Origin of the sequence: Pseudomonas sp. SJZ077 (assembly GCF_007993905.1) — a bacterium.
In the GTDB taxonomy this organism is placed as follows: Bacteria; Pseudomonadota; Gammaproteobacteria; order Pseudomonadales; family Pseudomonadaceae; genus Aquipseudomonas; species Aquipseudomonas mandelii.
Window position 1 is genome coordinate 57672 of the sequence record NZ_VIUJ01000005.1, and the last position, 54368, is coordinate 112039.

General features: G+C 59.6%; 55 protein-coding genes, 2 tRNA genes and 1 pseudogene (2 of these 58 cut by a window edge). 29 read left to right on the forward strand and 29 right to left on the reverse strand.

Features of this window, described 5'->3' with window-relative positions; translation table 11 throughout:
* The 16 genes from FBY01_RS10105 to recX form a co-directional block, all read left to right on the forward strand.
* Window positions 1-927, forward strand: the 3' portion of a protein-coding gene (locus tag FBY01_RS10105) for a phage baseplate assembly protein (RefSeq protein ID WP_010462746.1). Its footprint begins 117 nt before the window's first position; the window shows 927 of its 1044 coding nt (coding positions 118-1044); its start codon lies off the left edge, out of view; it ends in the stop codon at window positions 925-927.
* Window positions 928-1001: 74 nt separating this feature from the next.
* Window positions 1002-1511, forward strand: coding sequence for a phage baseplate assembly protein V (locus FBY01_RS10110; protein ID WP_010462745.1), 510 nt, complete (start codon window positions 1002-1004; stop codon window positions 1509-1511).
* Window positions 1511-1909 (forward strand): phage GP46 family protein, encoded by a 399-nt coding sequence (locus FBY01_RS10115; RefSeq protein ID WP_010462743.1) that lies wholly within the window; start codon window positions 1511-1513, stop codon window positions 1907-1909. Before FBY01_RS10110 ends, FBY01_RS10115 begins: the two co-directional genes overlap by 1 nt.
* Entirely contained in the window at window positions 1899-2939 is a 1041-nt protein-coding gene (locus FBY01_RS10120; RefSeq protein WP_077748343.1) for a baseplate J/gp47 family protein, read from the forward strand. Before FBY01_RS10115 ends, FBY01_RS10120 begins: the two co-directional genes overlap by 11 nt.
* The gene (locus FBY01_RS10125; RefSeq protein ID WP_010462739.1) at window positions 2930-3529 is read left to right on the forward strand and encodes a YmfQ family protein; all 600 of its coding nucleotides are present in this window, start codon (window positions 2930-2932) and stop codon (window positions 3527-3529) included. Before FBY01_RS10120 ends, FBY01_RS10125 begins: the two co-directional genes overlap by 10 nt.
* Before the next feature lie 11 nt (window positions 3530-3540).
* On the forward strand, window positions 3541-4692 hold the full coding sequence (locus tag FBY01_RS10130; RefSeq protein ID WP_010462737.1) for a hypothetical protein: 1152 nt from the start codon (window positions 3541-3543) through the stop codon (window positions 4690-4692).
* Window positions 4689-5204 carry a phage tail protein gene (locus FBY01_RS10135; protein WP_145307551.1) on the forward strand — a complete coding sequence of 172 codons (516 nt, stop codon included), beginning with the start codon at window positions 4689-4691 and terminating at the stop codon, window positions 5202-5204. Before FBY01_RS10130 ends, FBY01_RS10135 begins: the two co-directional genes overlap by 4 nt.
* 125 nt (window positions 5205-5329) lie before the next feature.
* A complete protein-coding gene (locus tag FBY01_RS10140; protein WP_145307549.1) occupies window positions 5330-6424 on the forward strand; it encodes a phage tail protein in 1095 nt (364 codons plus the stop codon).
* A 7-nt stretch (window positions 6425-6431) separates the two neighbouring features.
* Window positions 6432-6992 carry a tail fiber assembly protein gene (locus FBY01_RS10145; RefSeq protein ID WP_145307547.1) on the forward strand — a complete coding sequence of 187 codons (561 nt, stop codon included), beginning with the start codon at window positions 6432-6434 and terminating at the stop codon, window positions 6990-6992.
* Window positions 6993-7031: 39 nt separating this feature from the next.
* Window positions 7032-8243, forward strand: coding sequence for a carbohydrate-binding protein CenC (locus FBY01_RS10150; protein WP_145307545.1), 1212 nt, complete (start codon window positions 7032-7034; stop codon window positions 8241-8243).
* Between the two features lie 11 nt (window positions 8244-8254).
* Window positions 8255-8659, forward strand: coding sequence for a phage tail assembly chaperone (locus FBY01_RS10155; protein WP_010462727.1), 405 nt, complete (start codon window positions 8255-8257; stop codon window positions 8657-8659).
* Between the two features lie 3 nt (window positions 8660-8662).
* Window positions 8663-9226: a glycoside hydrolase family 19 protein gene (locus FBY01_RS10160; protein WP_145307543.1), complete on the forward strand. Its 564-nt coding sequence runs from the start codon at window positions 8663-8665 to the stop codon at window positions 9224-9226.
* Complete coding sequence (locus FBY01_RS10165; protein WP_145307541.1) at window positions 9208-9744, forward strand: lysis system i-spanin subunit Rz; 537 nt, start codon at window positions 9208-9210, stop codon at window positions 9742-9744. The genes FBY01_RS10160 and FBY01_RS10165 overlap by 19 nt, the downstream gene beginning before the upstream one ends.
* Window positions 9745-9824: 80 nt before the next feature.
* Entirely contained in the window at window positions 9825-10325 is a 501-nt protein-coding gene (locus FBY01_RS10170; protein ID WP_010462721.1) for a CinA family protein, read from the forward strand.
* A gap of 83 nt (window positions 10326-10408) precedes the next feature.
* Window positions 10409-11461, forward strand: coding sequence for a recombinase RecA (gene recA, locus FBY01_RS10175; RefSeq protein WP_007907270.1), 1053 nt, complete (start codon window positions 10409-10411; stop codon window positions 11459-11461).
* 8 nt (window positions 11462-11469) lie between these two features.
* Window positions 11470-11937, forward strand: a complete 468-nt coding sequence (gene recX, locus FBY01_RS10180; protein WP_010462714.1) for a recombination regulator RecX — start codon at window positions 11470-11472, stop codon at window positions 11935-11937.
* Between the two features lie 56 nt (window positions 11938-11993).
* Here recX and FBY01_RS10185 read toward each other — a convergent pair whose 3' ends face one another.
* Window positions 11994-13112, reverse strand: coding sequence for a TIGR00730 family Rossman fold protein (locus tag FBY01_RS10185; protein WP_083374902.1), 1119 nt, complete (start codon window positions 13110-13112; stop codon window positions 11994-11996).
* 478 nt (window positions 13113-13590) lie between these two features.
* Between FBY01_RS10185 and FBY01_RS10190 the strand changes: the two genes are divergently transcribed.
* Window positions 13591-13785 (forward strand): hypothetical protein, encoded by a 195-nt coding sequence (locus FBY01_RS10190; protein WP_010462709.1) that lies wholly within the window; start codon window positions 13591-13593, stop codon window positions 13783-13785.
* Here FBY01_RS10190 and FBY01_RS10195 read toward each other — a convergent pair whose 3' ends face one another.
* Window positions 13786-14211, reverse strand: a complete 426-nt coding sequence (locus FBY01_RS10195; protein ID WP_008153984.1) for a PA3611 family quorum-sensing-regulated virulence factor — start codon at window positions 14209-14211, stop codon at window positions 13786-13788.
* A gap of 184 nt (window positions 14212-14395) precedes the next feature.
* On the opposite strand from FBY01_RS10195, the gene FBY01_RS10200 reads away from it, so the two are divergent.
* From FBY01_RS10200 to FBY01_RS10210, 3 genes are all read left to right on the forward strand, one after another.
* Complete coding sequence (locus FBY01_RS10200; RefSeq protein ID WP_145307539.1) at window positions 14396-15154, forward strand: tRNA-uridine aminocarboxypropyltransferase; 759 nt, start codon at window positions 14396-14398, stop codon at window positions 15152-15154.
* A 208-nt stretch (window positions 15155-15362) separates the two neighbouring features.
* Window positions 15363-16013 carry a response regulator transcription factor ErdR gene (erdR, locus tag FBY01_RS10205; protein WP_010462704.1) on the forward strand — a complete coding sequence of 217 codons (651 nt, stop codon included), beginning with the start codon at window positions 15363-15365 and terminating at the stop codon, window positions 16011-16013.
* Between the two features lie 75 nt (window positions 16014-16088).
* Window positions 16089-16451 (forward strand): diacylglycerol kinase, encoded by a 363-nt coding sequence (locus FBY01_RS10210; RefSeq protein WP_010462702.1) that lies wholly within the window; start codon window positions 16089-16091, stop codon window positions 16449-16451.
* On the opposite strand, the gene FBY01_RS10215 is transcribed toward FBY01_RS10210, so the two are convergent.
* Window positions 16448-17374 (reverse strand): LysR family transcriptional regulator, encoded by a 927-nt coding sequence (locus FBY01_RS10215; RefSeq protein WP_010462700.1) that lies wholly within the window; start codon window positions 17372-17374, stop codon window positions 16448-16450. The genes FBY01_RS10210 and FBY01_RS10215 overlap by 4 nt on opposite strands.
* Before the next feature lie 122 nt (window positions 17375-17496).
* On the opposite strand from FBY01_RS10215, the gene fpr reads away from it, so the two are divergent.
* On the forward strand, window positions 17497-18276 hold the full coding sequence (fpr, locus tag FBY01_RS10220; RefSeq protein WP_003443014.1) for a ferredoxin-NADP reductase: 780 nt from the start codon (window positions 17497-17499) through the stop codon (window positions 18274-18276).
* Window positions 18277-18408: 132 nt separating this feature from the next.
* On the opposite strand, the gene tsaA is transcribed toward fpr, so the two are convergent.
* The 6 genes from tsaA to rimO form a co-directional block, all read right to left on the reverse strand.
* Window positions 18409-19107 (reverse strand): tRNA (N6-threonylcarbamoyladenosine(37)-N6)-methyltransferase TrmO, encoded by a 699-nt coding sequence (gene tsaA / locus FBY01_RS10225; protein WP_010462693.1) that lies wholly within the window; start codon window positions 19105-19107, stop codon window positions 18409-18411.
* 184 nt (window positions 19108-19291) lie between these two features.
* Window positions 19292-20062 carry an SDR family oxidoreductase gene (locus FBY01_RS10230; protein WP_077748351.1) on the reverse strand — a complete coding sequence of 257 codons (771 nt, stop codon included), beginning with the start codon at window positions 20060-20062 and terminating at the stop codon, window positions 19292-19294.
* A gap of 172 nt (window positions 20063-20234) precedes the next feature.
* On the reverse strand, window positions 20235-20702 hold the full coding sequence (locus FBY01_RS10235; RefSeq protein WP_010462689.1) for a DUF1456 family protein: 468 nt from the start codon (window positions 20700-20702) through the stop codon (window positions 20235-20237).
* A gap of 75 nt (window positions 20703-20777) precedes the next feature.
* Window positions 20778-21488 carry an rRNA pseudouridine synthase gene (locus FBY01_RS10240; protein ID WP_010462687.1) on the reverse strand — a complete coding sequence of 237 codons (711 nt, stop codon included), beginning with the start codon at window positions 21486-21488 and terminating at the stop codon, window positions 20778-20780.
* 191 nt (window positions 21489-21679) lie between these two features.
* A complete protein-coding gene (locus tag FBY01_RS10250; protein WP_010462685.1) occupies window positions 21680-22153 on the reverse strand; it encodes an acetyltransferase in 474 nt (157 codons plus the stop codon).
* 113 nt (window positions 22154-22266) lie between these two features.
* The gene (rimO, locus tag FBY01_RS10255; protein WP_010462684.1) at window positions 22267-23604 is read right to left on the reverse strand and encodes a 30S ribosomal protein S12 methylthiotransferase RimO; all 1338 of its coding nucleotides are present in this window, start codon (window positions 23602-23604) and stop codon (window positions 22267-22269) included.
* Window positions 23605-23894: 290 nt separating this feature from the next.
* Here rimO and FBY01_RS10265 point away from each other — a divergent pair, with 290 nt between their 5' ends.
* On the forward strand, window positions 23895-25796 hold the full coding sequence (locus FBY01_RS10265; protein WP_145307535.1) for a potassium transporter Kup: 1902 nt from the start codon (window positions 23895-23897) through the stop codon (window positions 25794-25796).
* A gap of 207 nt (window positions 25797-26003) precedes the next feature.
* On the opposite strand, the gene FBY01_RS10270 is transcribed toward FBY01_RS10265, so the two are convergent.
* Window positions 26004-26330, reverse strand: coding sequence for a DUF3077 domain-containing protein (locus FBY01_RS10270; protein WP_145307533.1), 327 nt, complete (start codon window positions 26328-26330; stop codon window positions 26004-26006).
* A 522-nt stretch (window positions 26331-26852) separates the two neighbouring features.
* Here FBY01_RS10270 and FBY01_RS10275 point away from each other — a divergent pair.
* The 3 genes and pseudogenes from FBY01_RS10275 to FBY01_RS32210 form a co-directional block, all read left to right on the forward strand.
* Complete coding sequence (locus FBY01_RS10275) at window positions 26853-27143, forward strand: type II toxin-antitoxin system Phd/YefM family antitoxin (RefSeq protein ID WP_145307532.1); 291 nt, start codon at window positions 26853-26855, stop codon at window positions 27141-27143.
* Between the two features lie 11 nt (window positions 27144-27154).
* Window positions 27155-27442 (forward strand): type II toxin-antitoxin system RelE/ParE family toxin, encoded by a 288-nt coding sequence (locus tag FBY01_RS10280; RefSeq protein ID WP_038979200.1) that lies wholly within the window; start codon window positions 27155-27157, stop codon window positions 27440-27442.
* Between the two features lie 159 nt (window positions 27443-27601).
* A pseudogene (locus tag FBY01_RS32210) lies at window positions 27602-27723 on the forward strand (MarR family transcriptional regulator); the annotation flags it as partial.
* Between the two features lie 97 nt (window positions 27724-27820).
* On the opposite strand, the gene FBY01_RS10290 reads toward FBY01_RS32210, so the two are convergent.
* From FBY01_RS10290 to FBY01_RS10305, 4 genes are all read right to left on the reverse strand, one after another.
* A complete protein-coding gene (locus FBY01_RS10290) occupies window positions 27821-29116 on the reverse strand; it encodes a virulence factor family protein (protein ID WP_010462677.1) in 1296 nt (431 codons plus the stop codon).
* Window positions 29116-31758: a bifunctional lysylphosphatidylglycerol flippase/synthetase MprF gene (gene mprF / locus FBY01_RS10295; protein ID WP_083374899.1), complete on the reverse strand. Its 2643-nt coding sequence runs from the start codon at window positions 31756-31758 to the stop codon at window positions 29116-29118. The genes FBY01_RS10290 and mprF overlap by 1 nt, the downstream gene beginning before the upstream one ends.
* A gap of 280 nt (window positions 31759-32038) precedes the next feature.
* Window positions 32039-32115, reverse strand: a tRNA-Met gene (locus tag FBY01_RS10300).
* 206 nt (window positions 32116-32321) lie between these two features.
* Window positions 32322-32398: transfer RNA gene (locus FBY01_RS10305), tRNA-Met, on the reverse strand.
* A 301-nt stretch (window positions 32399-32699) separates the two neighbouring features.
* On the opposite strand from FBY01_RS10305, the gene dinB reads away from it, so the two are divergent.
* Window positions 32700-33761, forward strand: coding sequence for a DNA polymerase IV (gene dinB / locus FBY01_RS10310; RefSeq protein ID WP_010462672.1), 1062 nt, complete (start codon window positions 32700-32702; stop codon window positions 33759-33761).
* 83 nt (window positions 33762-33844) lie between these two features.
* Here dinB and FBY01_RS10315 read toward each other — a convergent pair whose 3' ends face one another.
* The 4 genes from FBY01_RS10315 to FBY01_RS10330 all read right to left on the reverse strand — a co-directional run bounded on the left by FBY01_RS10315 (window position 33845) and on the right by FBY01_RS10330 (window position 38619).
* The gene (locus FBY01_RS10315; protein ID WP_010462671.1) at window positions 33845-34798 is read right to left on the reverse strand and encodes a hypothetical protein; all 954 of its coding nucleotides are present in this window, start codon (window positions 34796-34798) and stop codon (window positions 33845-33847) included.
* 17 nt (window positions 34799-34815) lie between these two features.
* Window positions 34816-36531 carry a proline--tRNA ligase gene (locus tag FBY01_RS10320; RefSeq protein WP_145307530.1) on the reverse strand — a complete coding sequence of 572 codons (1716 nt, stop codon included), beginning with the start codon at window positions 36529-36531 and terminating at the stop codon, window positions 34816-34818.
* Window positions 36532-36661: 130 nt separating this feature from the next.
* Window positions 36662-38221, reverse strand: coding sequence for an AmpG family muropeptide MFS transporter (locus FBY01_RS10325; RefSeq protein ID WP_010462667.1), 1560 nt, complete (start codon window positions 38219-38221; stop codon window positions 36662-36664).
* A gap of 44 nt (window positions 38222-38265) precedes the next feature.
* Window positions 38266-38619, reverse strand: coding sequence for an MGMT family protein (locus FBY01_RS10330; RefSeq protein ID WP_077750279.1), 354 nt, complete (start codon window positions 38617-38619; stop codon window positions 38266-38268).
* A gap of 163 nt (window positions 38620-38782) precedes the next feature.
* Between FBY01_RS10330 and FBY01_RS10335 the strand changes: the two genes are divergently transcribed.
* Window positions 38783-39790, forward strand: a complete 1008-nt coding sequence (locus tag FBY01_RS10335) for a DUF481 domain-containing protein (RefSeq protein WP_042932327.1) — start codon at window positions 38783-38785, stop codon at window positions 39788-39790.
* A gap of 109 nt (window positions 39791-39899) precedes the next feature.
* Here the strand turns inward: FBY01_RS10335 and FBY01_RS10340 are convergent, their stop codons facing one another.
* The gene (locus FBY01_RS10340; protein ID WP_002554837.1) at window positions 39900-40109 is read right to left on the reverse strand and encodes a cold-shock protein; all 210 of its coding nucleotides are present in this window, start codon (window positions 40107-40109) and stop codon (window positions 39900-39902) included.
* 354 nt (window positions 40110-40463) lie between these two features.
* Here FBY01_RS10340 and dcd point away from each other — a divergent pair, with 354 nt between their 5' ends.
* Together dcd and FBY01_RS10350 are read left to right on the forward strand one after the other, a co-directional pair.
* On the forward strand, window positions 40464-41030 hold the full coding sequence (gene dcd / locus FBY01_RS10345; RefSeq protein WP_010462661.1) for a dCTP deaminase: 567 nt from the start codon (window positions 40464-40466) through the stop codon (window positions 41028-41030).
* A gap of 106 nt (window positions 41031-41136) precedes the next feature.
* A complete protein-coding gene (locus FBY01_RS10350; protein WP_010462659.1) occupies window positions 41137-41346 on the forward strand; it encodes a hypothetical protein in 210 nt (69 codons plus the stop codon).
* 112 nt (window positions 41347-41458) lie between these two features.
* Here the strand turns inward: FBY01_RS10350 and pdeM are convergent, their stop codons facing one another.
* The 10 genes from pdeM to FBY01_RS10400 all read right to left on the reverse strand — a co-directional run.
* Window positions 41459-42118, reverse strand: coding sequence for a ligase-associated DNA damage response endonuclease PdeM (pdeM, locus tag FBY01_RS10355; protein ID WP_145307528.1), 660 nt, complete (start codon window positions 42116-42118; stop codon window positions 41459-41461).
* Window positions 42118-44604 carry a ligase-associated DNA damage response DEXH box helicase gene (locus FBY01_RS10360; RefSeq protein ID WP_145307526.1) on the reverse strand — a complete coding sequence of 829 codons (2487 nt, stop codon included), beginning with the start codon at window positions 44602-44604 and terminating at the stop codon, window positions 42118-42120. Before FBY01_RS10360 ends, pdeM begins: the two co-directional genes overlap by 1 nt.
* A 196-nt stretch (window positions 44605-44800) precedes the next feature.
* Window positions 44801-45565: an ABC transporter ATP-binding protein gene (locus tag FBY01_RS10365; RefSeq protein ID WP_010462652.1), complete on the reverse strand. Its 765-nt coding sequence runs from the start codon at window positions 45563-45565 to the stop codon at window positions 44801-44803.
* A gap of 13 nt (window positions 45566-45578) precedes the next feature.
* Window positions 45579-46697 (reverse strand): succinylglutamate desuccinylase/aspartoacylase family protein, encoded by a 1119-nt coding sequence (locus FBY01_RS10370; RefSeq protein ID WP_145307524.1) that lies wholly within the window; start codon window positions 46695-46697, stop codon window positions 45579-45581.
* Window positions 46698-46726: 29 nt separating this feature from the next.
* On the reverse strand, window positions 46727-47437 hold the full coding sequence (locus tag FBY01_RS10375) for an ABC transporter permease (protein ID WP_077750283.1): 711 nt from the start codon (window positions 47435-47437) through the stop codon (window positions 46727-46729).
* Window positions 47434-48162, reverse strand: a complete 729-nt coding sequence (locus FBY01_RS10380; RefSeq protein WP_145307522.1) for an ABC transporter permease — start codon at window positions 48160-48162, stop codon at window positions 47434-47436. Before FBY01_RS10380 ends, FBY01_RS10375 begins: the two co-directional genes overlap by 4 nt.
* A 56-nt stretch (window positions 48163-48218) precedes the next feature.
* On the reverse strand, window positions 48219-49001 hold the full coding sequence (locus FBY01_RS10385; RefSeq protein WP_010462646.1) for a transporter substrate-binding domain-containing protein: 783 nt from the start codon (window positions 48999-49001) through the stop codon (window positions 48219-48221).
* 318 nt (window positions 49002-49319) lie between these two features.
* The gene (locus FBY01_RS10390; protein ID WP_145307520.1) at window positions 49320-51008 is read right to left on the reverse strand and encodes an ATP-dependent DNA ligase; all 1689 of its coding nucleotides are present in this window, start codon (window positions 51006-51008) and stop codon (window positions 49320-49322) included.
* Window positions 51005-52039 (reverse strand): ligase-associated DNA damage response exonuclease, encoded by a 1035-nt coding sequence (locus tag FBY01_RS10395; RefSeq protein ID WP_145307518.1) that lies wholly within the window; start codon window positions 52037-52039, stop codon window positions 51005-51007. The genes FBY01_RS10390 and FBY01_RS10395 overlap by 4 nt, the downstream gene beginning before the upstream one ends.
* Window positions 52040-52231: 192 nt before the next feature.
* Window positions 52232-54368, reverse strand: partial view of a penicillin acylase family protein gene (locus FBY01_RS10400; RefSeq protein WP_145307516.1) — the 3' portion only. The gene runs 314 nt beyond the window's last position; the window shows 2137 of its 2451 coding nt (coding positions 315-2451); the start codon falls outside the window, past its right edge — the gene reads right to left on this strand; the stop codon is at window positions 52232-52234.

Consider the following 54368-nt stretch of genomic DNA (forward strand, 5'->3'; position numbering starts at 1 on the left):
ATCACCTGGCAATGGCCGGGGCAGACCGAGGTGCGCCGGATTCAACCCGGCGCACCCTGCGAAGTGCGCATCGGCAGTGATCTGGTGCTGACTGGTTATGTGTTCAAGGCCCCCATCAGCTATGACGGGCAACGCATCAGCCTGAGCATTGAAGGCAGCTCAAAGACCCAGGACCTGGTGGATTGTGCCGCGACCAATAAACCCAACCAGTGGCACCAGCAATCGCTGCTGCGAATCGTGCAAGACCTGGTCTCGACCTACGGCGGTTATGTCGTCAGTGAAATCCCGGAAACGGCTCGGCGAGACAGTCACACCATTGTGCCCGGCGAGACGGTTTTCCAGTCCATCGACCGATTGCTGTCGTTGTTCCGAGTGTTTTCCACCGATGATGCGCAAGGCCGGGTCGTGCTCGCACGGCCGGGCAGCGGTGGGCGTGCCAGTGAAGCGCTGGAGTTGGGCAAGAACATTCTCTCGGCCAACGCGCCGACGGACTACAGCCAGGTGTTTTCCGAATACCGGGTGATTGGCCAGCAGAAGGGTGACGACAAGAAAAGCGGGGCGGCGGTCAGCGAGGTCGAGGCGGTTTCCACGGACCTTGGCTTCAAGCGACGGCGAACCACGGTGATCAATGAAGGCATGCAGATCACCCCAGAACTGGCCCTGCAAAGGGCCAACTGGGAAAGCGCCACCCGTATGGGCAAGGCCCTGACCACGACCTATCAAGTGCAAGGCTGGCGGCAAGCGAACGGCGATTTGTGGCGACATAACACACTGGTGCGGGTCAAGGATCCGGTGCTGGAAGTGGATGGCGACATGCTGATTTCCAAGGTCACTTACTCGCTTTCGCAGCAGGGCTCAATCACAACCCTGCAAGTCGCGCCACCTCACACGTTCGACGCCAACCCCGCGCCGCCCAAGAAAGCCTGAACTTGGCGCCGGATCTTCCGTGCGTCCCATTCTGTGAATGATCGCGTTCGGGTCGATTATCCGAAGGAAACCCAATGAGCCTACTGACACGCCTCCTGGCGCGCGGCACCGTCGTGCTCGCCAACTCGGCCACCAAGCTTCAATCGCTGCAAATGCGCCTCACCGCCGGCGAAGTGAACGACGACATGGAGCACTTTGAACCCTACGGTTTCACCAGCAACCCGCTGGCCGGCGCCGAAGGTATCGCCACGTTTCTGGGCGGTGACCGTTCCCACGCCATCGTGTTGGTGGTCGCCGACCGTCGCTATCGCCTCAAGGCCCTGGCCCAGGGCGAAGTGGCGATCTACACCGACGAGGGCGACAAGATCCACTTCAAGCGCGGGCGGGTCATCGACATCGAAACCGCGACCCTGAATATCCGCGCCAGTACCGCCGTAAACATCGACACGCCGGTGATCAATCAGACGGGCAAGGTCGTCTCCACTGGCGATCAGATTGCCGGCGGCATCAGCCAGATCAAGCACGTGCACGTCGGCGTGCAGGCGGGCAATGGCCAGACCGGTGTACCGGCAGGAGGGCAGTGATGTTCATCAGTCAGAACCTCCACGCCGCGCTGACCCGTTCAGTGCTGATCAGCCTGTTCACCTGGCGCCGCGCCGCCGATGACGATGCCCTCGATGACGAAGAACGTTTCGGCTGGTGGGGCGACACCTTTCCCACAGTGGCGGACGACCGGATCGGCTCGCGGCTGTGGCTGCTGCGCCGGGTCAAGTTGACCCGCCAGACCCAGATGGACGCCGAGTTCTATGCCCGTGAAGCCTTGCAATGGCTGCTCGATGACGGCCATTGCAGCGCCATCGACATCATCAGCGAACGCCTCGACGCCCAGCGCCTTAACCTGCGCACGGTCCTGACCCTGGCCGACGGCGAGCGCCTGGACATCAATCCTGATAACAGTTGGCAGGTGATTTATGCCGTTTGAAACTCCTTCGCTGCCGGTGCTGATCAAACGCGCCCAAAGCGACCTGGCCAGCGATTCGCTGCGCCAGTCCGATGCGCAAGTGCTGGCCCGAACCCTCGGCGGCGCGGCTTATGGTCTGTATGGCTACCTTGACTGGATTGCCGAGCAGATTCTGCCAGACAAAGCCGATGAGTCGACGCTGGAACGGATCGCCGCATTGCGCCTGAACCAGCCACGTAAAGCGGCGCAAGCGGCGACGGGCAGTGTCAGTTTTACCGCCAGCGCCGGTGCTGTGCTGGACGTCGACACGTTGCTGCAATCGAGCGACGGTCGCACGTATAAAGTCACCGCTTCACGCACCACCAGCAATGGCCTCAACAGCACGACCATCGCAGCGCTCGACGCTGGCAGCCTGGGCAATGCCGACGCCGGCCTGACGCTGATTCCGGTGCAGCCGATTCTGGGCATTGTCGGCAGCAGCTTCACTGTTGAGGCTCCGGGATTGATCGGTGGTGTCGCGCAGGAAAGTCTGGAGTCCCTGCGGTCCAGGGTGATCAGTTCCTATCGCATCATCCCCCATGGTGGTTCGGCGCAAGATTACGAAACCTGGGCGCTGGAATTTCCCGGGGTCACCCGTGCCTGGTGCCGCGGCAGTTACCTGGGCCCAGGCACCGTTGGCTTGTTCATCATGCGCGATGACGATCCACAACCGTTGCCCAACCCCGTGCAACTGGCTGAAGTCCAGGCCTACATCGAACCGCTGCGCCCGGTTACCGCCGAGTTGCACGTGTTGCCACCGGTACAAAAGCCAGTCACCTATCAACTGAGTCTGACGCCCGATACCAGCGCTGTCCGCGCCGCTGTCGAGGCGCAACTGCGCGATCTGCACAACCGCGAAGCCGGCCTGGGTGACACCTTGCTGATCAGCCACATCCGTGAAGCGATCAGCAGCGCCACGGGTGAAAGCGATCATGTACTGGCCAGTCCGTCAGCCAATGTGCAAGCCGCCGTCAACCAGTTGCTGACCTTCGGGGGGTGCGTATGGCAGTGATCAGAACCGCCGCGCAGTACCAGGCGCAACTGCGCAGTTTGCTGCCCAGCGGCCCGGCCTGGGATCCCGAACGAGTGCCGGAACTCGAGGAGGTCCTCGAAGGCGTGTCTCAGGAACTGGCTCGCCTCGACGCTCGCGCCGCCGACCTGCTCAACGAGATGGACCCGGCAGGCGTCAGCGAACTGGTGCCGGACTGGGAGCGAGTGATGAACCTGCCCGACCCGTGTCTTGGCGCCACGCCGCTGTTCGACGACCGACGACTTGCCGTGCGCCGCCGACTGCTCGCGGTCGGCAGTCAGGCCGTCAGCTACTACATCGAGATCGCCCGCACTCAAGGCTACCCGAACGCGACCATCACCGAACACGAAGCCCCGCGGATGGGGCGCGCACGATTCGGTGCGGCGCATTTTGGCACATGGCAGGTGCAGTTCATGTGGACGCTCAACACTGGCGGGCGTTTGTTGCTCGGTCGACGTTTCGGTGCCAGTTACTGGGGCGAACGCTTCGGCATGAACCCGGGCTCTGCCCTGGAATGTCTGATCCACCGCAGTGCCCCGGCGCATACCAAGGTGCACATCAATTATGACTAGGAAGTAGAGAGATGGATTTTCCAACGAAAGTGCCCAGCGCCGGGTTGGTGGACGGCAAGTTTATCGATGAGAACCCGATGACCGGGACGCCGGGGTCACTGATTCCGGCAAGCTGGGGCAATGGGGTGACGCAGGAAATTGTGAACGTGATTAAGGCCGGAGATTTGACACCGGACGAGACGAAGTATGACCAATTGCTGCAAGCCATTCAGAGCGTTTCGGCCAAGGGCTGGAATCTCGATTCAGCGTTGCCGATTGGCTCGCTGCCGACACCCACTGTGGCTACAGCTGACGGGCGTCTGTCGGTGACTCCGATGGCGGTGTCTACCAGCGGCGGGAAAGTGTCAATTCCGGCCGGGGTGTTGGTCAGCCTGGGCCAGGAAGTGGTGGCGGGGCAGTTGGGACGGTTACGCACGTTTACCACCCAGGCCTGGAGCAGTGCGGAGATGTTGCCGAATGCCTGGTATTTCTTGAGGGCTCAGGTGGTGGGGGGTGTGCTCAAGTTCTATACCCAGCGCGGCAGTCTGTATGACCTTGCCCCCGCTTCCTTGAAAGGCACGCCAGATGGGGCGGGGGGAGGCGGTTTTCAATCGACTCCGCTGGACATGTGTCTCGCCTGGATCATTAGCAGCACACCTGGATCGGTGCCGTCAGTGTTCCCTATTTACAACCGTTCGCGACTCACTTGGACACAAACCGTAAATGGCACAGGCGCCATTTATCTACCTCTCGATCCCCATGCGCGTTCGGCACGCCTGATCGTCGGTAACCCGACGCCCTCGTCGACGGATATCTCCGGTGTAGCTTTTGCGCTGTCGGGTTGGGTGGGTGGCAACTACTGCTTTCTCTCACCGGCGCTGACGACCAGCTCCAACCATGACGGCGGTTGGACAACACCGCTGCCGTGTACGATTTTCACCAATAACTTTGTCAACGATGTAACGGTTACCACCCTGACCGCCAGTTTTGACCATTCGCAATTACGCTCGTTGTGGCAGTCCTACCAGGCGGAACACACATTGGGTTCGACCAGTGCCGTCAGCGATGAACTGTTGTTCAGCATGGGCATCAAGAACCATCCCGTGACTGACTATGTTTCGGGTATCGCGGTCAATTTCAGTGCCGCTGTCAATATCAGTTTTTCCTGGGAGCTGATTCGATGAACGTTATTCAAGAGCTTCATCAATTCGAGGACGGACTTCGTCCCCCACAACCTTCTGTTGCGCACGCATGGGATGGAGAAAAGTGGGTGCCGGATGCTTCGAAAGTCGCGCTAATGGAACAGCTGAACATCGAACGCCTGTGCGCCGGAGTTGATGCGGCGGCGGACTATGCGCGCAATGCTCTGGCCGGTGATCCGCTCAAGGCCATGGAATACGCACAAGCCGCTGCCGAGGCTCAGGCTTACATAGACGAAGGCTATCCGAAAAAAGCGGTGCCCCTCTCGGTGTCTGCCTGGGTCGTCAAAGGACGTACCGCCAGGCAGGCGGTAGATCAGATCATTGCCAAGGCAGCTCGATTCAAGGAGGGGCTGCTGACACTTCGAACCCTTCGTTTGAAAGCGAAAGAACAAATCAAAGTTCATATCGCCAAGGGTAAAACCGATCTCGCCAATCAAGTCAGTGAAGACGCGATTGCCGCAATACGTGCTGTGGCGAACGACCTCGCTGGCTAATCCATTCGAAATATCCGCTGTACCCAACGCCCACCCTTCCGTGGGTGTTTTTGTTTTTTTTCAAACATGACCTGCATTGCCGTTGTGCCATGGCCATGCAGGACTTTATTACAGGGAGCAGAACGATGGATTATCCAAAAAGCATCCCCAGTGTCGGATTGGTGGCCGGCCGGTTTGTCGATGAAAACCCGGTGGCCGGTACGCCGGGATCTTTGATTCCGGCGGTGTGGGGCAACGCAGTTACGCAAGAGATTCTGGGTGTTGTGGCCGGGGCCGGAATGGCCGCGTCGGAAGCGGACAACGGTCAGTTGCTCAAGGCGATCCAGGCGATTATCGGCGTGACCAGTCCGATGCGCTCGGTGGTCACCCGACTGGCTGCATCGAAAATGCTGGTGCCAGAAGAACTTGGTCTGGTGTTGATTGACGCCAGCTCCGGAGCCGCCACTATCACGCTTGCGCCGGCCAACGTTGCCATGGGCGTTCGCGACGTCATTGTGCGACGCGTGGACAACAGCGGCAACCGACTGGTTATCCAGGCTGCCGGCACTGATCGCATCAGATTTCACACCCATTTATCTGCGACCGGTTACACGTTCCTGGTGTTGATGGGCGGCGGCGACTGGTGGCATTTGCGCAGCGATGGCGCCGGTAGTTGGTGGCCTGTGGGGCGGTTTGACAATACCCCTTTGGGTCGACCGTTTTTCGAAACCACCACGTTGCTCAGCCCCGGTGGCTATGGGGCGCTCAACGGTACGGTCATGAACCGTGCGCAATGGCCTTGGTTGTGGGATCACGCCCAACAATCGGGAATGCTTGGCTCCGAGGCTGCGCGAGTGGGCAACGAAGGCAAGTGGACCAGTGGTGATGGTGCGTTGACGTTTCGTGGTCCTGAAAACCGCGGGGAGTTCTTGAGGGTTCTGGACGAAGGACGTGGCGTTGATACGGATCGGGCCATGGGCGCCTTCCAGCGCGGCTCGATCCATTCCTATGCACAAGGGGCTAACGGTGGCGGTGCGGTGGGTTCGCGATGGTCCGATAGCCTAGCCGCATTTGGCGCAGATACCCGTGAGGAAATTCAGTATGTATCGGGGTTAAGCAACGGTGGTCCTATCTACCCTGCGGGCACCTCTTACCAAATGGATGCTGCCAATACCTTGCTTTTCGCCTTCAAATCCCGCCCTCGCAACATCGCCTATCCCGGCCGCATCAAACTTATCTGAGGTGTCCATGTTTAATTATCTGATTGATAACTCGGGGGCCTTGTCCGGGCCTGTCGAGTTTTTTGTGACGCCGGGTATCGGCATTCAACTTCCTGGTAATGCCGTGGAGCTTTCATTTGAATTACCTCCGGCGGAACAAGGCCGTAGCTGGGCGCTGGTCAATGATGTTCCGCGCGAAGTGATTGACCGGCGTGGCGTGGTTTATTGCAAAGAAGGTGGAGCCCGGCAGGTCTGGAATGAACTCGGGGAGTTGCCCGACACCTTTACTACTGCTCCGTGGCCGGGAGAGTTTTATATCTGGCGCGATAACACCTGGGAGTTGGACGAACAGGCGCGGTTGGCAGATTTGAGGAATCAGTTGCTGGCCAAGCGCGACGCACTGCTTGGTGACGCGGTCTTGCGCATAGCCCCTCTTCAATATGCCGAAGATATGGGTGACGCCACTCATGATGAGCAACTGGCATTGATGGAGTGGAAGCTCTACAGCGTTGAGTTGAATCGTCTTGAACGGCAAGCAACCTTTCCAGCTGAGATTGACTGGCCGCAACTTCCAGGTTCGACCGAGTGACCCCAACAGCCTCTATGCCCTACAACCAGAGTAGATAAGATGGACTATCCAAAAAGCGTAACCAGCGCGGGGCTGGTCAACGGCCAATTTGTCGATGAAAACCCGGTCGCCGGAACCCCCGGTTCCCTGATTCCTGCCACTTGGGGCAATGCCGTCACCCAGGAAATCGTCAACACCATCACAGCTGCCGGACTGATGCCTTCCGAAAATCAAACGGATCAGTTGAGCCTGGCCATTAAGGAGTTGGCGAAACTCGACCCGCAACAGAATTTTCCTGTACAGGTTTATCGCAAAAACCTGCTGATTAATGGCAACTTCGATATCTGGCAGCGCGGGACAGCCAACTTGGGACCTTACACCGGGGCCTATATTGCTGACCGTTTTCGTTGCGACTGGAACGGGAGCGCCGGGGTGAATATTTCCAGGCAGAATTTTGCACTGGGTCAGACCGAGGTCCCCAATGAACCCCGTTACTTTATGCGTTGGCAGCAAATCACCGCGGGAGTTGGCGCCAGCGTACATAAGATCTCCCAGGCTATCGAATCGGTCAGGACCTTGGCGGGAAGAGCCGCGACGTTGACGTTCTGGGCCAAGGCCGACACGGCGCGTCAAATCAATGTGACGATCGCACAGTATTTCGGTGCGGGCGGTAGCGTGGATACGGTGACGCCGGTGGGCAGCTTTCAACTCAAGACTTCGTGGTCCCGATACAGTGCAACGATTCAAGTTCCGTCCTTGGCGGGTAAGTCATTAGGAAGTAGTGGTAATGACTTTCTGCGGCTGTCCTTCGACCTGCCTATGAATGTTTTGCAAGTCATTGACCTGGCGCAGGTTCAGTTGGAAGAGGGGCGAGTGTCAACGCCGTTCGAGCTCCGTAGCCCGGGCGATGAGTTGATGATGTGCCAGCGTTATTACGAAAAAACCTACAGTCAGGATGTGCCGCCGGGCACCGTGACAGGTCCCTACGGTGCACTGATATCCACAGTGAAACAGGGGCAAACAGGGTTCGCCTCACAGCCCTTGGCTCAGTGGACTTTCAAGGTTGAAAAGAGAGGTACTCCGAGTCTCAGTTTGTATACCACCACGTCAAAGGGAGTTGCTGGGCAATGGCGTTCGGGAAGTGACGATATGTCATCGGCTAATGCGCGGGCGCTTGGGGTTTCGACTCGCGGCGTCTGGGTGGATAACTCCGATATCGGGTTGATCGCTCAGTCGTACTACATCCACGTCACCGCCGACGCCGAACTTTAAGGAGGTTTCATATGAGCTATCAACTTACTCAAGATCCGGACACTGTCATCCGTCTGCCTGACGGGGCAACCGTTCCCCTTCATCACCGTTTCTGGGATGAATATCAGCAATGGTTGGCGAGCGGTGGTGTGCCGTTGCCTGTGATTCTGGACGGTGCTTCAGAAGCGAAACCCGAACCAGAGACTGTTGCTCGAGCCTGGCGGGATCAAGCGTTGGCCGCCAGCCAATGGCTGGTCGACCGTGATCGCGATCAGCAAGCGGCGGGCACTCCGATGACCTTGAACAGCGATCAATATCATGAACTGCTGGATTACCGGCAGGATCTGCGTGACTGGCCCTCAACGGCCAACTTTCCAAAAGACTTCAGCAAACCCCTGGCGCCTGTCTGGTTAAAAACAACGGCCAATGGAACATGACCCATGTCTCTCACTTCAGCTCAGTTACAACAAATATTTCCTAACGCCCGCTCCCAAGCGGGCGTTTTCATTTCTGCCCTTAACAGCGCCATGATCCATCGAAGTATCAATACGGCGAAACGCATCGCTGCGTTCCTCGCACAAGTCGGCCATGAATCCGGGCAGTTGCAGTACGTGCGTGAATTGGGCAACAGCCAATACTTGAGCCAATACGACACCGGCACTTTGGCCTTGCGTTTGGGCAACACGCTGGAAGCCGACGGTGACGGGCAGAAATACCGCGGTCGAGGCCTGATCCAGATCACCGGTCGTGACAACTACCTCCAATGCAGCCTCGGACTGTTCGGCGATGATCGCTTGGTGTTTGTTCCGCAGCTATTGGAACAACCCCAATGGGCCGCCGAATCAGCCGCGTGGTTCTGGGAGCAAAACGGCCTCAATGAACTGGCCGACCGCGATCAGTTCAACAGCATCACCCGGCGCATAAACGGTGGGCTTAACGGTCTGCAAGATCGTCTGCAGCTGTGGGCGCGGGCGAGGGCGGTGCTATGTCAGCCTTCGGTCTGATGCCGATTTCTTACCGGGTGATCGGCCTTGTTGTGTTACTGGCAGTGCTGGCCGGCGGATCGGCGGCGCTGGCCTGGCACTTTCAGGATTGGCGCTATGGCCGGCAACTCGCGGAGCTGGCCAGGCTGCATGCCGAGGCACTGAATCAGCTGACGCTGGCCGCCGCCACGCAGCAACAGGCCGAGCAGGACAAGCGTCTGGCGCTGGAGCAGCGTCTGTCGGCCAGCGAACAAACCCATTACCGAGCGCTTAGCGATGCCCAACGTGATCAAGGTCGCCTGCGCGATCGTCTTGCCACTGCTGATGTGCGCTTGTCAGTCCTCCTCGATGCCGGCGACGTTGCCTCAGGCAATTCAGTGCCAGCCTCCGCCAGCACCCGCAGCCTGGATAATGGCGCCCCGCGAGCCCGACTTGACCCGGCGCATGCTCAACGAATTATCGCCATCACCGATGCCGGCGACAACGGACTGATTGCCTTGCAGGCTTGCCAGGCCTATGTCAGAGCCATCGCTCGATAACATTTTGACCGATCCTGTGCCTTGCAAGCGCAATCCGCTCGTGTACGGTAGTGCTCATTCCGCTCGCTCAGGAGATGACCGTGAAAGAAATCACTCAACTGGCCGCTGAACTTGGCAGGCGCTTGCAGGTTCTGAATGCCCACGTCGCCGCAGCCGAGTCGTGTACCGGCGGCGGCATCTCAGAGGCGATCACTCGCATTCCGGGGAGTTCGGCGTGGTTCGAGGCCGGTTATGTGACGTATTCCAACCGACAGAAAACCGAGCAGTTGAACGTGCCTCCCGAATTATTCGAAACGGTCGGCGCCGTCAGTCGCGAGGTGGTCGAGGCGATGGTTCGCGGCGCTCAGGAAAAAAGTCAGGCGCATTTTGCCGTGGCGGTCAGCGGTGTGGCCGGCCCCGATGGCGGTTCGCCGAACAAACCGGTCGGCACGGTCTGGCTGGCCTGGGGCGTCGGTGAGCAGGTGTTCAGCGAGGTGCAGCACTTCGCCGGTAACCGCGATGAGGTCCGCCGACAAACGGTTAAGGCCGCGCTAGAGGGGCTGCTGCGTCATGCCGCTGGAGAAATCTCAAATCAGGGGTAGGCGATCCTGAAACGCTGTGGAATAATACTGGCTACTTATACAGGTGTTGGCCGTCAGGCCTTATTGATTACGTGAGGACTTTAATGGACGACAACAAGAAGAAAGCCTTGGCTGCGGCCCTGGGTCAGATCGAACGTCAATTCGGCAAGGGTGCCGTAATGCGTATGGGCGATCAGGACCGTCAGGCGATCCCGGCTATCTCCACTGGCTCTCTGGGTCTGGACATCGCGCTCGGCATTGGCGGTCTGCCAAAAGGTCGTATCGTTGAAATCTACGGTCCTGAATCCTCCGGTAAAACCACGCTGACGCTGTCGGTGATCGCCCAGGCTCAAAAAGCGGGCGCGACCTGCGCATTCGTCGACGCCGAACACGCCCTCGACCCTGAGTACGCCGGCAAACTGGGCGTCAACGTCGACGACCTGCTGGTTTCCCAGCCGGACACCGGCGAGCAAGCCCTGGAAATCACCGACATGCTGGTGCGTTCCAACGCGGTTGACGTGATCATCGTCGACTCCGTGGCCGCGCTGGTTCCGAAGGCTGAAATCGAAGGCGAAATGGGTGACATGCACGTGGGCCTGCAAGCCCGTCTGATGTCCCAGGCGCTGCGTAAAATCACCGGTAACATCAAGAACGCCAACTGCCTGGTAATCTTCATCAACCAGATCCGTATGAAAATCGGCGTGATGTTCGGCAGCCCGGAAACCACCACCGGTGGTAACGCGTTGAAGTTCTACGCTTCGGTTCGTCTGGATATCCGTCGTACCGGCGCGGTGAAAGAAGGTGATGAAGTCGTCGGTAGCGAAACCCGCGTCAAAGTCGTCAAGAACAAGGTGGCTTCGCCTTTCCGTCAGGCCGAGTTCCAGATTCTTTACGGCAAGGGCATCTACCTCAACGGCGAGATGATCGACCTGGGCGTGCTGCACGGTTTCGTTGAGAAGTCCGGCGCCTGGTATGCCTATGAAGGCACCAAGATCGGTCAGGGCAAGGCCAACTCGGCCAAGTTCCTGGCAGACAATCCGGAAATTGCCGCCAAGCTCGAGAAGCAACTGCGTGACAAGTTGCTGACCCCGGCGCCGGACGTCAAAGCATCGCCAGTCAAAGAGACGGCTGATGACCTGGCTGACGCTGATATCTGATTGATCCGATGACCGCCGTACTCGATACACTCGTCGCAGTGCGGCGAACCGCCATGGACCTGCTCGCACGACGCGAGCACGGTCGAGTCGAGCTGACGCGTAAACTGCGTCAGCGCGGCGCTCTCCCTGAAATGATTGACACAGCACTCGACCGTTTGACGGAAGAGGGCCTGCTGTCCGAAGCCCGTTACCTCGAAAGCTTTGTTTCTTACCGTGCTCGCTCCGGCTACGGCCCTTTGCGTATTCGTGAAGAACTGAGTCAGCGCGGCCTGCAACGCAACGACATCGAACTCGCCTTGCGCGAGAGCGGTATCAATTGGCAGGAGCAACTGGAAGATACCTGGCGGCGCAAATTTGCCGGGCATCTGCCGATAGACGTTCGGGAACGTGCCAAGCAAGGGCGTTTCCTGAGTTATCGGGGATATTCCATGGAAATGATCGGCCGCTTGTTCAGCGGTCGGGGAATGGATGATTGAAATAAAAACGGCCCGCTATTTCGATAGCGGGCCGTTTTTTTTGCCTCGATTTTGCCTCACGTCACCTTGGACGGCTCTCGCGTGCGCTGTTGCGCCTGGGGTTTGGAGTCGGCCCAGTTTTCCGGCAGGTTGATATAGTCCACCAATTCCCGCAGGCGGCCATGATCCCTGGCGTTGAAGTTGAAGGCCAGTCGCGCCAGATGACTGAACTGCGCTTCATCGTGCTCCTCGCCGCTATAGGCGTGCTGATGAAAGTGATCGCTCAGGCACAGGTCGGCGAACGCTTCCTGCATGTGTTCGAGCGCCTGGTCGCTGAGCTTGTGGTTCATGCGGATCACGAACTGATGCTTGAGCCAGCGGCTGGAGTGGAAGTTGCCGTAGAACTGATTGATCTGCTCTACCGCTTCTTCGGCGCTGTAGACCAGGCTCACGAGCTTCATGTCGGTGGGCAGGATATAGCGATTTTCCTCCAGTTGATGATGAATGAAGTCCAGCGCGCCTTGCCAGAACTTGCCGCCCGGCGCATCCAGCAGCACTACCGGCACCAATGGGCTTTTGCCGGTCTGAATCAACGTCAACACCTCGAGTGCTTCATCCAGGGTGCCGAAACCACCTGGACACAGGACCAGCGCATCGGCTTCCTTGACGAAGAACAGTTTGCGGGTAAAAAAGAAGTGGAAGGGCAGCAGGTTGGCGGTGCCTTGAACCGTGGGGTTGGCATGCTGCTCGAAGGGCAGGGTGATATTGAACCCCAGGCTGTGTTCCAGGCCGGCACCTTCATGGGCCGCCGCCATGATGCCGCCACCGGCACCGGTGATGACCATCAGGTCCGAGCGCGCGAGCGCGGCGCCGAGTTCTCGGGCCAGGCCATACAGCGGGTGTTCGATCGGTGTGCGCGCCGAGCCGAAGACCGTGACCTTGCGTCGCCCCCTGAACTGTTCGAGCACGCGAAAGGCATGCTCCAGTTCGCGCAGGGTTTGCAGGGTGATTTTGGCGTTCCAGCGGTTGTGGTCTTCCTGGGCCATGCGCAGCACGGTCAGGATCATGTCGCGGTAAATCGGAGTGTTGGGGCTGTTGGGTGAAACCAGGTTGAGTTGCTCTTCGACCTTGCTGATGAGGTCGTGGCCGCTTTCTTCGAAATGACGGCTCAGGAGGTCATTCGGTTGGTAAGGCATTCAACTTCTCCTTCTGCACAGAACCCTTGGCACCGACAAAACAGTCGTCAGCGCCGCGACACTTCATGTGTCGCTGTCTGCCCAAGCCCATGCCTGGGCGCTCCACTCGACTCGGTTCGAGTCGTCCATACAGGCTCTGTTTTTCCCTTGGATGAAAGAAACGTTCGCACAACAAGACACGCTATGGGCAGCCCCTTTCCTGCCCTGAAAAGTGATCGTGAACACTCTGAATCTAGACCCTTGCAGAGATTCTCGCTGCCTTGATCATTGCGCCGCAAAGTCTTTCCTGGCAACCGCTTATTGACGATTTGCAAGGTGAATTCACCGTTCGTCCGAACGCAAGCCGCAGGCCTCGCGCTCTGATTTACTAAGTTACAGGCATGACACGACAACTTTGCGTCAAAGGCAGGGCGCACGGTTCAAGCGGTTTAAGGATTTTTCGCTCAAAAAGGGGCGAGGTGCAGGGAGGCTGGAAGCTATGGCCAGAGTCATTCTGGAAATCGATACGCATCTGTATCGATTACTGAAGTCATCCGCCGAGACCAATCATTTGAGTCTTGAGGAGGAGTGTTGCCGGCGTCTGGAAGGCGCCGAGCGGCGTTCGCGATACTTGCAGGCGTTGGTGGCAGAACTGCGCGCCGAGGATGAACAGCGACGCGCCAATTCCCGATGATTACTTCTTCTTGGCCGGTGCTGCTTTCGGGCAATCCGATTCCTGATAGCTGGCGGAACCGACCGAGCGATTGGTCTTCACTTCAGTAAAGTCGTAGCGCATGACTGCGCCCTTGGCCATCAGTTTACGGAACGATGGGTTGTTGCACACAGAGGCGCCCAGCTGGAAATACACGGCTTTGGGGTCGGCGCGCATCTTGTTGGCGTGGCTGCTTTGTACACTCAGGTGGTTGATCAGCGTGTTGCCTTCAACGGTGTAGCCCTGATCAAGAATGTCTTCGTTGATCGCCCGTGGAGTACCGACACTGCTTTGTGTGGCGACGTTTCGCAGTTCTCTGTTGAGATTCTGCTCACTCAAGGACGCAGCCTGAGCGCTGAAGGACGACGCCAGCAAAATGGCAGCGGTGGGAACGATAAGGCGCAGCATGAAACTCTCCTGGTTCAGTGACTGATGGTTCGACCCGTCACATGACTGTGCGTTCAGTGGCGGCAAATTATAGGGGACGAGGCCTGGACGGTACAGGCTTGCGCCGGCCGCTCTGATAAACTGCCGCCACTTTCTGACTTGCCGAGCGTTATTCGTGTCGATTTCCCCTCCGGTGCTGCCTGCGATGAGCCCTGTAACCCCAACCTTTGCTGCAAACGCCGTCGCCCGCTTGCGCGACGAGCGAGAGGAGGAGGGCATCAAGCCGATCCAGGCCCGTGGCTGGAGGGCGCCGCGTTGCCGTGCCTGCCGCGTGATCGAGAGTCACTGCCTGTGCGCCTGGCGTCCGCAGGTTGAGGCCCGCTCCGGCGTGTGCCTGATCATGACTAACAAAGAAGTGTTCAAGCCGAGCAACACCGGTTGGCTGATCGCCGATGTGGTGCGCGACAACCATGCCTTTATCTGGTCACGCACGGAAACGGATCCGCAATTGCTGGCGTTGCTGGCCGACCCGCAATGGCAACCGTATCTGGTCTTTCCGGGTGAGTACGTCGAGCCTGAGCGAGTGACGAACACCGTCGAAGCCGATAGCACCAAGCGGCCATTGTTTATTCTGCTCGATGCGACCTGGACCGAAGCCCGGAAGATTTTCCGCAAAAGCCCTTACTTTGATCGGTTGCCGATCCTGAGCCTGTTGCCCGAGAAGCTGTCACGGTACCGGTTGCGCCGCTCGACCCGCAGCGAGCACTTGTGCACCGCCGAAGTGGCGGCACTGTGCCTTGATCTGGCGGGCGATACTGAGGCGGCCTCGGCGCTGGACGCTTATTTCGACGTGTTCAGCCAGCATTACCTTGATGCGAAACATCAGCTGGACATGAACGTGGCAACGCCGGCCCACACCGAACTGATGCCTTTCGTGCAGAACGCGGCGCCGGTGGCCTGCTGATTGTCGCCCATACTGCAAAGAACTGTACCGGCCATGCACCTTGACCACCCCGGTTTCGCTGGGCATGCTTGGCGCCGATTAGGGCGCGGCCAAAGTTTGATACGCCGTATTCTTTGCGTGATAGCCACGTAATTGGCGTTGAACGTGCCCTGCTGGTGCAGCTCCGTGGCTGTGCCTTGAGTTGTTTGAAAACAGGATCATTAGAAAAATGGCCACATACGAAATCCTGATTGCCGATGACCACCCTCTTTTTCGTAGCGCCCTGCATCAAGCATTGACCCTGGGCCTGGGTCCGGATGTCCGTCTGGTGGAAGTGGCAAGCATTGCCGAACTGGAAACCCGGCTGGACGAAAAGTCTGACTGGGACCTGGTACTGCTCGACCTCAACATGCCGGGGGCCTACGGTTTTTCCGGGCTGGTGCTGCTTCGCGGTCAATACCCACAGATCCCGGTGGTGATGGTGTCGGCTCAGGAAGAGGCCTCGATCATGGTGAAGTCCCGTGAATTCGGCGCCAGCGGCTTCATTCCCAAGTCCAGTGACCTGAGCGTCATCCAGAAAGCCGTGCGAGCGGTGCTCGATGGCGATGTGTTCTGGCCGCCTCAGGCGTTCGAAGCCGTGAGTGTTTCCGCTGAAGCCAAGGCAGCCAGTGAAGGCCTTGCCAGCCTGACACCTCAACAGTTCCGGGTGCTGACCATGGTCTGTGAAGGGCTGCTGAACAAGCAGATTGCTTATGAGTTGAGCGTTTCCGAAGCGACGATCAAGGCGCATGTTACGGCTATATTCCGCAAGCTGAATGTGCGCACTCGCACCCAGGCGGCGTTGCTTCTGCAACAACTTGAGTCAATTTCAAGCCACTAAGCGTTGGCATCTTCACGCTTTTTTGACTTTGGTTGATCTAGTTTTCCCACTCCTTTTTGGTCAGTTGCCCACTCTATGTCACCTTTCAAAGGCCAAACCGGCCTCAAACGCATTCTCAACGCTTCCGGTTACTCGCTGGATGGCCTGCGCGCAGCCTTCACCGGTGAAGCGGCTTTTCGGCAGCTGGTGTTGCTCAATGTCATCCTGATCCCGCTTTCGTTCTTTCTGAACGTCAGTCGTGTCGAGCAGGCATTGCTGATCGCGGTCTGCCTGTTGGCGTTGATCGTCGAGCTGCTGAATTCGGCAGTGGAAGCGGCCATCGACCGCATTTCCCTTGAGTTGCACCCGCTGTCCAAGAACGCCAAGGACATGGGCAGCGCCGCTCAATTCGTGGCGTTGAGCATGATCGGGCTGGTGTGGGCGGTGATTCTGCTTTAAGCGATGCTGGGCAGCACGATCTCGTCGCTGCGCTGAACCCCGGCGGTGAACGCGCGGCACAGGTCGAGGAATTCGCGCATCGCCGAGGTCTGATATTTCTGTTTGTGCCAGATGAAATAGAACTGCCGCGCCAAGTCCAGATCCGGTGTCTCCACCGGCACCAGACTGCCGCGGCGGAACGCATCGCGCAGCGCCAGACGCGAAATACAGCCAATCCCCAGGCCTGATTCCACCGCGCGCTTGATCGCTTCGGTGTGTTCCAGCTCCAGTCGGATATTCAGCGCGCTGCGATGATGACGCATGGCCTGGTCAAAGGTCAGCCGCGTGCCAGAGCCTTGTTCCCGCAGAATCCAGGCCTCGTGGGTCAGTTCTTCCATGCTCGCGCTGCCACGCTGGGCCAGCGGATGCTGCGGCGCGCAGAACACCACCAGCTCATCCTCGACCCAGCTCTGCACCTCGATGTCTGGATGACTGCAATCGCCTTCGATTAGACCCAGATCAATTTCATAGTGCGCGACTTGCTGCACGATGTTGGCAGTGTTCTGCACGTGCAGCTTCACCTGACTTTCCGGATGGCGCTGCATGAAGCTACCGATCAGCAAGGTGGCCAGGTAATTGCCGATGGTCAGGGTCGCGCCGACGGCCAGGGAGCCGAAACCGGACTTGCCGTTGAGCAGGTCTTCGATTTCCTTGGCCTGGTCGAGCAGCGCCACAGCTTGTGGCAATAGCTGTTTGCCGAGGGCGTTAAGGCTCAGCCGTTTGCCGGCGCGGTCGAACAGCTGGCAGCTGCACTGACGCTCTAGCTCGGTGATCGAGGTGCTCGCCGCCGATTGCGAAAGGTTGAGCGTCAGGGCAGCACGGGATACGCTTTCCTGCTGGGCGACGGCGACGAATACTTGAAGTTGACGGAGAGTAAATCGCATATCTATATAACCGATAACCCTTATCTTAATAATCCATTTAACAGATATTGTCGCTGCCATTAGAATGCGATGCAATTGCGCACATCAGCGGCGCAGGCAAAATCTCCAGGAGTCCCACGTACATGAGCAACATGAACCACGAGCGTGTCCTCAGTGTTCATCACTGGAACGACACTCTGTTCAGCTTCAAGTGCACCCGCGATCCGGGCCTGCGCTTCGAGAACGGTCAGTTCGTGATGATCGGCCTGCAACAGCCCAACGGCCGGCCGCTCATGCGCGCTTACTCGATTGCCAGCCCGAACTGGGAAGAGCATCTCGAGTTCTTCAGCATCAAGGTGCCTGATGGCCCGCTGACTTCCCAGTTGCAGCATCTGAAGGAAGGCGACGAGATCATCATCAGCAAGAAGCCTACCGGCACCCTGGTGCTGGATGACTTGAAGCCTGGCAAACATTTGTACCTGCTCAGCACCGGTACTGGCCTGGCGCCGTTCATGAGCGTCATCCAGGACCCGGAAACCTACGAGCGTTTCGAAAAAGTGATCCTGTGCCACGGCGTACGTTACGTCAACGAAGTCGCTTACCGCGAGTTCATCACCGAACATCTGCCGCAGAACGAGTTCTTCGGCGAGGCGTTGCGTGACAAGTTGATCTACTACCCGACCGTGACCCGCGAACCGTTCGAGAACGAAGGTCGCCTGACCGATCTGATGCGCAGCGGCAAGCTGTTCAGCGACATCGGCCTGCCACCGATCAACCCGCAGGACGACCGCGCCATGCTGTGCGGCAGCCCGAGCATGCTCGACGAGACCAGCGAAGTGTTGAACAGCTTCGGCCTGAAAGTTTCGCCGCGGATGCGCGAGCCGGGTGATTACCTGATCGAGCGTGCGTTCGTCGAGAAGTAAGCACAACGCCTGACGGCTTTGCTTTCCCTGTGGGAGCGAGCCTGCTCGCGATAGCGGTGTATCAGTCAGCATTATTGCCGACTGCCACACCGCTATCGCGAGCAGGCTCGCTCCCACAGTGGTTTCTGGCGTTCAGGTTTTTGCGGGAATGACTTCCAGGACGCGGATGACGCCCGCCTCGGGATAATGCCAGCGCACATCCAGATCCCAGAACTGCGCTCCATATTCCCGCTCAGGTGTCGGCGTCTGGTACGCCGGACGTGGGTCTTGTGCCAGGCATTGATCAATCAGGGCAACCAACGGCTCGCCGAGGCGCTGAGCGTGCTCGTGAGCTTGTTGCAGCGCTGTCTCCGTCCACCGCACAGGAATCAACTGCGGCGCGGCGCTGGCGATGCTGTTGGAGGCGCTGTCGATGATGTCGGCGTAAGGCACGTAGGGTTTGATGTCGAGAACCGGCGTGCCGTCCAATAGGTCGATACCGGAGATAAACAACCGGTTGGCTTCGACCTTGTCCAGTTTCACCACGGATTGGCCGATGCCATTGGGCCGATGTGTCGCACGGGTGGCGAACACGCCCATGGATTTGTTGCCGCCCAGGCGAGGAGGGCGGACTTTCAGGCGTGGCTTCTCTTCCAGGGCCTGATGAAACAGGAACAGCAGCCAGACGTGGCTGACCTGCTCGAGACCTTGCACCGCATCGCCCTGATCGAACGGCGCCACCAGTTCCAGCACGCCACGAGCGGCCGGGGCCAGCTGAGGCTGGCGCGGGATGGCGAACTTCTCCTTGAAGCAGGAGCGCACGAAGCCGATGGGGGAAACGCTGTAGGTCATGGTTTGGGTCGAGGCGGGATGGGGCGGGCATGATAACCCGGCGGGCCTCAAGGCGGGGGGGGACTGAGCGGGCCTCTTCGCGGGCAAGCCTCGCGCCTACTGGGTTATCGAGCGAACACGGCGTTTGTGTACGCCAAAGAACCTGTAGGAGCGAGGCTTGCCCGCGAAGGCCGCACCGCCAATCTCAGAGACTGAACCCACCATCCAGCGGAATAACATTCCCGGTCATATAAGCCCCCGCCGTACTTGCCAGACTGATTGCCAGCGCCGCCATCTCTTCCTCCCGGCCCCAGCGCTTCATCGGAATCAGCGCCGTATCCTCCGCCAGCGCTTGCTCATCGTTACCAATGTGCTGCGTCATCTTGCTCGGGAAACGCCCCGGCGCAATCACGTTGACGTTGATGTGCTGGCTCACCAGCTCCCGCGCCAGAATCCGCGACAGTTGATGGAGGGCAGCCTTGCTCGGCCCGTAGGCATACGCCTGTTCGCCAAAGGACGAAATCCCCGCCACCGAACCGATGTTGATGATCCGCGCCGGATTCGCCTCTGAACCCGCCTTGCGCAGTAAAGGCAAAAACTGCTGGATGCAGTTGAACACCGAGGTCACGTTAAGCTGCATGACCTTCTCCCAGCCCTTGACCGGGTAGCTTTCCAGCGGAGCGCCCCATGTGGTGCCAGCGTTGTTCACCAGAATATCCAGATGACTGATTTGCTCGCCCAGCCGCATGGCCAAGTGCTGCACGCCTTCTTCGGTCGCCAGATTGGCGGCCACGGCATGGCAGGTTCCCAAGGCGCTCAACTCGTCAGCCGTTTGCTGACACGCTTCGGCATCCCGGGCACAGACGTACACGGTGGCGCCGGCCTCGACATACGCCTTGGCGATCATTTTGCCGATACCACGGGTGCCACCGGTCACTAGAGCGGTGCGGCCTTGCAGGGAAAAGTACGGGTGCATGGCGAATCCTGAGAGCTGAGGGTCAATACACCCTAGTCGTCAGCCGCCAGAAGCGGAGCCACTATTTTTGCGAGGAATGAGGGGCCATACGGCCCAGCTGCAAGTTTCAAGCTACAAGCTACAAGCTACAAGCTAGACACCATCCGCTTGCGGCTTGTAGCTTGCAGCTGCTTTACGCTCTCACTCGAAGAGTGAGGCCCTTGAGGAAGTTGCGCAGCAACTGGTCGCCGCACGGGCGATAGTTGGTGTGGCCGAACTTGCGGAACAGCGCGCTTAGCTCAGGTTTGGACACGGGGAACTCGGACGCCTTGAGGATCGCGTGCATGTCGTCTTCTTTGAGTTCGAAGGCCACGCGCAGTTTCTTCAGGATGATGTTGTTGGTCACCGGCACTTCGATCGGCTGCGGCGGACGGCTTTCGTCCTTGCCGCGCTTGAAGATCACCAGGCCGTCGAGGAAGTGCGCCATGACTTCGTCCGGGCAGCGCACGAAGCCTTCCTCGTCTTCCTCTTTCTTGTCGAGGTAGGTCAGCAGGTCTTCCAGGGACACGTCCATGCCGCCGATCTTGATGATCTCGATGACTTTCTTGTCGCTGATGTCGAGCATGTAGCGCACGCTGCGCAGTACGTCGTTATGAATCATGGTGTGCAATCCTGATATTCAGCAGTGGGCGCCGCGTAAACAGCGGCGCCGGAATGTGTGGCGGCGTGAAAAGTCTCAGAACTTCTCTTTGCCGGACAGGTAGCGCCATTGCCCCAACGGCACTTTGCCGATGGACACGCCGCCAATGCGGATGCGGCGGATGGCGACGACCTTCAGGCCAACGGCCTGGCAAAACAGGGCGATCACGCCCGGTTGCGGGTTCTTCATCGCAAAACGCAGGCGGTTTTCGTTCTGCCAGCTGGCTTTGACCGGCGGCAGTTCCTTACCTTTGTAGGTCAGGCCGTGGTTCAGGCGGTTGAGGCCGTGAGCCACCATGTCGCCTTCTACCTCGACGACATATTCTTGTTCGATCTTGGCGGAGTCGGCGGTGAGCTTGCGCAGGATCTTCCAGTCCTGGGTGAACACCAGCAGACCGCTGGCGTTGGCCTGCAAGTCGGTGCTGGCGGTCAGGCGCAGGAAGTGGCCCTTGAGCGGACGTTTGCTGAAGCGGTGTTCTTCGCTCAGGGTCTCGGCGCTGATGGTCGCCATTGCGGTTTCCGCGTCCATGCCCACGGGCACGTTCAGCAGGATGGTCACCGGTTCCGGCGCAGTAGCCTTGGCCTCGGGGTCGAGCTCGACTTTCTGGGTGTCAACCTTGAATTGCGGCTCGTCGATGACTTCACCGTCCACGGTGACCCAGCCGCCCTCGATGAACAGCTCAGCCTCCCGACGGGAACAGCCGACGAGTTCGATGAGGCGTTTGGAGAGACGAATCGGGTCAGTCATGACAGGGCCGTAACAAAAAAGGGGTGGGCATTGTACCTGCTGGGCGCTGGTTAATCCCGGCTCCATTTGCCGCAGGTGCTTTTAATGTGGGAGCGAGCCTGCTCGCGAAAGCGTCTTCAGCTTCAACATCAATGTCGATTGATAGACCGCTTTCGCGAGCAGGCTCGCTTCCACAAGGGTTTCATGTTGTGTCAGCCGTTGCGGGTCTTTTGTTGCGCCTGGCGCAAACGCATGTGCAGCAACGGATAAGGCTGGCCCATGCCATCGACCTCCGAACGACCAATCACCTCGAACCCCTGCTTGAAGTAAAACCCCAAGGCCTGCGGGTTCTGCTCGTTGACGTCCAGCTCGTTGGCGTTCAGGTGTTCCATGGCATAACGCAGCAACTGCTTGCCCAAACCCTGACCCCGATGGGCCGGGTCGATGAAGAGCATCTCGATCTTGCCCGCCGCCACCCCGGCAAAGCCGGTGATGCGCTGGCGCGAGTCCTTGGTGCAGATCAGCATCACCGCGTCGAGGTAGCGGGTCAGCACCAGGTTCTTCAGCAATTCAATGTAGCTGTCCGGCAGAAAGTCATGGGTGGCGCGCACCGAAGCTTCCCAGACTTGTGTGAGCTCTTCGTAGTCGCTCTGTTTCGGCGTGTGGATGACCGAATGTTGGCGCATGGCCGGATGCCCCTTTTACCGTGGAGTGTGCGAGTCCTTTCTTCCACAAAACGATAGACCTAAAAAAGCCCCGCATCTCGTCAAGAGAGCAGGGCTTTTCGTATTTTTTGCGTTTAGATCTGTTCAGCCCACAGGTCGTATTCGTCGGCGTCGGTCACTTTGCACCAGACCTTGTCGCCTGGCTTGAGGTTGCTGCCGTTGTCGATGAACACGTTGCCGTCGATTTCCGGGGCATCGAAGAAGCAGCGGCCAACGGCGCCTTGCTCGTCGACTTCGTCTACCAGCACTTCGATTTCACGGCCGACGCGCATTTGCAGGCGCGCCGAGCTGATGGCCTGCTGGTGCGCCATGAAGCGGTCCCAACGGTCTTGCTTGACGTCGTCCGGCACGATGGCCGCGTCCAGCAGGTTGGCCGGTGCGCCTTCGACTGGTGAGTACTGGAAGCAGCCGACGCGGTCGAGTTGCGCTTCGGTCAGCCAGTTCAGCAGGTACTGGAAGTCTTCTTCGGTTTCGCCGGGGAAGCCAACGATGAAGGTCGAACGGATGATCAGGTCCGGGCAGATCTCGCGCCAGTTCTTGATGCGCGCCAGGGTCTTGTCTTCGAAGGCCGGGCGTTTCATGGCTTTCAGGACTTTCGGGCTGGCGTGCTGGAACGGGATGTCCAGGTACGGCAGGATTTTCCCGGCGGCCATCAGCGGGATCAGCTCGTCGACGTGCGGGTACGGGTAAACGTAGTGCAAGCGGACCCAGACGCCGAGGGTGCTCAGGGCTTCGCAGAGTTCGGTCATGCGGGTTTTCACCGGCGCGCCGTTCCAGAAACCGGTGCGGTATTTCACGTCGACGCCGTAGGCGCTGGTGTCTTGCGAGATCACCAGCAGCTCCTTGACGCCGGCCTTGACCAGGCGCTGGGCTTCGTCGAGCACGTCACCGACCGGACGGCTGACCAGCTTGCCGCGCATCGACGGGATGATGCAGAAGCTGCAACTGTGGTTGCAGCCTTCGGAAATCTTCAGGTAGGCGTAGTGGCGCGGGGTCAGCTTGATGCCTTGCGGCGGCACCAGGTCGATCAGCGGGTTGTGATCCTGGCGCGGTGGCACGGCGTCGTGCACGGCGTTGACCACTTGCTCGTACTGCTGCGGACCGGTCACGGCCAGCACGCTCGGGTGCACCTTGCGGATGTTGCCTTCTTCGACGCCCATGCAGCCGGTCACGATGACCTTGCCGTTTTCCTTGATGGCTTCGCCGATCACTTCCAGGGACTCAGCCTTGGCCGAGTCGATGAAACCGCAAGTGTTGACCACCACGACATCGGCGTCCTCGTAAGTGGACACGACGTCATAGCCTTCCATGCGCAGCTGGGTAAGGATGCGCTCGGAGTCGACCAGTGCTTTGGGGCAACCCAGGGATACGAAGCCAACTTTTGGATTGGCCGGCGCAGGAGTGGTGGACATGTCTAACCTCGGTATTTGGGACGCCTCCAGCCGAAGACGGCAAGGCGACAGACGGGCGCTATGTTGCGCCTCTGGTCAAAAAGTGCGCAATTCTAGCGATGAGACGCGCACTTGACCAGCTTTATGCAGGGAAATACGACGAGTGCTGCGCTATGCTTCGCGCCTTTACGCTTTACCGATTTTTTACAGTCAATGAAACGTCTGTAACGTCATGTAAAACAGCGCATGCTGCACGGCAAAGCATAGTGCTTCTTTATAAGAAGTCCGGGTCTGAGTAGTAGGAGTTTTGGATGGGGCAGGCAAGTAGTCAGGCAGCGGGTGCCGAGCATTCGGCGGCAAAGCCGATCGGCATGCTGGTCGCGGCGGTCGGGGTGGTTTATGGCGATATCGGCACGAGCCCGCTGTACACCCTCAAAGAAGTGTTTTCCGGGGGCTATGGCGTACCGGTCAACCATGACGGCGTGTTGGGCATCCTGGCACTTATCTTCTGGTCGCTGATCTGGGTCGTCTCGATCAAATACATGATGTTCGTGCTGCGTGCCGACAACCAGGGCGAAGGCGGGATCATGGCCTTGACCGCGCTGGCGCGGCGGGCGGCGGCGGGGCATCCGAAGTTACGTGCCTTGCTGGTGGTGTGTGGGTTGATCGGTGCGGCGCTGTTCTATGGCGACAGCATGATCACCCCGGCGATTTCCGTGCTCTCGGCGATTGAAGGGCTGGGGCTGGCGTTCGAAGGCATCGACCATTGGGTGGTGCCGCTGTCCTTGGTCGTGCTGGTGGCGCTGTTCCTGATTCAGAGCCACGGCACCGCGCGCATCGGCATTCTGTTCGGGCCGATCATGGTCACCTGGTTTGTGGCGCTCGGTGCACTGGGTGTCCACGGCATCTTGCAGCACCCGGAAGTGTTGCAAGCGCTGAACCCGGTCTGGGGCGTGCGTTTCTTCACCCAGCATCCGGGCATGGGCGTGGCGATCCTCGGCGCGGTGGTGCTGGCGTTGACCGGTGCCGAAGCGCTGTACGCCGACATGGGCCACTTCGGGCGCAAGCCGATTGCCCGTGCGTGGTTCATCCTCGTGCTGCCGGCGCTGGTGCTGAACTACTTCGGCCAGGGAGCGCTGTTGCTGGGTGATCCGGAAGCCGCTCGCAACCCGTTCTACCTGTTGGCGCCAAGCTGGGCGTTGCTTCCATTGGTGGGATTGTCGACGATGGCCACGGTGATTGCCTCGCAAGCGGTCATCTCCGGCGCGTTCTCCCTGACTCGTCAGGCGATCCAGCTCGGCTACATTCCGCGCATGCACATCCGCCACACCTCCAGCGCCGAGCAGGGCCAGATCTACATCGGTGCGGTGAACTGGGCATTGATGGTCGGCGTGATCCTGTTGGTGCTGGGCTTCGAGTCCTCAGGCGCCCTGGCCTCGGCCTACGGCGTGGCGGTGACCGGCACGATGCTGATGACCACCATCCTGGTGTCGGCGGTGATATTGCTGCTGTGGAAATGGCCGCCGGTGCTCGCAGTGCCGGTGTTGCTCGGCTTCTTGTTGGTGGACGGTCTGTACTTTGCCGCCAACGTGCCGAAGATCATCCAGGGCGGTGCGTTTCCGGTGCTGGCGGGGATTGTGCTGTTTATCCTGATGACTACCTGGAAACGCGGCAAACAACTGCTGGTGGAACGCATGGACGAGGGCGGCCTGCCCCTGCCGATTTTCATCAGCAGTATTGCCGTACAGCCGCCGCATCGCGTGCAGGGTACCGCCGTGTTCCTGACCGCTCGCCCGGATGCCGTGCCCCACGCGCTGTTGCACAACCTGCTGCATAACCAGGTACTGCACGAGCAAGTGGTGCTGTTGACCGTGGTCTACGAAGACATCCCGCGGGTACCGTCGAGCCGACGCTTCGAAGTCGATTCCTACGGCGAAGGGTTCTTCCGGGTGATCCTGCACTTCGGCTTCGTCGACGAGCCGGACGTGCCGCAAGCACTGAAACTGTGCCATCTCGATGACCTCGACTTCAGCCCGATGCGCACCACCTACTTCCTCAGCCGCGAGACGGTGATCGCCTCCAAACTCGAAGGCATGGCCCGTTGGCGCGAGGCGCTGTTCGCCTTCATGTTGAGGAATGCCAATGGCAATTTGCGCTTCTTCAATCTGCCGCTGAACCGGGTGATTGAGCTGGGTACTCAGGTCGAGATGTAAGCCCCCCATTGAAAAGCCCCCGTTGCCAGTGCGGCAGCGGGGGCTTTTTTGTGCCTGGAATCTCGCCCTGAAGGCCAAGAAGGTCCCTTGTGGGAGCGAGCCTGCTCGCGAAAGCGGTGTATCAGCCAACCTTGATAGTGGCTGACACGACGCCTTCGCGAGCAGGCTCGCTCCCACAAGGGGCGGCGGTGTTCCATGCCTGTGCGCTTACTGGCACTCAGGCAGCCCTTCTTCTGATTCGGTCTTCGTCCGGGCCGGTCGCGGCGTCAGCACCTTCACAACATCATCAATCACGGCTTTGCCCATCGCCGTCAGATAGTGAGCGGCCCAGGCGTGGCGGTCGGTGTCTCTTGCGTAGGCAGCATCCTCGGCGAATGATTTGCCGAGGAACAGCAGGTCAGAGGCTTGTGACAAGGCATCAACGATGGGGACGCCGGCGCGGACGTTGAATAGCGCCTGATCCGGGCAGTAGATGAGTGGGGTGTAGCCTATGGTTTTTAATTCTGAGATCGCGGAAGCATCAATTTTAGTCATGTCTATTTCCTAAGCTGAGGAGCTGCCACGTTCGTTTCCAAGCGAATGGGTGGCAGCTGTGCGCAGGTTGGAAAACCGGGAGCCTAGGAAACCGGCACGTCCGAAGACGTCCCACGCACAACCGCCATGACACTAGATTGCAGCCGTAAAGGCCTGCGGTCATGTTGGGCACGTTGTTGCTATACGCTCGTCGGGTTTCCAAGCCCGATCGCTGAATGGTCAGCGACGTCCGGAGAGTATCCCGTCGAAGAAAAACGCAACAAGGCGGCAAAGTGCCCAAACACGAGATTCGGAGTTTGCCTACAAGGTGTGCGGGCGTCTTCCGATATTGCGACACGTTCAGTAAACGACAGCTAAACACTGAGAGAGCGCTTATACGTTAATTAGCTCATTTTTTTGTCGGCACGAATCACGCGGGTGGATAGATTCGCGTTTTTTGCAGCTTGCTGTATGTCGAATTCAACGCAATACTCTGCGTAGAACTGTGTGTTCAAATTTGCATGAATGTGTAGAGAGGTGAGTATGACGGCATTACTGGAGCGTGCTGACCAAGCGATTTCGGTGACTGCGATGGTCAGGGGGTTTAGTGCGAGGCTAAAGGAGATTTCCAGCCGAGCCACCGAGCGGCTGGTCATTTTCAAAGATAATCAACCCGCAGCGGTCATTATCAACGTCGATGCGTATCAGGAAATGCTCGACGAGCTTGAGGACCTTCGAATTGAAGCGGCGGCTCGAGAGCGACTGATTGGTTTTGATCAGGCCAAGGCGGTCAGCCATGACGATATGCGGGCGCGGTACGCCAAGAAAGACTAAAGGAGCTGTGGATGGTTTGGGGCGTTATCTATCATCCGGAGGTTCAGAAGGATCTGGATCTGCTGGGAGCTGTGGCGGCGAACCGCATTCTTGATGTTATCGAAGAGCGGATTATCAACGGTGAGCCGGACAAGAGCGGCAAACCCCTAAGAGCCAGCCTCGCGGGCTGCAGACGGATTCGCACAGGCGATACGCGGATTGTCTATCGCGTCGATGGTAAGGCCATTCAAGTGTTGATTGTCGCAGTCGGGGCCCGACGTGACGAAGAGGTCTACGACGCAGCAGAGCGTCGCCTATAAGTTGTAAGCCCCCGTTGCCGTGAAGGTAGCGGGGCTTTTTTCTTTCAGACAGTTCTTCTTCAGATTGGCCTTTGTCCGAGCTGGTCGCGAGGTCAGGACCTGTCGAAAGGTCTTGACGGCTCGATATTTTCAAAGAAAAAAGTGTCCACGTTTTATGGAATGTGGACACTTGGAGTTTCTGGCTTGATGAAGAGTCAAGACGTTTTGCTTTTGTTTAAGTTCGCCAGCCTGCACGCCCAAGAAGAAAAACGATTTGGGAAATGGAGTCTGAGTCGAATTCGACCTAAAGTCCGGCTAGCTAGAAGCGCTTCATGTCGCATGTAAAAAAGCCCCCGCAACCAAACGGCTGCGGGGGCTTTTTCGTGGTCGAGCCTCAGATCACTCCTGAGCCGTCTCACCCTTGGCCTGGCGCTTCTCGATGATGTCCACCAAACGCTTTGCCAGCGCCGGGTAGTTCTCGTCGAAGTGGTGGCCGCCCGGTAGCTTCATCGCTTCGCCCACGGCGGTCTTGTCGGTGCAGCCGCTTTCGTCGACTTCTTCTTCACCGTAGATGCACACCACTTTTTCCGGTGGCAGCTTGGCCATTTCCGGGCCGGTGGCGGCTTCTTTGCCGGCGTTGCCGAGCCAGCCTTCGACTTCGATTTCGAAGCTGCCGGTGCGGGCGAAGGCGAGCAGGATGATGGCGTCGACGCGTTGCTGTTCTGCGGGTTCCAGGCGGTTGTAGATCGCTGGCAGGACATCGGCGCCGAACGAGTAGCCGGTCAGGATGAAGCGCTTGGTGCCCCATTTCTGCCGGTAGTGTTGCATCAGCTCGGCCAGGTCCAGAGCGCTTTGCTCCGGGCTCTTGTGCTGCCAGTAGTAGCGCAGAGTGTCGATACCGACCACCGGGTAGCCGATCTTGGCCATCTCGCCCGCGACGTCGCGGTCCAGGTCACGCCAGCCGCCGTCACCGGACAGGAACAGGGTCACGGTGTCCTTGGCTTGGCCGGCCGGGACTTCGACCACGGGGATTTGCAGGCCGCCAGCGGCTTTGTCGCCGCCGACCAGGAGTTTACGCAGTTCGTTGTTCAGCACTTGCGGCAGGTTGATGTCGTAGTCGCTGATGCTGGTTTCGGCGTTGGCTTGATCGCGCACGAAGCCGGCGCTGGTGTCGTCCGGGTTGTCGTTCCAGGCCACCAGCCAGTGACCGTGAGCGGCACTTTTTGGCAGCAAGTGGGTGCAGCCGGGTTTTTCCAGTGCAAGGTCGACGGAGACAGCCTGGGCCTTGTCGTCCTTCTGCTCGGACAACCAGCGCCACGCCAGCACCGCGCCAGGGCCGATACCGCTGACCAGGGTCGCCGGGCCTTTGAGTTCTCGCAGGCCTGATTGCAGGGCACGACTTTGCAGCAGGCAGTCCTTGGGCAGGATCACCTGAACAATCTGCGCCGAGCCGGTGCGGCTCAGGGTCATCAACTGTTTGTCGCTGAGTTTCTGGTCTTCATTGACCGCCACCAGCACCTGGGCGCGTGGCGTGTTGCCGGGAATGACGCGCGTCATCGCCGTGCCATCAGCCGGCTTCAGCTGTTCGAGGGTCGGTTCGGGGGCCGGGCGCTTCAGGTACCAGTAACCGCCACCGATAATCAGGGCCAACACGACCAGTGTGCCCAGTACGTACCGCAAGGAGCGTTGAATCATCAGCGTTTCACCAATCCAGTCAAGCCGCCCGCAATCAGGGCAGCAGTATCGGCCAGGGCAACCAGCGGATCGAGTCCGGCGGGCACGGCCATATAACGGGGTTCCCAGTCAGGCTGGAATTTGTCTTTGAAGCGGCGCAAGCCTTGGAAGTTGTAGAGCTGCTCACCACGGCGGAAAACCATCGAGCCCAGGCGCTGGGTCAGCGGTGCGCCACGCCGGGGTTGCAACCCCGACAGCGGCACCATGCCCAGGCTGAAACGCGCGTATCCATGATTTTTATAATGTTGAATCAGGCCGACCATCATGAACTCCATGGTCAGCTTGGGCGCGTCCGGGTGCGCGCGCATCAGGTCGAGGCTGGCCAGGTCATGGCCGTAAGTCTCGAGCAGGTTGGCAAATGCCACCGGGCGCCCTTCGAAACGAATCACCGCGACGCGGAAATGCTTGATGTAATCGTCACTGAAACGCCCGAGCGAGAAGCCTTTCTCGCGCACGTTCTTGCCGGTCAGCCAGGCATCGGAAATCACCTTGAGCTCATCCATCGGCGCATGGCCCGGCTCAAAGATCTCCAGCGACAACCCATCGCGAGTGCCGCGATTCCAGGTGTAACGCAGGTCCTTCATCTCTTTGCCCTTGGCTTCGAGATCAAAACGTTTCAGGTCGACCCGGGCTTCTTCGCCGAGCTTGATCGCGGTCAGGCCGATGTCCATGTAGTACGGCAGGTTTTCGGCGCGCACTTGATAGAACACGGGGCGGGCGTGGTGGACGTCGCAGAGGTCGCGGAACTGCCAGATCATTTCCGCCCGTTGCTGGCTCGGGCCGATCGGGTCGTACAAGGCCACCAGGCTGCGGCCACGGCGGGCGTACATCAGGAACGCCTCGTCGTTGGGATGAAACAGCAGCGCCTTGTCACCGGTCAGGGCGAGGCCGCCGTCCGGTTGGGACGAGGCCATCAGGATCTTTATGGCGCGATCCAGCTCGTCAGGCGTCGGCAAGTGAATCACCGGGCGCGCGGTGCGCAGCAACCAGGTCAGCGACACGACCACCAGCAGGACGGCGGCCCCCAACAATGAGCGCAAGCCACGCGGAGCGTCGGCGTCGAGGGTGAATTGCCACCAGAGTTGATGGCTGTACGGGACGTCCTGGTACGCAAACAGCAGCAACCAGATCGAGGCGCCGAGCACGCACAGGCTGGAGACCAGATAGAGCGGCGAGAACGGCAATTCAGTCAGGCGACTCGGGCGGTAGAACGAGCGGCGAAATACACCCAGCAGGCTCGCCGTCAGGGTCATCAGGCAAGCTTCTTCCCAGTCAAAGCCTTTGAGCAGGGAGAGCAGGGCGCCGACCAGCAATAGAATGGTGGTCAACATCCAGGCGGCGGACAGTCGACGACGCAGGCCTTGAGCCAGCAGCAGGCACAGCACGCCGACCAGACTGGCACCGAAGTGCGAGGCGTCGACCAGGCGGTGCGGGATCAGAAAGCCGATGTGTTCCAGCCGGGTGTCGATTTCCGGGGTGACGCCGGAGAACAGCAGCACCACGCCGGACAGGAACACCAGCACCGCCAGGATCGGCGCCGCCAGACCGGAAGCGGCCCGCAGGGACTGGCGCGACTGAAACAGACGCTGGCCTTCGTTGATCAACAGGAGCACACACGCCACCAGCAGCGGCAGCACGACGTAGATCAGGCGATAGAGCAGCAGCGCAGCGGCCAGTGGTGCGGCGCCGAGTGTGTCGGCGAAGGCGGCCAACAGAATGGCTTCAAATACGCCGACCCCGCCGGGCACATGGCTGAGCACACCGGCGGCCAGGGCTAGCAGGTACACCAGCAGGAACGCACCGAAGGGCGGCGCTTCCGGCAGCAACAAGTAGAGCACGGTCGCGGCGGCGGCCACGTCCAGTGCGGTGATGATCAGTTGCAGGAAAGTCAGGCGGCGACCGGGGAGGCGTAAGGTGCGGCGTCCGACCTTGACCAGCAGGTTATCCGGGGAAGGTTGTTCCGGCAGGCGACGGCGGTAGATGCCGATGGCCAATACGCCGAACAGCAGCAAAACCGCCGCGGCAACGCCCCCCAGCAAACCTTCGGACAATCCCAGGGCCGCCGAAGCAGCAGGCAGGTTGCTGAGGGTCGCCAGGGCGGCCAGTGGTGGCAGCGCGCAGCCGAGCGAGAGGCTGGCGAATAACGTCATGTGAGCGACATCTGACGCCCCCAGACCGTGCCGTGCATATAGACGGTAGCGGACCGAGCCCCCCGAGAGCATCGAAAGACCGATAGCGTTGCCGATGGCAAATGCCGTGAAGCCCCCCAGCGCAAGAATTCGCGGCGCCAGCGTCACGCCCGCGTAGCGACTGGCGGACCATTCATACCCCAGCAGAATGATGAAGCCGACCACGGTCGCCGCCAATGCGCCCAGCAGTGCCGGTTTAGGGACTTCAAGAATCGAGTCGTGCAAAGCGTACAGATCGAGTTCGCTCAGCAGATGACGACAGGCAATCAGCGCGATAGCGAACAACAGCAGCGTCACCGCCAGGCCGATGGGCTGGCGATATTTGCTGGCCAGATCCAGCAAGCGCAGGCGCTCGGCCTTGATCGGTTGGGTCGCTGTGACGGTGTCTTGTGGATCAGACGAGTTGGCGCGCATCAATCACCTCTTGGATTGTGCGCGACAGGATGGGGGTATCCAGCCAAGTTACCAATCCCTGTAGAAAAAAATAATCACAAATATTAACGCCTCTCACCGGTTGACGGCGATGGCATGTCATTGGGCGTCGGGGGGGATCTGTCTGCGAATCAGCATAGTCTGAACTCATCGCATTGGAGATCCCGAACGCTTCGCTACACAGTGACAGGTCATTGTTGCGAAAGGACTTTTTCAACAGATACAAAAAAGGCCACTCTTTCGAGTAGCCTTTTTTGATGTTTGGTTGCGGGAGCCGGATTTGAACCGACGACCTTCGGGTTATGAGCCCGACGAGCTACCAGACTGCTCCATCCCGCGTCTGTGTGGCGGCATTCTATAGAGATACGCCTGTGTGTCAACCGTTAATCTGCAACCGGGTCAAATAAGCGTAAAAAAGCGGCGAACGGTCGCGGAGCAGACTTAAGTTTCGGAATCAGAACGATTTCTCGCATCTGTTCATGAAGAGGGCACAAAACAGGCGCGCACAAAAAAGGCCACTCTTTCGAGTAGCCTTTTTTGATGTTTGGTTGCGGGAGCCGGATTTGAACCGACGACCTTCGGGTTATGAGCCCGACGAGCTACCAGACTGCTCCATCCCGCGTCTGTGTGTCGGCATTCTACAGAGGATCGCTGGGCTGTCAACCTTCAATCCAGATAAAACCTGTTCTGGTTCAATCGCTTAGCGGCAAGGAAGGGCTGGGCGATCGTCTGCGAGGCAGGCATGGCAAGGCTTTCAGCTCTATCGAGTGAAGCTTTTCGATTGAGAAAATAAATTCATCGGTTACTTTTCCTACCAGTGGGGAAGAAGATTCAGACTACTGGTGCTATATACAGGTGTCAGTGAGATACTGCCGATCCGGCACGCCATGACTCCATTTCTTCACCATGAACACCGCTTTTATATGAGCCAGCGAAAAATCATCCACGTCGATTGCGACTGCTTCTACGCTGCCATCGAGATGCGTGACGACCCGCGCCTGGCGGGTAAACCGCTGGCGGTGGGTGGTTCGGCGGACCGGCGCGGGGTGATCGCCACTTGCAACTATGAGGCGCGGGCCTACGGCGTGCGCTCGGCCATGTCTTCCGGGCAAGCCCTGAAGCTGTGTCCGGACCTGACCATCGTCAAGCCGCGCATGGACGCCTATAGAGAAGCGTCGAAGGAAATTCATACGATCTTTCGCGATTACACCGACCTGATCGAGCCGCTTTCCCTCGACGAGGCTTACCTCGACGTGTCGGACTGTGCGCATTTCGGTGGCAGCGCCACGCGCATCGCCCAGGACATTCGCCGCCGAGTCTCCAATCAGTTGCACATCACGGTCTCGGCTGGCGTGGCGCCGAACAAGTTTCTGGCCAAGATCGCCAGTGACTGGAAGAAGCCCAACGGTTTGTTTGTGATCACGCCTGATCAGGTTGAAGACTTTGTCAGTGGTTTGCCCGTCAGCAAGCTGCATGGCGTTGGCAAAGTGACCGCCGACAAGCTGGGCAGGCTCGGCATTGTCGATTGCTCGCATTTGCGCGAGTGGGGCAAGTTGGCGCTGGTGCGTGAATTCGGCAGCTTCGGCGAGCGACTCTGGAGCCTGGCCCGGGGGATCGATGACCGTCAGGTGCACAACGACAGCCGCCGGCAATCGATCAGTGTTGAAAACACCTATGACGTGGACCTGCCGGATCTGGTCAGTTGCCTGGATAAGTTGCCCGAGCTGCTGGAAACCCTGGCGGGCCGCATGGCGCGGATCGACAGCAGCTATCGGCCGGGCAAGCCGTTCGTCAAAGTGAAGTTCCATGACTTTACCCAGACGACGCTGGAACAAGCCGGGGCAGGGCGGGATTTGGGCAGTTATCAGTTGTTGCTGACCCAGGCGTTCAATCGCGGCGGGAAACCGGTGCGGTTGTTGGGGATTGGCGTGCGGCTGGAGGATTTGCGGGGCGGGTTTGAGCAGATGGAGTTGTTTGAGCGGTAGTTTTACGGTGAATGTGAGGGCCTCTTCGCGGGCAAGCCTCGCTCCTACAGGTATCGCATCTTGTAGGGGCGAAGCTTTTGCTTTTAATTCGGTCCAGGATCCGCCACCAGTCGCCCGGCATCCTTGGTCAATGACTTGAGGAATTCGGTCTGCAACTCTGGATCGTTGCGGGTCAGTTCGATCAGGCTTTGTTCCAGCTCGCTGGCTTCTTCTTCAAGACCCAGTTCCGACAAGCGCTTGACCCGGTGTACCCACTGGCTCACTTCGTCGTCTTCGAGGTCGTCATAAATCAGGCCATGGGCTTCGAGCAGTTTGCCGCGCAATGAACTGCTGACTGCCAGGGACGAATCGCTGTGTACATCGTCCTGGCCGTCTTCGACGCTGATCAGCAGTCGGCTCAGATGATTGATGTCATGTTCGGCGAATGGGCTGTCCAGCAGGTTCAGGCGCAGAACACCGTTTTTGTCGGTGCTCAGATCAAACGTTTCCTTGCCGGCTTTCACCACCACCGGGCGCTCGCTCCAGGGCAGGCTCGAGTATTCGGTGCGCTTGTCGAGCTGGATCTCATCGATCCCGGCCAGGTTTTGTTGCGCCCGACCGTTGGACTGCACGTTCATGAGCGGGTTGAGCCCGGCAAAACCGTAGCTCAGCCAATCCTTGGTCACGCTGTCCGGCAGACTGCCGAGGGTGAATACGTTGACCACATTCGCCCCGACACCGCCCACCACCGCGACCGCGCCCAGCGGGATCTCGTAGACCTCCCGCCAGGGTTGGTAAGGCGTGTAGCGATCATAGTGACGCGTGACTTCGAATTCGGTGACTTCGAACGTTTTCTGCTCGTGGATTTTCACCCGACGTTGCGGCAACTCAAGCACCTTGGGCTCGCCGACATCGATCTGCAGGCTGTGATCGAGCAATTTGCGCTCGACACGCTCCTCGTGCTCGCTGCGTTGCGACATGTGATTGGCACAGCCGCTGACCAGCAGGGTGACGCACAGGGCGGCACCACCGAGGCCTAAGGTGTTTCGCTTGAACATGACTTCTCTATCTGGTGTCAGCGGCGGATACGGGCCTGGAGGAAAGACAGCACGTCAGCAACCGGCAGCGCTTGCGCTTCAGGTTCGGTACGGCTCTTGTATTCCAGATTGCCTTCGGCGAGGCCGCGGTCACTGACCACGATCCGGTGAGGAATGCCGATCAGCTCCATGTCCGCGAACTTGATGCCCGGGCTGGTTTTCTTGTCGCGATCGTCCAGCAGCACTTCGAAGCCGGCTGCAGTCAGTTCTGCATACAGCTTGTCGGTGGCTTCACGAACCTGTTCGGTTTCGTAGCGCAATGGCACCAAAGCGACCTGGAATGGAGCCAGTGTGTCGCTCCAGATGATCCCGTTGGCGTCGTTGTTCTGCTCGATGGCCGCAGCCACCACGCGGGAAACGCCGATGCCGTAGCAACCCATTTCCAGGGTAACCGGCTTGCCGTTCTCGCCCAGCACTTCGCACTTCATCGCCTTGCTGTACTTGTTGCCCAGCTGGAAGATGTGCCCGACTTCGATGCCGCGCTTGATTTCCAGGGTGCCCTTGCCATCCGGGCTTGGGTCGCCGGCGACAACGTTACGCAGGTCGGCAACGGTCGGAACCGGCAGATCACGCTCCCAGTTCACGCCGAAGTAGTGCTTGTCGTCGATGTTGGCACCGATGCCGAAGTCGCTCATCAGCTCGACGGAACGGTCGATGATGATCGGCAATGGCAGGTTCAACGGGCCGAGGGAACCGGCGCCGGCGCCAATGGCGTCGCGCAATTCGCTTTCGGAAGCCATGACCAGCGGGCTGGCAACGCCTGGCTGGTTGCCGGCCTTGATTTCGTTCAGCTCGTGGTCGCCACGGATGATCAGGGCAATCAGCTTGCCTTGCTCTTCAGCGTGAACCACGAGGGTCTTGATGGTCTTTTCAATCGGCAGGTTGAAGCCTTCGACCAGTTGCGCAATGGTCTTGGCGTTCGGCGTGTCGACCAGGCGCAGTTCTTCAGCCGGTGCGGCGCGGGAGGTTTCACGCGGCACGGCTTCGGCTTTCTCGATGTTCGCGGCGTAGTCGGAACCGTTGCTGAAGACGATATCGTCTTCGCCGGACTCGGCCAGTACATGGAACTCGTGGGAGCCGGCGCCGCCGATGGAGCCGTTGTCGGCTTCTACAGGGCGGAACTTCAGGCCCAGACGGGTAAACACGTTGCAGTACGCCTGGTGCATGCGGTCGTAGGTGATCTGCAGTGAAGGCTGATCAGCGTGGAACGAATAGGCGTCCTTCATGATGAACTCGCGGCCGCGCATCAAGCCGAAGCGTGGACGGATTTCGTCGCGGAATTTGGTCTGGATCTGATACAGGTTGATCGGCAGCTGCTTGTAGCTGCTCAATTCGTTGCGCATCAGGTCGGTGATCACTTCTTCGTGGGTCGGGCCGGCGCAGAAGTCGCGACCGTGGCGATCTTTGAAGCGCAGCAATTCAGGGCCGTATTCCTCCCAGCGACCGGATTCCTGCCACAGCTCAGCCGGTTGGGTGCTCGGCATCAACACTTCGAGAGAGCCTGCGGCGTTCATTTCTTCACGAACGATGGCTTCGACCTTGCGCATCACTCGCAAGCCCATCGGCAGCCAGGTGTAGAGGCCCGAGGCGAGTTTGCGGATCATGCCGGCGCGCAGCATCAGCTGATGGCTGATGACGACCGCGTCGGAAGGCGTTTCTTTCTGTGTGGCGAGCAAAAATTGACTGGTGCGCATGGTTGGCCGTTGTCGGTTGCTGATGACGAGAAATGACGGAGCATTGTACGGGCGAGATCCGCTGGCGTACAGGCGTGCGGTCGGCGGTGTGGCACGAGGGCGGGAATCGTCGCGCCCTCTGCGAAATGTCCTACGATTCTTCCGCGACCTGGGTCGGCACCGGTTCGGGTGTCGGCGTCGGACCTGCGCGACGACTCTCCTGGTACCAGTGCAGGGCGATCAACAGCAGGGTCGGAACACCCAGCAGCGCCGTGATCAGGAAGAAGTTGTGGTAACCGAATTTCTCTACCATGACCCCTGAATAACCGCCGATCAAGCGTGGCAGCAGGAGCATGATCGAGCTGAGCAGGGCGTACTGGGTGGCCGAGAATTTCAGGTTTGTCAGGCTCGACAGGTACGCGACGAACGCTGACGTCGCCAGGCCCGAGCTGAAGTTGTCCAGAGAAATGGTCAGGATCAGCATGTTCAGGTTGGCGCCCATGTCGGCGAGCATCAGGAACAGCAGGTTGGTGCCGGCCGATGTAATGCCGCCGATGAGCAGGATCGGCAGGATGCCGAAACGCACGATCAGCAGGCCGCCCATGCCGGCGCCGACCAGGGTCATGATCAGGCCGAAGATTTTGCTGACACTGGCGATCTGGTCCTTGGTGAAGCCCTGGTCGATGTAGAACACGTTGGCCATCACGCCCATGACCGTATCGGACATGCGGTAGGTGGCGATCAGCCCGAGCAGCAGGAACGCTTGCCAGCGGTAACGCAGAATAAAGTCGTTGATCGGCGTCAGCACCGGTGCCAGGCCGCGACGGCCCATGGCCGACAGGCACATAAACGTGAGCGTGGTGTAGAGGATGGCCCGCAGGAAGGCGCGGTCTTCGAGCAGCAGGTCGAGCGGGCTCGCGCCTTCGAACAGCACGCTGGCGAAGTCGGTGTTGTAGAGCTGGGTAAACATGGCCGGCACGGACACCAGCAGCACGATCAGCACGAACACCGACATCAGTTGGTGCATAAAGCTGTAGCGGCCGGCTTGAAGTTGGGTGCGCAGGGGCACAGGCGGTTCGCGCATGAACAGCGTCGTCAGCAGCGCCGGGACCATCAGGGCGCCAAACAACACGTAGGTGCCGGCCCAGGCCGAATGCTGGTAATTGAAACCCGTGGAGCCAAAGCCTTCTGCGAAAAACAGCGCTCCGGCCGTCGCCAGCAGCGCGGCGATCCGATAGCCGGACATGTAGCTGGCAGCGAGCGCTGCCTGGCGAGTGTCGTCGGCGATTTCCAGGCGATAGGCGTCAACCGCAATGTCTTGCGTCGCCGAGGCGAAGGCGACGACCACGGCGATGGCGATCAGCCAGGACAAGTGCTTTTGCGGGTCGCAGAAACCCATCCCGATCAGACCGAGGATCACCAGTGCCTGGGAGAGCACCAGCCAGGAACGTCGTCGACCGAGTTTGCCGAGAAAGGGCAGGCGCCATTGGTCGAGCAGCGGGGACCAGACCCATTTAAAGGCATAGGCCAAGCCGATCAGACTTGCATAACCGATGGTTTCGCGGGCCACACCGGCCTCACGCAGCCAAACGGAGAGCGTCGAAAACACCAGCATGTAGGGCAGGCCGGCGGCGAAACCAAGCAACAACAACACAAGCGTCGAGGGGCTGGCATAGGCGGCGAGCGCGGCGCGCCAGGTTTTACGGGGCATGGGCTGGAGTCTGCCTCAAGAGTTACGGAAACAAAGCGCGCACTCTAACCGCTGTGCTCTACCGGGCGCCAGCCATGGCGCTGAATATCAACACGATTGTTCAGGATACTGACGCCTTCGGAGCGCAATCGCGCGCGCTGCTCATCCCCTGAAGGGCTGCCTACGGGCAGGCTGATCCGACCGCCGGCACCCAGTACGCGGTGCCATGGCAGCTTGGTGTCGCCGGGCAGCTGGCTCAATGTGCGTCCCACCCAGCGCGCGGCTCGGCCCAGTCCGGCCAGTTCGGCGAGTTGACCATAGCTGACCACTTTGCCCTCGGGCACCTGCGCGAGGGTCAAGTAGAGCGCCGTGCGTCGGATTTGCGCTGCACTTTCGGTTTCAGTGGTTGGGTCGGTCACGTCCGTGGTTCCTGAAAAAATTCGCCTTACCGTCCGTAGAGTAAGTCCTCGATGCGCAATTGAGAAATGAACTCAATAGAAATAGTCGGGTCAGTCCTTGCTAGGGTCTTATTCCCAGGGATAATGCCGACTTTTTTTCGCAAACTTGAGCCTGTATTTGCTTATGGTATCCAGAACCCTGCTGTGCCTTGCTGTCATGAGTGCCTCCACGCCGTTGCTCGCTGATACCGTCTGGTTGAAGAACGGTGACAAACTGAGCGGCAAGATCACGCTGTTCGATGGCGGTAAATTGCTGATACAGACCGAATATGCCGGTGCGGTTCCGATCGATTGGAAGCAGGTCAAGACCCTGGAAAGTGATCAGGAGTTGCTGGTCAAGCAAGATGCCTACACCGGCGAGAAGGCCAAGTCGCTGCATGCAGCGGACGACGGCAAGGTGACGCTGGAAAACGGCGAAGCGCCGAAGACGGTCGAGCTGGCGAGTATCCAGCAGATTCTCAAGCCCAAGCCAGTGGTTGAAGATCTGGTGTGGAAAGGCAATGTCGACGCGGCGCTGGATTACCAGCGGGCGGAAAAAGACACCGATGACTACGACATCGACTTCAAGACCACGGCGCGCCATGGCAAATGGCGGCACACGGCGGAAGGCGAGTACAACCGCGAATTCCAGGATGACGTGGTCACTACCGACAACTGGCGGGGCGAATACTCGCTCGACCGTTTCCTGACCGAGAAGTGGTTCTGGCAAGGCCGCGCGGTCTATAAGCGCGACAAGGTAGAAGACCTCTCCCGTCAGCGCACTGTCGGTACCGGTCCTGGTTACCAGTTCTGGGATAACGAACTCGGCGCATTCTCCCTGGGCTCGCTGGTCAACCGCACGGACTATGAGTTCTCCGACGGCAGCAAGGAAAACTTCTATTCCCTGGCGATGAAGTGGGACTACAACCGTTACCTGATCGGCAAGAAGGTGGAGTTCTTCACCAATGGCGAAGTGGGCAAGCCGTTGTCGGGGGTAGCGGATTACGCGCTCGATGCCGAAATGGGCTTGCGCTATAAGGTCACCGAGTGGGCTTCGCTTAACCTCAAGGCCGAGCGAGACATCATCAGCGGTACCGACGATGCTGATCTGGACAAGACGCGTTACACCGCAGGGTTTGGTGTGGCCTGGTAAGACGCAAAAAATCGCAGCCGTGGGCTGCGATTTTTTTTGCCTGCAAAACACACAGGCACAAAAAAGCCCCGCTTTTGAGGGCGGGGCCTTTTACTAAAGCAAGTACAAGTTAGATAACTTGAACTTCTTCAGCTTGCATGCCTTTCTGACCGCGGGTAGCGATGAAAGAAACCTGTTGGCCTTCTTTCAGGCTTTTGAAGCCGTCGGATTGGATAGCTTTGAAGTGAACGAACAGGTCGTCACCGGATTGTGGAGTGATGAAGCCGAAGCCTTTTTCATCGTTGAACCACTTAACGGTACCAGTTTGGCGATTAGACATGGTGTAACTCCTTGAACAAAGATAACTGCGACGCAGGAAGAACCCTGGCCGAGACTGAGTGCAAAGAGCAGGAAAAATTCTTGTAGATGGTTGGATCGAAATTCAACATATCGTGTAGAGATTCTCAGTGACACAAGCAGCACAGTGGCGCCACCTTAACCCTTTTTCCGGAACGTGCCAATGCTTCCGGTGAAGGTTTCTCTGATTTCATGACTGACGGTCCGCCAATTTACGGCGAATGCCCAGATATCACAGGGGATCGGCGAGAATTATGCCCCGGACTTTGAACCCGGAGCGCGCGCCCGGTAAGATGCCGGACAGAATTTTTCCACCTCGCTATTCAGGACACCCGCCATGAGCATCAAATCGGACAAGTGGATTCGCCGCATGGCGCAGGAACACGGCATGATCGAGCCGTTCGTCGAACGCCAGGTGCGCGGCAGCGACGATAACCGTGTGATCTCCTACGGCGTGTCGAGTTACGGCTACGACGTTCGTTGCACTAGTCATTTCAAGGTGTTCACCAACATTAATTCGGCCATTGTCGACCCGAAAAATTTCGATGCCGGCAGCTTCGTCGACATCCATAGCGACGTCTGCATCATCCCGCCGAACTCTTTCGCCTTGGCCAGCACCGTCGAATACTTCCGTATTCCGCGCAACGTATTGACCATCTGCCTGGGCAAAAGCACCTACGCCCGCTGCGGCATCATCGTCAACGTCACCCCGCTTGAGCCTGAGTGGGAGGGGCACGTGACCCTGGAATTCTCGAACACAACCAACCTGCCTGCGAAAATCTATGCCAACGAAGGCGTGGCGCAGATGCTGTTCCTTGAATCCGACGAAGAGTGCGAAGTGTCCTATAAGGACCGTGGCGGCAAGTATCAGGGCCAACGCGGCGTCACCTTGCCACGCACCTGATCCATTCATCTGGCAGGTCGCGGGAATTCTTGAGCGGGTAGACACTCTATTGGGTGTACTGCCCGGTTCGCGTACAGCGGACGGGGCCATCGCTCAGGAGTGCTTTATGAAGATCGATCCGCGAATAAGTGCCGAACTGGCAAGGCTTGAGCCCAATCAGATTGGCGTCCTGGCCTGGTCCTTGTTGGCACATCCAGCCATCAGCATGGCAGGGGGCATCCCCGGCCAGCCTGATCCTGATACCCCGAACGAACAGCCTACCGAGCCCGGTGAGCCTACCCTGCCGGATGAGCCACCTCCCGCGCCCGTAGCCTGATTGCTATTACCTGCAGGGGCGAAGCTTGCTTTGGACGGAGTTCCGACGAAGGCGGTGTGTCAGACAACATCATCCTTACCTGACACACCGCCTTCGCGAGCAAGCTTCGCTCCTACGCGCTGACTGGCCATATTTCGTTGTCGCCGATGACAAAGATCCTGCAGCTGTCGTCCCGTTCTATCTGATAGCCGCCGGTAAACGCGCCGAAGGCCGGGAGCAGGCTGATGTCCTCGCCCAATCTGAAACACGCCAGGCGCAAACGTTGCCGACCTTTGCCGTTCAGCCGATAAACCGGATGCACATGCCCGGCGAGTACATGCCGGTGCGGATGCGGATCGGGCTCATGCTGCAAGGCGAACGGTCCGAGCACCAACGGTTCGGGCACTACGCGTATGTTTAACGAAGCCGGCGGGTCCCCGGCGCGTTTGTCGTGGTTGCCACGGATCAGCGTCATTGGCAGATCCGAGTGCCGCGCTCGCCACTCAGTCAGTGCGCTTAACGTGCCGCAAGCATGGGAGCCGGGCCCGTGCAGAAAATCCCCAAGGAAAATCAGCTGACGGCAGGGTAGGGCGGCCAACATCCCGTCCAGCAGCGCGACATTGCTGGCGGTGGTGCCATGGGGCACCGGCTGGCCAAGGCTGCGATACGCCGCCGCTTTGCCAAAATGCACATCAGCGATCAGCAGGGCTTGTTGCGCCGGCCAGTAAATGGCTTTTTCCGGCAGCAGCCACAGTTCTTCACCGGCCAGGCGCACGGGATAGGGCGTACTCATCAGGTTTTCCCGGTTTCGGCGGTTTTCTCAAGGTCGGTGACCATGCGACGGATACGGTCCGCGAGTTTTTCCGAGCTCATGCTTTCCCGCATGCGTTCAACCAACAGGGGAAACCCCAGCGGCGTAGGACGTTTGATCTGATGCAGGTCCAGTTTCAGGCGATTGATACGCGCCAACGTCTGTTCCAGACGATGAATATCCAGTTCTTCCCGTAGGACTTCTTCCCCGGCCTGCGCCAGCAATAGATTCCCCGCGTCGTACTGCTTGAACACCTCGAAGAACAGTCCGCTGGAGGCTTGAACCTGCCGTGTGCTTTTCGGTGCGCCGGGGTAGCCGGCAAACACCAGTCCGGCAATTCGGGCGATTTCCCGAAAGCGGCGAAGCGCGAGTTCGCCGGCATTCAAGCTCGCGAGGACATCGTTCAACAAGTGCTCGGCGCTCAACAGGCCTGGGTTCAACACCTGCGACCAATCCACAGAGGTGGCGCTGAGTAACTCCAGCCCGTAATCATTGACCGCGATGGAAAACGTCACCGCCTGCTGCTGGCTGACCCGCCACGCCAGCAAACTCGCCAGGCCCAGATGCACCTGACGCCCGGCAAAGGGGTACAGGAACAGGTGCCAGCCTTCGCGGGATTTCAGTGCTTCGGCCAGCAACGAGTTCGAGGTCGGCAACCCGGACCAGCGTCGCTGCACCTCCAGCAGCGGCCGCAGAGCCCGCATCTCCGGGCCGATGAACTCGCCTTGCTCCGCTGCACTGAAACGCGCGACCACCGCCTGCGCCAGTTCGTTGGAAAGGGGCATCCGCCCGCCATTCCAGCGCGGCACCGCGGCTTTTTTCGCGGTGCTGCGTTTGACATAAGCGGTCATGTTTTCCACCCGCACCAACTCCAGCAAGCGCCCCGCGAACAGGAAACCGTCGCCCGGCTTCAGTCGCGCAATAAAACCTTCCTCGACACTGCCCAACTGCTTGCCGCCGCCGCCCTTGCTCCAGAACTTCAGCTGAATGCTCGCATCGCTGACGATGGTGCCGATGCTCATGCGATGCCGCCGCGCCAGCCGCGCATCCGGTACACGCCAGACGCCAAACTCGTCAGGCTCGACCCGGCGATAATCCGGATAGGCTGTCAGGGAAAGCCCGCCATGGCGTACAAACGCCAGCGCCCAGGTCCAATCCGCCGCCGTCAGGTCTCGATAAGCCCAGGTTCTACGAACTTCTTCATACAATTCGCCAGGAGCAAACCCACCGCCCAGCGCCATGCTGACCAGGTGTTGAACCAGCACATCCAGCGGTTTGTGCGGCGACTCTCGGGGCTCGATGCTGCGTTGCGCGACGGCATCTTGAGCCGCCGCCGCTTCGATCAGTTCCAGGCTGTGGGTCGGCACCAACGTCACCCGTGACACACGCCCCGGCGCATGACCGGAACGCCCGGCCCGCTGCATCAGGCGCGCCACACCTTTGGCCGAGCCGATTTGCAGCACCCGTTCCACCGGCAGGAAATCCACCCCCAGGTCCAGGCTTGAGGTACAGACCACTGCTTTGAGCTGGCCTTCCTTCAGCGCTCGCTCGACCCAGTCGCGGGTGTCTCGCGACAGTGAGCTGTGGTGCAAGGCGATCAGCCCGGCCCAATCGGGGCGCGCCTCCAGCAACGCCTGATACCAGATCTCGGATTGCGCGCGAGTGTTGGTGAACACCAGGCTGCTGGGGCTGGAGTCTATTTCGGCGACGACTTGCGGCAACATCTTCAAGCCAATGTGGCCGGCCCAGGGAAATCGCTCGATGGCCGGCGGTAGCAACGTGTCGACCCGCAGTTCCTTGGACGTCTGGCCTTGAACGCTGATGCCACCACCTTGTGGGATCAACACCTGTTCGGCGTGGGCCTGATTACCCAGCGTCGCGGAAACGCCCCACACGATCAGGTCCGTACTCCATCGACGCAAACGGGCGAGGGCCAGTTGCAGCTGCACGCCGCGTTTGTTGCCGAGCAGTTCGTGCCATTCGTCGACCACCACCATGCGCAAGGTCGATAGCGCTGCTTGCGCATCGGCACGGGCGAGCATCAGCGTCAGGCTTTCAGGGGTGGTGATCAGCGTGGTGGGCAGGCGTCGGCTCTGCCGCGCACGTTCGCTGCTGCTCGTGTCGCCGGTGCGCAGGCCGACACTCCAGGGGATCTGCAGGTCGTGCAGCGGTGCTTCAAGGGCGCGAGCGGTGTCGGCGGCCAAGGCGCGCATGGGGGTTATCCACAGCACCGTCAGCGGTTCGGCCAGCGGTTTTCGTTTGCGAGGTTTTTCAACAGGGGCAATGGACTTGGCGTAGCGATTGAGCGCGGCAAACCAGACTGCATAGGTTTTACCGGCACCCGTGCTGGCATGCAGTAATCCGGACTCACCGCGCTTGACGGCCGTCCACACTTGCTTCTGAAAGGCGAATGGCTTCCAGTTGCGGGCGCTGAACCATTGTGATGCGTAGTCGGTGGACGATCCCATGCCGGCGGTGTGCGCTCTGAAAGTCTTCTTTCAGTGACCGCGGCGTGGGTGAACAAGTTTAATCGCAGTACTGCTGATCGGAATCTGAACCCAGTAGGAGCGAAGCTGGCTCGCGAAGGCGGAGTGTCAGGCAACGATGATGTCGGCTGATACTCCGCCTTGGCGAGCCAGCTTCGCTCCTACAGGCTTTGCAGTGTTACTTGAGGTTGCCGCTCAGGAACTGCTGCAACCGCTCGCTCTTCGGGTTGCCCAGCACGTCTTCCGGCGCGCCTTCTTCCTCGACCAGGCCCTGATGCAGAAACAGCACCTGGCTCGACACCTTGCGGGCGAAGCTCATTTCGTGAGTCACCATGATCATGGTCCGGCCTTCTTCGGCCAGGCCTTGAATCACCCGCAGCACTTCACCCACCAGCTCAGGGTCGAGCGCCGAGGTCGGTTCATCGAACAGCATGACTTCCGGTTCCATGGCCAATGCCCGCGCAATCGCCACGCGTTGCTGCTGGCCACCGGAAAGAAACGCCGGGTATTGATCCGCCACGCGCGCCGCCAGCCCGACCTTGTCGAGGTAACGCCGCGCGCGGTCTTCGGCTTCCTCTTTGCTGCAACCCAGCACCCGGCGCGGGGCCATGGTGATGTTTTCCAGCACCGTCATGTGGCTCCACAAGTTGAAGTGCTGGAACACCATGGCCAGGCGGGTGCGGATTTTTTGCAGTTCATCGGGGTCAGCCACGTGCATGCCGTGGCGGTCCTTGATCATGCGGATGTTCTGGCCGTCCAGGGTCATGGCGCCGTCGTTGGGCTGTTCGAGAAAGTTGATGCAGCGCAGAAAGGTGCTTTTGCCCGAGCCGCTGGCGCCGATCAGGCTGATGACGTCGCCGGTGTTGGCCTTGAGTGAAACGCCTTTGAGCACATGATGATCGCCATAGCTTTTATGCAGGCCTTCGATGGTCAGTTTGTACATGGGGCATGCATCCTCAAGGCGAAAGTAGGTAGCCGCTGCGATAGGCCTCGGTGCCCGCGACGTGCGCGATCACCATGCCGGCAGTGGCCATGCGCCGCAGCGAACGGGCGTACATCAGGCCGGCGGCGGTGCAATGAACGGGTGTGACGCGATCGTTGATCGGGTCGATGATTTCGGCGATCAGTTGCCCGGCTTCGAGGTATTCCCCCGGCAGTGCGGTGAACACCAGCAGACCGCCCACCGGTGTCGACACCGGCTCGACGCCGGCCAACGGGGTGGCGGGGTAAGGCAGCTCGGGCAATGGCGCCGCTTCGCCGGCAATGGCGCCGAAGTGAATCAGGTAGTCGATCAGCGCCTGGCAGTCGAGACTGGCCAGAGGATGATTGACGTCGCCCTGGCCGCGCAACTCGACGGTGACCGAGAAACTGCCCAGCGGGATGTTGAACTGTTCGCCGAAGCGTTCTTTCAACTGCCACCAGAGCAGGGTGAAACATTCATCGAACGACTGACCGCCGGAATCGGTGGCCAGCAGGCTCGCTTCGGCGCCGATGTAACGGGCCAGCGGCTCGACCTGCGGCCAGGCTTCGGGTGTGGTGTAAAGGTGGGCGACTGCTTCGAAATCGCAATGCAGGTCCAGCACCATGTCCGCATCGCAGGCCAGCCGTTGCAGGGTCAGGCGTTGGGATTGCAGCTGAGTACTGGCGGTTTGCCGAGCGAGGGCGTTGCGCAGGCTTTCGCGGATCAACTCGAGGTTGCGCTGCGGCTCATCGCCAAGCTGGCCTTCGATTTCGTTGCCCACCGCTTCGCTCAAGTCGACGAACCAGCGATTGAAGTTCTGCCCGCTTTCCAGCTCGTAGCGGCCCAGCGGCACATCCATCAGCACCTGTTCCAGGCCGACCGGGTTCGCCACCGGCACCAGCACGATTTCGCTGCGCAGGCGGCCGGCGGCTTCAAGTTCCGCCAGGCGCCGCTTGAGGTGCCAGGCCACCAGCATGCCGGGCATTTCATCGGCATGCAGGGACGACTGGATGTAGATCTTGCCTTTGGCCGACGTTGGGCCGAAGTGGAAACTGTGAATCTGTCGAGCGGTCCCCGGCAGCGGGGCCAGCAAGTCATGTATCTGGTGGCGCATGTTTGTCTCTTTATTCCTGAAAGCGGGTCCTAGTGGGTCGGCCCGAGGAACGCCAGCCATCGGCGTTCGGCGAGGCGGAACAGGCCGACCAGCGCGAAGGTAACGGTCAGGTAGATCAGCGCAGCGATGCCGAACGACTGGAAGGTGAGGAAGGTCGCCGAGTTGGCGTCCCGCGCGACTTTCAGGATGTCCGGGATGGTCGCGGTGAACGCCACGGTGGTCGAGTGCAGCATCAGAATCACTTCGTTGCTGTAATAAGGCAACGAGCGACGCAGGGCCGACGGCATGATCACGTAGGCATACAGCTTCCAGCCTGTCAGGCCGTAGGCCTTGGCCGCTTCGACTTCACCGTGGGCCATGCTGCGGATCGCCCCGGCGAAAATCTCCGTGGTGTAGGCGCAGGTGTTCAGGGCGAACGCCAGGATCGTGCAGTTCATCGCATCGCGAAAGAACGCATCCAGCACCGGTTGGGCGCGCACGGCGGCCAGGCTGTAGATGCCGGTGTAGCAAATCAGCAACTGGATATACAGCGGTGTGCCGCGGAACAGGTAGGTGTAGAACTGCACCGGCCAGCGAATGTAGAAGTGCGGCGAGACCCGGGCGATGGACAGCGGGATCGACACCAGGAAACCGATGACGATCGAGGCGGTCAGCAGCCACAGAGTCATGGCCAGGCCCGTGATGTTGTAGCCGTCGGTATAAAGGAAGGGTTTCCAGTATTCCTGCAAGAGTTCGATCATCGTACGGCCTCCCGGGAACCGGCGGCGTAGCGGCGTTCGAGCCAGCGCAGGACGAAGTTGGAAGCGCTTGTGATGAGCAGGTAAATCAGCGCGGCAAGCACCAGGAAGTAAAACAGTTGATAGGTGCTCTTACCGGCGTCCTGCGCTGCTTTGACCAAATCGGCGAGGCCGATGATCGACACCAGCGCGGTGGCCTTGAGCATCACCATCCAGTTGTTGCCGATACCCGGCAGGGCAAAGCGCATCATCTGCGGGAACACCACGATTCGAAAGCGCTGGCCACGTTTGAGGCCATACGCGGTAGCCGCTTCGACCTGGCCCCGAGGCACGGCGAGAATCGCCCCGCGGAAGGTTTCGGTGAAATACGCGCCATAGATGAAGCCCAGGGTGATGACCCCGGCGCTGAACGGGTTGATCTCGATGTATTCCCATTCCATGAAATCGGTAAACGACGTCAGCCAGGTTTGCAGGCTGTAGAAAATCAGCAGCATCAGCACCAGGTCCGGCACGCCGCGAATCAGCGTGGTGTAGATCTGGGCCGCTACCCGCACCAGTTTGACTTTTGACAGTTTGGCGGTGGCGCCGAGCAGGCCGAGCAATACGGCCAAAAGCAGCGACAATGCCGATAATTTGATGGTCATCCAGGTGCCTTCCATCAGCAACGGACCGAAGCCCTTGAGGCTGAAGGCTGAGAGCCCCAGGTTTTGTAATAGGTTTTCGAACATAAATCAGCAACCTGATCGGGTGAAAAAAGCGCCCATCGCAAGATGGGCGCCGGGCATTATTTGCCGCTGTACAGATTCAGATCGCCAAAGTGTTTCTTCTGAATGGTGGCGTAGGTGCCATCGTCGTGTAACGCTTTGATACCTTTATTCAAAAGCTCTTTGAGGTCTTTGTTACCTTTAGAGATACCGATAGCTGTTTTGGCCGGCAGCAATTCGCTGTCAACCGGCTTGCTGACTTCGTAGCCTTCGCCCTTTGGCGACTTCAAGAAGCCCAGTTCGGCTTGCAGCATGTCCTGGATCGCAGCGTCGAGACGACCCGACATCAGGTCGGAATACACCTGATCCTGGTTCTGATAGGCCTGGGTCTTCACGCCGGCCTTGTCCAGCACGGCCTTGGCGTACGCTTCCTGGATGGTGCCTTGCTCGTAACCGACAGTCTTGCCTTTCAGAGAAGCGACGTCTTCGCTCAGGCCGGAACCCTTCTTGAATACATAGGCGGTTGGGCCGGAGAAGAGTTCGTTGGAGAAGTCGATGACTTTTTCGCGGGCCGGGGTGACGGTCATCGAAGAGATCACACCGTCGAATTTATTGGCCTTGAGGCCCGGAATCATGCCGTCGAAATCGCTTTCGACCCATTTGCACTTGACCTTCAGCTCGGCGCAGATCGCGTTCCCCAGATCGATGTCAAAGCCCACCAGGCTGCCGTCGGCCGCTTTCGATTCGAACGGAGCATAGGAAGGGTCAACGCCAAAACGCAGTTCTTTGTATTCCTTTGCCATGGCGGAGCCAGCAGCCATGCACAACGCCAGTGCAGAAAGGGTCAGCAATGCTTTTTTCATTATTCAATCCCTAAGAACCAATATGAGCGCTTGTGGCGCAGAATTATTGTTACTGGAAAGCGTAAGACCCATTGAAAGTAGCAATTTCCGAACCAGAGTCCCGAACAAGCGTTTTAAAAGGTGATACAAGAAATGGCAATAGGGGATTTGTGCACGGAATCGGGCATCGGAAAATAGCCGCACCAAATCAGGTCGTGGAGACGCGAGTCCTGTGGCGAGGGAGCTTACTCCCGCTGGAGCGCGAAGCGGTCCCGCTGTAGAAAATTTGCGACGGCTTCGCAGCCGAACGGGAGCAAGTTCCCTCGCCACAAAGTTCTTTCAGCCCAACAAATCTTGCAGCGTTGCGAGGTTGTCGGCTTCTTCCACTGACTTGTCCTGCCGCCACCTCAACATCCGCGGAAACCGCACGGCAATCCCGCTCTTGTGGCGTTTCGACAGGGCAATACCCTCGAACCCCAGCTCAAACACCAGGCTCGGTTTCACACTGCTCACCGGCCCGAACTTCTCCACCGTGGTTTTGCGCACGATGCTGTCGACCTGGCGCATTTCCTCGTCGGTCAGCCCTGAATAGGCTTTGGCGAAAGGCACCAGGGTGCGTTCGCTGGCGTCCGGCGGGCCATCCCAGACTGCGAAGGTGTAATCACTGTAGAGATTCGCCCGGCGACCATGGCCGCGCTGCGCATAAATCAGCACCGCATCGACGCTGAAGGGGTCGACTTTCCATTTCCACCAGACACCCATGTCCTTGGTCCGGCCGACGCCATACAGCGCATCCCGGGCCTTGAGCATCATGCCCTCGACACCGAGGCTGCGGGAGGCCTCACGTTGTCTGGCGAGGTCGAACCAGTCTTCGCCGGTCAGCACCGGGGAGGGAAGTAATACCGGGTTGTTGCAGGTGGCGATCAGTTGATCCAGCTGATCGCGGCGCCTGGCCTGAGGCTGGCTGCGCCAGTCCTCGCCTTGCCATTCCAGCAAATCGTAGGCGAGGACCACCACCGGCACTTCTTCGAGAATTTTCCTGTCCAGGGTTTTGCGGCCGATCCGCTGTTGCAACAGTGCGAAGGGCAGCACCGCCGGAGCGGACGGCGATTGTGGATTGAAGGCATCGTCAGTGTTGGGGCGAGGGGCCTTCCAGGCGACGATTTCACCGTCGATCACTGTACCGTCAGGCAGTCCGTGCAACAGGCTGTCGAGTTCGGGGAAACGCTCGGTTACCAGTTCTTCGCCGCGTGACCAGACCCACAGGCGCCCGTCACGCTTGATCACTTGGGCGCGGATGCCGTCCCACTTCCATTCCACTTGCCACTGGCTGGCCGGGCCGAGCACGGCTTCGAATTGCTCGACCGGTTGTGACAGGGCATGGGCCAGGAAAAACGGGTAAGGCTGACCACCTCGCTGGGCATGTTCGTCGGGCGATTCGGCCGCGATCAATTTCAGGTAACTGACGGCGTTCGGGCGATTGGACAGGTCGGTGTACCCGACCAGCCGCTGGGCCACGCGTTTGCTGTCGAGTCCGGCCATGGCTGCCAGGGCTCGCGTCACCAGCAGTTTGGAGACGCCGACGCGGAAACTGCCGGTAATGAGTTTGATGCAAAGCATCAGGCTGTGACGGTCCAGTTGTGCCCAGAGTGCGGGCAATCGTGCGGCGAGGACTTCCGGGGATTCGCCACGCAGGGGCAGCAGCTTGTCTTCAATCCACACCGCCAGCCCGTCGGTGGAGCTGTGCAGGGTTTCAGGCAGGACCAGCGAAATGGTTTCCGCCAGATCGCCAACCGCCTGATAACTTTCTTCGAACAGCCAGGGCTCAAGGCCGGAAAACTCGACGGCCAGCTCACGCAGCACGCGCACCGGCACCAGCTGCCGAGGTCGCCCTCCGGACAAAAAGTACACCGCCCACGCCGCATCTTCGGGGGCCGCCTTGGCGAAGTAAGCCTGCATCGCGGCCAGTTTGGCATTGCTTGACGTGGTGGCGTCGAGTTCGGCATACAGCTCGGCGAAGGCCTTCATGTCGCCACCTCGGCGTGCTCGGTTTCGACGGCCGCGTTGTCTTCCTCATCGTCGCCGTATTCGGTGCTGAAACCCATGGCATCAAGGCCCTGTTCGCGCAGATGCCGCACCAGCACCGCCACCGAACCGTGGGTGACCATGACCCGTTCGGCGCCGGTTTGTTCGATGGCCCAGAGCAGGCCGGGCCAGTCGGCGTGGTCGGACAATACAAAGCCACGGTCCACGCCGCGTCTGCGCCGCGTGCCGCGTAATCGCATCCAGCCGCTGGCGAAGCCGTCGCTGTAGTCGCCAAACCGGCGCATCCAGTTGCTGGCGCCAGCCGATGGCGGGGCGATGACCAGCGCCTTGCGCATCATCGGATCGCTCTTTTGCACGTCGCCGGCGTAGATCGTCGGCGGTATATAAACGCCGCTCTCGCGGTACACCCGGTTCAGCGGGTCCACCGCGCCATGCACCAGAATGGGGCCGAGGCTGGCGTCAATGCCATGGAGAATGCGCTGGGCCTTGCCGAAGGAATAGCAGAACAGCACGCTGGTTTTGTCGGCGGCGGCATTGGCCTGCCACCACTGATTGATCTCGCCAAAGATCTGCGCCTGGGGTTGCCAGCGATAGATTGGCAGGCCGAAGGTCGACTCGGTGATGAAGGTGTGGCAGCGCACCGGCTCGAAGGGCGCGCAGGTGCCGTCGGGCTCGATCTTGTAATCCCCCGAGGCGACCCAGACTTCGCCGCCATATTCCAGGCGCACCTGGGCGGAGCCGAGGACGTGGCCGGCAGGGTGAAAACTCAGGGTGACGCCGTGGTGCTGCAAGCGCTCGCCATAGGGCAGGGTTTGCAGGCTGATGTCCTGGCCCAGTCGCGCACGCAAAATCCCTTCACCGGGCGCGGCCGCCAGGTAATGCTGGTTGCCTGTGCGGGCATGGTCGCCATGGGCGTGCGTGATGACCGAACGCTCGACCGGCCGCCACGGGTCAATATAGAAATCGCCGGCGGGGCAGTACAAACCTTCAGGGCGCGCGATAACAAGATCCATGTTGTTACCAAAATGGGGGGGGGCTTGTTAGCTATGAGGTTGGCGCGAAGCGAGAAGTTCTATCGATTTTCGCGCGCTGATCGTTCCCATGCTCTGCGTGGGAATGCAGCCCGTGACGCTCCGCGCCACTGGACGCGGAGCGTCCCTAGAGGCATTCCCACGCAGAGCGTGGGAACGATCAGTCGAAAGGGGTTACTTGCCGGGTGTCAGGGTCAACCGTGTCTTGCCGTACACCTTGTCAAAGTTCTGCGGTTGCATCGGCAGGCTCATGTATTGCCCCTTCAGCCATGGATCAATGCTGTCGAGGTAGTGCGGGCTCGCCGGGTTGCCGGACTGACCGGTGCTGTTCTGCCCCATCAGCGGTTCTGCCTGGCTGAAGTCCACGATAAAGCGCATGGCTGGCGCCAGCGTCGTGTTGAAGTCCTGACCCCAGGTGAAGGCCGCCGTGTTCAGCGTCGTGTGATCGCCGCCGGCCGCGAGCGGACCGCGCACGGTCTGGCCGCTGGCATTCTTCCACTCATAGCGGTGCAACTTGCCCCACTGCCAGGCTTTGTGATCGCCGCCCAATTGACTGTCACCGGCGCTGATCGCCGCCGCCAGACTGCGAGCGAGGATTGCCGGCTTGTCTTCTTTCTGCGGCGTGCGTGCGTCATCCCAGAACGGACTGTCTTCACGGCCCAGCAAGTGATCGGCCTGAGCCGCGTAGGACAACTTGCCGTTGGCGATAAAGGCTTTCCACGCCGGGCTGCTTTCCGGGCCCAGTTCGTCGAGGAAGATCTGTTTGGTGCTTTCCTGCAGGAACAACTCGTAGATCGCCGCATCCGCAGAGGTCGGGCTGAGTTTGCCGTCGAAGGCCATCAAGCGGGTGTACGCCTCGCGAGCCTTGCCGCGATCGGCAACCGGCAGGGCTTCGATGGCTTGTTTGAGCGGCTGGGCCATGCCCGGCGCTTCAAACATTTTTTTCAGTTTGGCGGCGAACGTCGTGGTCTGGTCGTATTGCATCGCGATCACGCTGCGCGTGTCGTGTTTGCCCACACCCGCCAGTTCGGCCAGGCGTTCGCCACGTTCCGGAGCCGACCAGGAATTGGACAGCTGCATGCCGTAGCCATGGGGAATGACCCGCTGGTTGGCAGTGCCGAGCCAACCTTGGGCCGGGTCCTGGTCATACGGGTGGAGCATCGGGTCGGCGTAGCCGTCCCAATCGTAGCGACCTTCCCAGCCCGGCGACGGCAGCAGGCCTTCGCCTTCGCGACGGTTCGGGTAACGCCCGGTGACTTGCCAGCCGATGTTGCTGGCGTCGGCGAACACCAGGTTCAAGGCGATGGCGCGGATTTCACGGCTGGCGTCCGAGGCTTTCTCGACGGTCTGTGCCCGGGACAGGTCGAAAAACGCGTCCAGGGTTTTATCGTCGGTGAAATTCGGCGTCTGCAAAGCCAGGCCGAAACCATTGGCCAGCGTCATGCCCTGGGCGCTGTTGAGCAAAGGACCGTGGCGGGTTTCGTACACCACTTCGCGAATCGGCCGCTGGCCTTTGACGAAGTAGGTTTCGTTGCGCACGATCGCCGGCTGCCATTTGCCACCGACTTCATAGGTCAGTCCATTGCCCTGGCGTTTGATTTTTTCCAGGAACAGGTCCTGGTTGTCGCCCATGACCGAGGTCATGCTCCACGCCACTTTGCCGTTGAAACCGCCGAGCACCATGGGCAAACCGGCAATCGTCACGCCAGAGGCCTGGTACTTCGGTGCGCGAATCTGCACGTAGCTGAACAACGACGGCACACCCAAAGGCCCATGGCTGTCGCTGGCCAGCAGGCTTTTGCCACTGCGGCTGCGTTGCCGGCCGATGGCCCAGTTGTTCGACGAGGTGGCGCCCAGCAGATTCAGGTCGGACAGTTGCCCGGTGGCTTTGCTGATTTGCGTCAGGCCCGGGATGGCGCCATTGAGCTTGATGCCCTGCAGTTTTTCAGCTTCGCCCAGCGGCAGTTTTTCGTCGGGGGCGGACGGCGTCAGCCACCCGAGTTTGTCCGTGGTGACGGTCTGGGCCAGCATCAGCGCGTTGATTTCTTCCGGCAGGTTGGCCGACTGACTGAAGTTCAGCAGGCAGAAAATCAGCGCCGAGTCTTCCGGTTGCCAGTATTCAGGCTTGTAACCGCTGGCGGCGAGGTCGGCCGGCAGCTTGTCGCGGAAACGGAACAGGTAGGCGTTGACGCCGCGCGCATAGACTTCGAAGAAGCGTTTGAGGCGCGGCGACGATGCCTTGTACAACTCGCCCGCGCTTTTCTTCAGATTGACGGCGCGCATGTAGCGGTCGGCGTCCAGCAGGTCCGAA

What these genes read in the sequence shown, in the direction of transcription:
- FBY01_RS10110 (WP_010462745.1), top strand. Translation starts at nt 1,002, where the DNA reads ATGAGCCTACTGACACGCCTCCTGGCGCGCGGCACCGTCGTGCTCGCC.
- FBY01_RS10115 (WP_010462743.1), top strand. Translation starts at nt 1,511, where the DNA reads ATGTTCATCAGTCAGAACCTCCACGCCGCGCTGACCCGTTCAGTGCTG.
- FBY01_RS10120 (WP_077748343.1), top strand. Translation starts at nt 1,899, where the DNA reads ATGCCGTTTGAAACTCCTTCGCTGCCGGTGCTGATCAAACGCGCCCAA.
- FBY01_RS10125 (WP_010462739.1), top strand. Translation starts at nt 2,930, where the DNA reads ATGGCAGTGATCAGAACCGCCGCGCAGTACCAGGCGCAACTGCGCAGT.
- FBY01_RS10130 (WP_010462737.1), top strand. Translation starts at nt 3,541, where the DNA reads ATGGATTTTCCAACGAAAGTGCCCAGCGCCGGGTTGGTGGACGGCAAG.
- FBY01_RS10135 (WP_145307551.1), top strand. Translation starts at nt 4,689, where the DNA reads ATGAACGTTATTCAAGAGCTTCATCAATTCGAGGACGGACTTCGTCCC.
- FBY01_RS10140 (WP_145307549.1), top strand. Translation starts at nt 5,330, where the DNA reads ATGGATTATCCAAAAAGCATCCCCAGTGTCGGATTGGTGGCCGGCCGG.
- FBY01_RS10145 (WP_145307547.1), top strand. Translation starts at nt 6,432, where the DNA reads ATGTTTAATTATCTGATTGATAACTCGGGGGCCTTGTCCGGGCCTGTC.
- FBY01_RS10150 (WP_145307545.1), top strand. Translation starts at nt 7,032, where the DNA reads ATGGACTATCCAAAAAGCGTAACCAGCGCGGGGCTGGTCAACGGCCAA.
- FBY01_RS10155 (WP_010462727.1), top strand. Translation starts at nt 8,255, where the DNA reads ATGAGCTATCAACTTACTCAAGATCCGGACACTGTCATCCGTCTGCCT.
- FBY01_RS10160 (WP_145307543.1), top strand. Translation starts at nt 8,663, where the DNA reads ATGTCTCTCACTTCAGCTCAGTTACAACAAATATTTCCTAACGCCCGC.
- FBY01_RS10165 (WP_145307541.1), top strand. Translation starts at nt 9,208, where the DNA reads ATGTCAGCCTTCGGTCTGATGCCGATTTCTTACCGGGTGATCGGCCTT.
- recA (WP_007907270.1), top strand. Translation starts at nt 10,409, where the DNA reads ATGGACGACAACAAGAAGAAAGCCTTGGCTGCGGCCCTGGGTCAGATC.
- recX (WP_010462714.1), top strand. Translation starts at nt 11,470, where the DNA reads ATGACCGCCGTACTCGATACACTCGTCGCAGTGCGGCGAACCGCCATG.
- FBY01_RS10185 (WP_083374902.1), bottom strand. Translation starts at nt 13,112, where the DNA reads ATGCCTTACCAACCGAATGACCTCCTGAGCCGTCATTTCGAAGAAAGC.
- FBY01_RS10190 (WP_010462709.1), top strand. Translation starts at nt 13,591, where the DNA reads ATGGCCAGAGTCATTCTGGAAATCGATACGCATCTGTATCGATTACTG.
- FBY01_RS10195 (WP_008153984.1), bottom strand. Translation starts at nt 14,211, where the DNA reads ATGCTGCGCCTTATCGTTCCCACCGCTGCCATTTTGCTGGCGTCGTCC.
- FBY01_RS10200 (WP_145307539.1), top strand. Translation starts at nt 14,396, where the DNA reads ATGAGCCCTGTAACCCCAACCTTTGCTGCAAACGCCGTCGCCCGCTTG.
- erdR (WP_010462704.1), top strand. Translation starts at nt 15,363, where the DNA reads ATGGCCACATACGAAATCCTGATTGCCGATGACCACCCTCTTTTTCGT.
- FBY01_RS10210 (WP_010462702.1), top strand. Translation starts at nt 16,089, where the DNA reads ATGTCACCTTTCAAAGGCCAAACCGGCCTCAAACGCATTCTCAACGCT.
- FBY01_RS10215 (WP_010462700.1), bottom strand. Translation starts at nt 17,374, where the DNA reads ATGCGATTTACTCTCCGTCAACTTCAAGTATTCGTCGCCGTCGCCCAG.
- fpr (WP_003443014.1), top strand. Translation starts at nt 17,497, where the DNA reads ATGAGCAACATGAACCACGAGCGTGTCCTCAGTGTTCATCACTGGAAC.
- tsaA (WP_010462693.1), bottom strand. Translation starts at nt 19,107, where the DNA reads ATGACCTACAGCGTTTCCCCCATCGGCTTCGTGCGCTCCTGCTTCAAG.
- FBY01_RS10230 (WP_077748351.1), bottom strand. Translation starts at nt 20,062, where the DNA reads ATGCACCCGTACTTTTCCCTGCAAGGCCGCACCGCTCTAGTGACCGGT.
- FBY01_RS10235 (WP_010462689.1), bottom strand. Translation starts at nt 20,702, where the DNA reads ATGATTCATAACGACGTACTGCGCAGCGTGCGCTACATGCTCGACATC.
- FBY01_RS10240 (WP_010462687.1), bottom strand. Translation starts at nt 21,488, where the DNA reads ATGACTGACCCGATTCGTCTCTCCAAACGCCTCATCGAACTCGTCGGC.
- FBY01_RS10250 (WP_010462685.1), bottom strand. Translation starts at nt 22,153, where the DNA reads ATGCGCCAACATTCGGTCATCCACACGCCGAAACAGAGCGACTACGAA.
- rimO (WP_010462684.1), bottom strand. Translation starts at nt 23,604, where the DNA reads ATGTCCACCACTCCTGCGCCGGCCAATCCAAAAGTTGGCTTCGTATCC.
- FBY01_RS10265 (WP_145307535.1), top strand. Translation starts at nt 23,895, where the DNA reads ATGGGGCAGGCAAGTAGTCAGGCAGCGGGTGCCGAGCATTCGGCGGCA.
- FBY01_RS10270 (WP_145307533.1), bottom strand. Translation starts at nt 26,330, where the DNA reads ATGACTAAAATTGATGCTTCCGCGATCTCAGAATTAAAAACCATAGGC.
- FBY01_RS10275 (WP_145307532.1), top strand. Translation starts at nt 26,853, where the DNA reads ATGACGGCATTACTGGAGCGTGCTGACCAAGCGATTTCGGTGACTGCG.
- FBY01_RS10280 (WP_038979200.1), top strand. Translation starts at nt 27,155, where the DNA reads ATGGTTTGGGGCGTTATCTATCATCCGGAGGTTCAGAAGGATCTGGAT.
- FBY01_RS10290 (WP_010462677.1), bottom strand. Translation starts at nt 29,116, where the DNA reads ATGATTCAACGCTCCTTGCGGTACGTACTGGGCACACTGGTCGTGTTG.
- mprF (WP_083374899.1), bottom strand. Translation starts at nt 31,758, where the DNA reads ATGCGCGCCAACTCGTCTGATCCACAAGACACCGTCACAGCGACCCAA.
- dinB (WP_010462672.1), top strand. Translation starts at nt 32,700, where the DNA reads ATGAGCCAGCGAAAAATCATCCACGTCGATTGCGACTGCTTCTACGCT.
- FBY01_RS10315 (WP_010462671.1), bottom strand. Translation starts at nt 34,798, where the DNA reads ATGTTCAAGCGAAACACCTTAGGCCTCGGTGGTGCCGCCCTGTGCGTC.
- FBY01_RS10320 (WP_145307530.1), bottom strand. Translation starts at nt 36,531, where the DNA reads ATGCGCACCAGTCAATTTTTGCTCGCCACACAGAAAGAAACGCCTTCC.
- FBY01_RS10325 (WP_010462667.1), bottom strand. Translation starts at nt 38,221, where the DNA reads ATGCCCCGTAAAACCTGGCGCGCCGCGCTCGCCGCCTATGCCAGCCCC.
- FBY01_RS10335 (WP_042932327.1), top strand. Translation starts at nt 38,783, where the DNA reads ATGGTATCCAGAACCCTGCTGTGCCTTGCTGTCATGAGTGCCTCCACG.
- FBY01_RS10340 (WP_002554837.1), bottom strand. Translation starts at nt 40,109, where the DNA reads ATGTCTAATCGCCAAACTGGTACCGTTAAGTGGTTCAACGATGAAAAA.
- dcd (WP_010462661.1), top strand. Translation starts at nt 40,464, where the DNA reads ATGAGCATCAAATCGGACAAGTGGATTCGCCGCATGGCGCAGGAACAC.
- FBY01_RS10350 (WP_010462659.1), top strand. Translation starts at nt 41,137, where the DNA reads ATGAAGATCGATCCGCGAATAAGTGCCGAACTGGCAAGGCTTGAGCCC.
- pdeM (WP_145307528.1), bottom strand. Translation starts at nt 42,118, where the DNA reads ATGAGTACGCCCTATCCCGTGCGCCTGGCCGGTGAAGAACTGTGGCTG.
- FBY01_RS10360 (WP_145307526.1), bottom strand. Translation starts at nt 44,604, where the DNA reads ATGGGATCGTCCACCGACTACGCATCACAATGGTTCAGCGCCCGCAAC.
- FBY01_RS10365 (WP_010462652.1), bottom strand. Translation starts at nt 45,565, where the DNA reads ATGTACAAACTGACCATCGAAGGCCTGCATAAAAGCTATGGCGATCAT.
- FBY01_RS10370 (WP_145307524.1), bottom strand. Translation starts at nt 46,697, where the DNA reads ATGCGCCACCAGATACATGACTTGCTGGCCCCGCTGCCGGGGACCGCT.
- FBY01_RS10375 (WP_077750283.1), bottom strand. Translation starts at nt 47,437, where the DNA reads ATGATCGAACTCTTGCAGGAATACTGGAAACCCTTCCTTTATACCGAC.
- FBY01_RS10380 (WP_145307522.1), bottom strand. Translation starts at nt 48,162, where the DNA reads ATGTTCGAAAACCTATTACAAAACCTGGGGCTCTCAGCCTTCAGCCTC.
- FBY01_RS10385 (WP_010462646.1), bottom strand. Translation starts at nt 49,001, where the DNA reads ATGAAAAAAGCATTGCTGACCCTTTCTGCACTGGCGTTGTGCATGGCT.
- FBY01_RS10390 (WP_145307520.1), bottom strand. Translation starts at nt 51,008, where the DNA reads ATGAAGGCCTTCGCCGAGCTGTATGCCGAACTCGACGCCACCACGTCA.
- FBY01_RS10395 (WP_145307518.1), bottom strand. Translation starts at nt 52,039, where the DNA reads ATGGATCTTGTTATCGCGCGCCCTGAAGGTTTGTACTGCCCCGCCGGC.